The 57,671-nt window shown below is 32.5% G+C and carries 53 protein-coding genes; 24 read left to right on the forward strand and 29 right to left on the reverse strand.

All coding sequences use genetic code 11. From position 1 onward, the window contains the following. Positions 1 to 2,581 (forward strand): fibronectin type III domain-containing protein (locus tag AC2D6V_RS00005; RefSeq protein WP_484645995.1); only part of this gene is annotated, 2,581 nt, incomplete at its 5' end. Between the two features lie 48 nt (positions 2,582 to 2,629). Here the strand turns inward: AC2D6V_RS00005 and hisS are convergent. The 5 genes from hisS to rpsF form a co-directional block, all read right to left on the reverse strand. After that, entirely contained in the window at positions 2,630 to 4,000 is a 1,371-nt protein-coding gene (gene hisS / locus AC2D6V_RS00010; RefSeq protein WP_484645996.1) for a histidine--tRNA ligase, read from the reverse strand. A 210-nt stretch (positions 4,001 to 4,210) separates the two neighbouring features. Beyond that, on the reverse strand, positions 4,211 to 4,678 hold the full coding sequence (locus AC2D6V_RS00015) for a DUF6495 family protein (protein WP_484645997.1): 468 nt from the start codon (positions 4,676 to 4,678) through the stop codon (positions 4,211 to 4,213). A 106-nt stretch (positions 4,679 to 4,784) separates the two neighbouring features. Beyond that, positions 4,785 to 5,231, reverse strand: coding sequence for a 50S ribosomal protein L9 (gene rplI, locus AC2D6V_RS00020; RefSeq protein ID WP_484645998.1), 447 nt, complete (start codon positions 5,229 to 5,231; stop codon positions 4,785 to 4,787). 13 nt (positions 5,232 to 5,244) lie between these two features. Continuing rightward, a complete protein-coding gene (gene rpsR, locus AC2D6V_RS00025; protein ID WP_484645999.1) occupies positions 5,245 to 5,544 on the reverse strand; it encodes a 30S ribosomal protein S18 in 300 nt (99 codons plus the stop codon). A gap of 2 nt (positions 5,545 to 5,546) precedes the next feature. Then, the gene (rpsF, locus tag AC2D6V_RS00030; protein WP_295984718.1) at positions 5,547 to 5,885 is read right to left on the reverse strand and encodes a 30S ribosomal protein S6; all 339 of its coding nucleotides are present in this window, start codon (positions 5,883 to 5,885) and stop codon (positions 5,547 to 5,549) included. Positions 5,886 to 6,081: 196 nt separating this feature from the next. Between rpsF and AC2D6V_RS00035 the strand changes: the two genes are divergently transcribed. After that, a complete protein-coding gene (locus AC2D6V_RS00035; RefSeq protein WP_139002091.1) occupies positions 6,082 to 6,777 on the forward strand; it encodes a LytR/AlgR family response regulator transcription factor in 696 nt (231 codons plus the stop codon). Positions 6,778 to 6,782: 5 nt separating this feature from the next. On the opposite strand, the gene priA is transcribed toward AC2D6V_RS00035, so the two are convergent. The 3 genes from priA to nadC form a co-directional block, all read right to left on the reverse strand. After that, positions 6,783 to 9,236 (reverse strand): replication restart helicase PriA, encoded by a 2,454-nt coding sequence (priA, locus tag AC2D6V_RS00040; RefSeq protein WP_484646000.1) that lies wholly within the window; start codon positions 9,234 to 9,236, stop codon positions 6,783 to 6,785. 3 nt (positions 9,237 to 9,239) lie between these two features. Then, positions 9,240 to 10,181, reverse strand: a complete 942-nt coding sequence (locus AC2D6V_RS00045) for a YihY/virulence factor BrkB family protein (protein ID WP_484646001.1) — start codon at positions 10,179 to 10,181, stop codon at positions 9,240 to 9,242. An 83-nt stretch (positions 10,182 to 10,264) separates the two neighbouring features. Continuing rightward, entirely contained in the window at positions 10,265 to 11,125 is an 861-nt protein-coding gene (gene nadC, locus AC2D6V_RS00050) for a carboxylating nicotinate-nucleotide diphosphorylase (protein ID WP_484646002.1), read from the reverse strand. 125 nt (positions 11,126 to 11,250) lie between these two features. Here nadC and rlmH point away from each other — a divergent pair, with 125 nt between their 5' ends. After that, a complete protein-coding gene (gene rlmH, locus AC2D6V_RS00055) occupies positions 11,251 to 11,724 on the forward strand; it encodes a 23S rRNA (pseudouridine(1915)-N(3))-methyltransferase RlmH (protein WP_484646003.1) in 474 nt (157 codons plus the stop codon). Here rlmH and AC2D6V_RS00060 read toward each other — a convergent pair. Further along, complete coding sequence (locus tag AC2D6V_RS00060; protein WP_484646004.1) at positions 11,721 to 12,020, reverse strand: HPF/RaiA family ribosome-associated protein; 300 nt, start codon at positions 12,018 to 12,020, stop codon at positions 11,721 to 11,723. The two genes, rlmH and AC2D6V_RS00060, sit on opposite strands and share 4 nt — an antisense overlap. A gap of 114 nt (positions 12,021 to 12,134) precedes the next feature. Next, positions 12,135 to 13,694 carry a tetratricopeptide repeat protein gene (locus AC2D6V_RS00065; protein ID WP_484646005.1) on the reverse strand — a complete coding sequence of 520 codons (1,560 nt, stop codon included), beginning with the start codon at positions 13,692 to 13,694 and terminating at the stop codon, positions 12,135 to 12,137. 175 nt (positions 13,695 to 13,869) lie between these two features. On the opposite strand from AC2D6V_RS00065, the gene AC2D6V_RS00070 reads away from it, so the two are divergent. From AC2D6V_RS00070 to AC2D6V_RS00120, 11 genes are all read left to right on the forward strand, one after another. Further along, positions 13,870 to 14,445, forward strand: coding sequence for a non-canonical purine NTP diphosphatase (locus AC2D6V_RS00070; protein WP_484646006.1), 576 nt, complete (start codon positions 13,870 to 13,872; stop codon positions 14,443 to 14,445). Between the two features lie 54 nt (positions 14,446 to 14,499). Then, a complete protein-coding gene (locus tag AC2D6V_RS00075; RefSeq protein WP_484646007.1) occupies positions 14,500 to 16,719 on the forward strand; it encodes a RelA/SpoT family protein in 2,220 nt (739 codons plus the stop codon). 26 nt (positions 16,720 to 16,745) lie between these two features. Then, complete coding sequence (locus AC2D6V_RS00080; RefSeq protein WP_298239255.1) at positions 16,746 to 17,198, forward strand: Fur family transcriptional regulator; 453 nt, start codon at positions 16,746 to 16,748, stop codon at positions 17,196 to 17,198. A 12-nt stretch (positions 17,199 to 17,210) separates the two neighbouring features. Beyond that, the gene (locus AC2D6V_RS00085) at positions 17,211 to 18,485 is read left to right on the forward strand and encodes an adenylosuccinate synthase (RefSeq protein WP_484646008.1); all 1,275 of its coding nucleotides are present in this window, start codon (positions 17,211 to 17,213) and stop codon (positions 18,483 to 18,485) included. A gap of 190 nt (positions 18,486 to 18,675) precedes the next feature. Then, complete coding sequence (locus AC2D6V_RS00090) at positions 18,676 to 20,421, forward strand: OstA-like protein (RefSeq protein WP_484646009.1); 1,746 nt, start codon at positions 18,676 to 18,678, stop codon at positions 20,419 to 20,421. A gap of 2 nt (positions 20,422 to 20,423) precedes the next feature. Next, a complete protein-coding gene (locus AC2D6V_RS00095; RefSeq protein WP_484646010.1) occupies positions 20,424 to 21,602 on the forward strand; it encodes an aspartate aminotransferase family protein in 1,179 nt (392 codons plus the stop codon). 161 nt (positions 21,603 to 21,763) lie between these two features. Beyond that, a complete protein-coding gene (locus AC2D6V_RS00100) occupies positions 21,764 to 23,152 on the forward strand; it encodes a tetratricopeptide repeat protein (protein ID WP_484646011.1) in 1,389 nt (462 codons plus the stop codon). A gap of 52 nt (positions 23,153 to 23,204) precedes the next feature. Then, positions 23,205 to 24,215, forward strand: a complete 1,011-nt coding sequence (locus tag AC2D6V_RS00105; RefSeq protein ID WP_484646012.1) for a DUF368 domain-containing protein — start codon at positions 23,205 to 23,207, stop codon at positions 24,213 to 24,215. Further along, the gene (locus tag AC2D6V_RS00110) at positions 24,215 to 25,231 is read left to right on the forward strand and encodes a DUF368 domain-containing protein (RefSeq protein WP_484646013.1); all 1,017 of its coding nucleotides are present in this window, start codon (positions 24,215 to 24,217) and stop codon (positions 25,229 to 25,231) included. Before AC2D6V_RS00105 ends, AC2D6V_RS00110 begins: the two co-directional genes overlap by 1 nt. Next, entirely contained in the window at positions 25,224 to 25,964 is a 741-nt protein-coding gene (locus tag AC2D6V_RS00115; protein ID WP_484646014.1) for a shikimate dehydrogenase family protein, read from the forward strand. Before AC2D6V_RS00110 ends, AC2D6V_RS00115 begins: the two co-directional genes overlap by 8 nt. 111 nt (positions 25,965 to 26,075) lie before the next feature. Further along, positions 26,076 to 28,085 carry a DUF349 domain-containing protein gene (locus tag AC2D6V_RS00120; RefSeq protein ID WP_484646015.1) on the forward strand — a complete coding sequence of 670 codons (2,010 nt, stop codon included), beginning with the start codon at positions 26,076 to 26,078 and terminating at the stop codon, positions 28,083 to 28,085. A gap of 10 nt (positions 28,086 to 28,095) precedes the next feature. Here AC2D6V_RS00120 and mazG read toward each other — a convergent pair whose 3' ends face one another. Then, complete coding sequence (mazG, locus tag AC2D6V_RS00125) at positions 28,096 to 28,869, reverse strand: nucleoside triphosphate pyrophosphohydrolase (protein ID WP_484646016.1); 774 nt, start codon at positions 28,867 to 28,869, stop codon at positions 28,096 to 28,098. A 130-nt stretch (positions 28,870 to 28,999) separates the two neighbouring features. On the opposite strand from mazG, the gene AC2D6V_RS00130 reads away from it, so the two are divergent. After that, positions 29,000 to 29,512 carry a DUF4468 domain-containing protein gene (locus tag AC2D6V_RS00130; RefSeq protein ID WP_484646017.1) on the forward strand — a complete coding sequence of 171 codons (513 nt, stop codon included), beginning with the start codon at positions 29,000 to 29,002 and terminating at the stop codon, positions 29,510 to 29,512. A 233-nt stretch (positions 29,513 to 29,745) separates the two neighbouring features. Here AC2D6V_RS00130 and AC2D6V_RS00135 read toward each other — a convergent pair whose 3' ends face one another. From AC2D6V_RS00135 to AC2D6V_RS00145, 3 genes are all read right to left on the reverse strand, one after another. After that, positions 29,746 to 32,013, reverse strand: coding sequence for an aconitate hydratase (locus AC2D6V_RS00135; protein WP_484646018.1), 2,268 nt, complete (start codon positions 32,011 to 32,013; stop codon positions 29,746 to 29,748). A gap of 168 nt (positions 32,014 to 32,181) precedes the next feature. Beyond that, positions 32,182 to 33,339, reverse strand: a complete 1,158-nt coding sequence (locus AC2D6V_RS00140; protein WP_484646019.1) for an acyltransferase family protein — start codon at positions 33,337 to 33,339, stop codon at positions 32,182 to 32,184. A 24-nt stretch (positions 33,340 to 33,363) separates the two neighbouring features. Next, positions 33,364 to 34,467 carry an acyltransferase family protein gene (locus AC2D6V_RS00145; RefSeq protein WP_484646020.1) on the reverse strand — a complete coding sequence of 368 codons (1,104 nt, stop codon included), beginning with the start codon at positions 34,465 to 34,467 and terminating at the stop codon, positions 33,364 to 33,366. Between the two features lie 36 nt (positions 34,468 to 34,503). Here AC2D6V_RS00145 and AC2D6V_RS00150 point away from each other — a divergent pair, with 36 nt between their 5' ends. After that, complete coding sequence (locus AC2D6V_RS00150) at positions 34,504 to 35,652, forward strand: hypothetical protein (RefSeq protein WP_484646021.1); 1,149 nt, start codon at positions 34,504 to 34,506, stop codon at positions 35,650 to 35,652. Next, on the forward strand, positions 35,642 to 36,235 hold the full coding sequence (locus tag AC2D6V_RS00155; RefSeq protein WP_484646022.1) for an SCO family protein: 594 nt from the start codon (positions 35,642 to 35,644) through the stop codon (positions 36,233 to 36,235). The genes AC2D6V_RS00150 and AC2D6V_RS00155 overlap by 11 nt, the downstream gene beginning before the upstream one ends. Here the strand turns inward: AC2D6V_RS00155 and AC2D6V_RS00160 are convergent. From AC2D6V_RS00160 to AC2D6V_RS00175, 4 genes are read right to left on the reverse strand one after another with little or no spacing between them, the layout of a single operon-like run. Beyond that, positions 36,227 to 37,180 carry an AAA family ATPase gene (locus AC2D6V_RS00160; RefSeq protein WP_484646023.1) on the reverse strand — a complete coding sequence of 318 codons (954 nt, stop codon included), beginning with the start codon at positions 37,178 to 37,180 and terminating at the stop codon, positions 36,227 to 36,229. The two genes, AC2D6V_RS00155 and AC2D6V_RS00160, sit on opposite strands and share 9 nt — an antisense overlap. A 4-nt stretch (positions 37,181 to 37,184) precedes the next feature. Beyond that, positions 37,185 to 38,642, reverse strand: coding sequence for a peptidylprolyl isomerase (locus AC2D6V_RS00165; protein ID WP_484646024.1), 1,458 nt, complete (start codon positions 38,640 to 38,642; stop codon positions 37,185 to 37,187). Beyond that, positions 38,605 to 39,456, reverse strand: coding sequence for a peptidyl-prolyl cis-trans isomerase (locus AC2D6V_RS00170; RefSeq protein WP_484646025.1), 852 nt, complete (start codon positions 39,454 to 39,456; stop codon positions 38,605 to 38,607). Before AC2D6V_RS00170 ends, AC2D6V_RS00165 begins: the two co-directional genes overlap by 38 nt. Then, entirely contained in the window at positions 39,457 to 41,412 is a 1,956-nt protein-coding gene (locus AC2D6V_RS00175; RefSeq protein ID WP_484646026.1) for a peptidylprolyl isomerase, read from the reverse strand. A gap of 303 nt (positions 41,413 to 41,715) precedes the next feature. Here AC2D6V_RS00175 and AC2D6V_RS00180 point away from each other — a divergent pair, with 303 nt between their 5' ends. Continuing rightward, positions 41,716 to 41,955, forward strand: a complete 240-nt coding sequence (locus AC2D6V_RS00180) for a hypothetical protein (RefSeq protein WP_484646027.1) — start codon at positions 41,716 to 41,718, stop codon at positions 41,953 to 41,955. 111 nt (positions 41,956 to 42,066) lie between these two features. Continuing rightward, the gene (locus AC2D6V_RS00185; protein WP_484646028.1) at positions 42,067 to 42,351 is read left to right on the forward strand and encodes a hypothetical protein; all 285 of its coding nucleotides are present in this window, start codon (positions 42,067 to 42,069) and stop codon (positions 42,349 to 42,351) included. A 51-nt stretch (positions 42,352 to 42,402) separates the two neighbouring features. On the opposite strand, the gene guaB is transcribed toward AC2D6V_RS00185, so the two are convergent. The 5 genes from guaB to AC2D6V_RS00210 form a co-directional block, all read right to left on the reverse strand. Next, on the reverse strand, positions 42,403 to 43,875 hold the full coding sequence (gene guaB, locus AC2D6V_RS00190; RefSeq protein ID WP_484646029.1) for an IMP dehydrogenase: 1,473 nt from the start codon (positions 43,873 to 43,875) through the stop codon (positions 42,403 to 42,405). Between the two features lie 94 nt (positions 43,876 to 43,969). After that, positions 43,970 to 44,461 carry a hypothetical protein gene (locus AC2D6V_RS00195; RefSeq protein WP_484646030.1) on the reverse strand — a complete coding sequence of 164 codons (492 nt, stop codon included), beginning with the start codon at positions 44,459 to 44,461 and terminating at the stop codon, positions 43,970 to 43,972. Further along, positions 44,462 to 44,986 carry an FMN-binding protein gene (locus AC2D6V_RS00200; protein ID WP_484646031.1) on the reverse strand — a complete coding sequence of 175 codons (525 nt, stop codon included), beginning with the start codon at positions 44,984 to 44,986 and terminating at the stop codon, positions 44,462 to 44,464. Positions 44,987 to 45,064: 78 nt separating this feature from the next. After that, the gene (locus AC2D6V_RS00205) at positions 45,065 to 46,243 is read right to left on the reverse strand and encodes a porin (protein ID WP_484646032.1); all 1,179 of its coding nucleotides are present in this window, start codon (positions 46,241 to 46,243) and stop codon (positions 45,065 to 45,067) included. A gap of 169 nt (positions 46,244 to 46,412) precedes the next feature. Beyond that, complete coding sequence (locus AC2D6V_RS00210; RefSeq protein WP_484646033.1) at positions 46,413 to 47,276, reverse strand: hydroxymethylglutaryl-CoA lyase; 864 nt, start codon at positions 47,274 to 47,276, stop codon at positions 46,413 to 46,415. A 90-nt stretch (positions 47,277 to 47,366) separates the two neighbouring features. Between AC2D6V_RS00210 and AC2D6V_RS00215 the strand changes: the two genes are divergently transcribed. Further along, positions 47,367 to 48,299 (forward strand): T9SS type A sorting domain-containing protein, encoded by a 933-nt coding sequence (locus tag AC2D6V_RS00215; protein WP_484646034.1) that lies wholly within the window; start codon positions 47,367 to 47,369, stop codon positions 48,297 to 48,299. Here AC2D6V_RS00215 and AC2D6V_RS00220 read toward each other — a convergent pair. Beyond that, positions 48,285 to 49,301 (reverse strand): quinone-dependent dihydroorotate dehydrogenase, encoded by a 1,017-nt coding sequence (locus tag AC2D6V_RS00220; protein WP_484646035.1) that lies wholly within the window; start codon positions 49,299 to 49,301, stop codon positions 48,285 to 48,287. The two genes, AC2D6V_RS00215 and AC2D6V_RS00220, sit on opposite strands and share 15 nt — an antisense overlap. Before the next feature lie 100 nt (positions 49,302 to 49,401). Between AC2D6V_RS00220 and pepT the strand changes: the two genes are divergently transcribed. Next, complete coding sequence (gene pepT / locus AC2D6V_RS00225) at positions 49,402 to 50,631, forward strand: peptidase T (protein ID WP_484646036.1); 1,230 nt, start codon at positions 49,402 to 49,404, stop codon at positions 50,629 to 50,631. A gap of 16 nt (positions 50,632 to 50,647) precedes the next feature. After that, positions 50,648 to 51,247 (forward strand): YdeI/OmpD-associated family protein, encoded by a 600-nt coding sequence (locus AC2D6V_RS00230; protein WP_484646037.1) that lies wholly within the window; start codon positions 50,648 to 50,650, stop codon positions 51,245 to 51,247. Between the two features lie 101 nt (positions 51,248 to 51,348). Here the strand turns inward: AC2D6V_RS00230 and yajC are convergent, their stop codons facing one another. The 3 genes from yajC to nusB form a co-directional block, all read right to left on the reverse strand. Beyond that, a complete protein-coding gene (yajC, locus tag AC2D6V_RS00235; RefSeq protein WP_298236944.1) occupies positions 51,349 to 51,636 on the reverse strand; it encodes a preprotein translocase subunit YajC in 288 nt (95 codons plus the stop codon). A 13-nt stretch (positions 51,637 to 51,649) separates the two neighbouring features. After that, the gene (locus AC2D6V_RS00240) at positions 51,650 to 52,129 is read right to left on the reverse strand and encodes a DUF1573 domain-containing protein (protein WP_484646038.1); all 480 of its coding nucleotides are present in this window, start codon (positions 52,127 to 52,129) and stop codon (positions 51,650 to 51,652) included. An 81-nt stretch (positions 52,130 to 52,210) separates the two neighbouring features. Then, positions 52,211 to 53,155 carry a transcription antitermination factor NusB gene (nusB, locus tag AC2D6V_RS00245; RefSeq protein ID WP_484646039.1) on the reverse strand — a complete coding sequence of 315 codons (945 nt, stop codon included), beginning with the start codon at positions 53,153 to 53,155 and terminating at the stop codon, positions 52,211 to 52,213. Between the two features lie 219 nt (positions 53,156 to 53,374). On the opposite strand from nusB, the gene AC2D6V_RS00250 reads away from it, so the two are divergent. After that, complete coding sequence (locus tag AC2D6V_RS00250) at positions 53,375 to 55,132, forward strand: ABC transporter ATP-binding protein (protein WP_484646040.1); 1,758 nt, start codon at positions 53,375 to 53,377, stop codon at positions 55,130 to 55,132. A 160-nt stretch (positions 55,133 to 55,292) separates the two neighbouring features. Then, positions 55,293 to 55,682 carry a PUR family DNA/RNA-binding protein gene (locus AC2D6V_RS00255; RefSeq protein WP_484646041.1) on the forward strand — a complete coding sequence of 130 codons (390 nt, stop codon included), beginning with the start codon at positions 55,293 to 55,295 and terminating at the stop codon, positions 55,680 to 55,682. 50 nt (positions 55,683 to 55,732) lie between these two features. Here the strand turns inward: AC2D6V_RS00255 and AC2D6V_RS00260 are convergent, their stop codons facing one another. Both AC2D6V_RS00260 and AC2D6V_RS00265 read right to left on the reverse strand, forming a co-directional pair. Continuing rightward, positions 55,733 to 56,764, reverse strand: coding sequence for a lysophospholipid acyltransferase family protein (locus AC2D6V_RS00260; protein ID WP_484646042.1), 1,032 nt, complete (start codon positions 56,762 to 56,764; stop codon positions 55,733 to 55,735). Positions 56,765 to 56,777: 13 nt separating this feature from the next. Further along, on the reverse strand, positions 56,778 to 57,671 hold the full coding sequence (locus tag AC2D6V_RS00265; protein WP_484646043.1) for a bile acid:sodium symporter family protein: 894 nt from the start codon (positions 57,669 to 57,671) through the stop codon (positions 56,778 to 56,780).

Genomic DNA, 57,671 nt, shown 5'->3' on the forward strand with positions numbered 1-57,671 from the left:
GTTTACTACAGATGTGCCTTTTCAAGTCAATGCAACGGCTTCTTCTGGATTGCCAGTGAGCTTTTCTATAGTATCTGGACCTGCTAGTGTAAGCGGAAACACAGTGACATTATCAGGAACTACAGGAAGTGTTACCGTTAGAGCTAGTCAAGCTGGGAATAGCACTTACAACCCTGCTACTGATGTCGATCAAACATTTGAAGTATTGCCAGCACCTTGCTTGCAACCTCCTACGGGATTAGCAGCTTCTAATATATCTCCTTCTTCGGCTACAATTAGTTGGAATAGTGTTAGTGGCGCAACTTATAATTATCAATATAGAGAATTAGGATCTTCTACTTGGATAACACAGAATACGTCAAGCAATTCTATCGTGCTATCAAACCTAACACCTTCAACACAATACGAAGTTCAGGTAAATAGTGTATGTCCAGACACTTCTGAATCATCTTACAGTACACCAATTACATTTACAACAAATAGTATAAACTACTGCGCATCTTCTTCTGGTAGTAATAGCAGAGAATATATTGGACGCGTCCAATTGAATACCATAAACAATGTTTCTGGCCCCACATTGTATTCAGACTTTACTAATATTTCAACCATTGTTGAAAAAGGTTTACAGTATACAATTACTATAACGCCAGAATGGACTGGACGCTCTAGACGTGAAGGCTACGGTGTTTGGATTGATTATAATTATGATGGAGATTTTAATGATGCTGGAGAACAAATATTATCTCAGGGCCCAACAAAAAGTAGCCAAATAAGCACGAGCTTTACAGTACCTCAAACTGCATCTGAAACTTCTTTTAGAATGCGTGTTAGTATGAAGTATAACGGCACACCTACATCATGCGAATCATTTAGTGCTGGAGAAGTTGAAGACTACACCATTACAATTGAAAGCACAGGACCAGATGTTACATCACCTAGTGTCCCAAGTAATCTGGTAGCTTCAAATACAACAGACACTTCCACCGATTTATCCTGGAATGCCTCTACAGATAATATTGGAGTAACAGGATATGATGTTTATCAAAATGGCGGTTTAATAGCCAATGTTTCTAATACTTCTTATCAAGTTACTGGTTTATCCCCTAGTACAGCTTATACATTTTATGTTATAGCCAGAGATGCAGCGGGTAATAGTTCAACTCAAAGTAATAATGAAAATATTACTACACTAGACCCTCCTGATACAGAAAACCCCACTGCACCAACCAATCTAGTAGCTTCTAATACAACAGAATTTACTACAGATTTATCTTGGACGGCTTCTACAGATAATGTTGGTGTTACAGGATACGATGTTTATCAAGATGGTATTTTTTTAACTAATGTTTCGAGCACTACATACTTAGTTACTGGGTTGTCCCCATCAACTGCTTATAATTTCTATGTGATTGCAAGAGATGCTGCTGGAAATAGTTCTCCACAAAGTAACGCGGTTAATGTCACCACCAATGAATTTATTGATATAGATCCACCTACGAACCCTAGTGGATTAGCAGCTTCAAATATTACAGATTCTAGTATTGATTTAAGTTGGAACGCATCTACAGATAATGTTGGAGTAACAGGGTATGATATTTATATAGACACTACATTTTTAGTAAATGTCTCTAGCACCAATTACCAAGTTACTGGACTTAGTGAAAGTACCATTTACACGTTCTATGTAGTAGCAAGAGATGCTGCAGGCAATAGTTCTGGACAAAGCAATACCATTAATCCGGCTACATTAGCATCACCAACTTGTAATGATGGCATTCAAAATGGTGATGAAACAGGAATTGATTGTGGTGGAACCGTATGTCCAGACTGCCCTCCTAGTGATGTGATTTTGAACCAAGGATTTTTTGAAACTGGTCTAGACGGTTGGACCGATGGAGGCAATGACTGTGATAGAGTTCAAGATGCCGCAAGATCTTTCGAAAATTCTTTTTCAATAAGATTACGAGATAACACTGGAGTATCTTCTTCAATGACTTCACCAACTTTTGATTTATCACCTTATGATGAAGTGGGAATTAGTTTTCATTTTTATGCTAACAGTATGGAAAATGGTGAGGACTTATGGTTGCGTTATAATGATGGATCTGGGTGGTCAACCATAGCTACTTGGGCTAGTGGTTCTGGTTTTACTAATAATAGCTTTAACTTTGTTTCTGTAACTTTAAATAGCAATTTAGTTAATGGTGCCCAATTTAGAATACAATGTGATGCAGGAAATAATGGTGATCAGGTTTTTATTGACGCAGTAGAAATTACTGGATTTGGTGGTAGTGCTGCCGCTAAAGCTGGAGACAATAGTAAATTATCATCAATTCCTGGATCAAATAACAATAATGAAGTATTTACCTTATACCCTAACCCAGTAAAAGGAAGCACTTTAAATTTAAAAATGACTAACGCTTCGCATGTTTCCTATCGTATTATTAATACTCTTGGGAAGGTTGTAAAAGCTGGAACAACAAGCAAAGAAATTGATGTTAGAAATTTAGAAGCTGGATTATATTTTATTGAAGCTAAAAATGGCAACAATATTGTTACCAAGAAGTTTATAAAACAATAAATTAGATAATTGTTCTTTTAAAAGAAAGCCTCCTATTTGGAGGTTTTCTTATTTTAATTCATGAATAAGTTCATCAAGTGAAATTATAGCTTGCACACCAGACTGCATATTCTTTAAAGTGTAAGTATTTGAAGTAATCTCTTCCTCACCTACTAAAACCACAAATGGAATACTACGCTTATTAGCATGATTCATTTGTTTTTTCATTTTAGCAGCATCTGGATATAACTCAGCGTTAATACCTTGTAATCGCAATTGCTTAATTGCTTTTAAACTGAATAATGCTTCTTTCTCACCAAAATTGATAAATAGTACTTGAATATTTTTAGTCACTGTTTCCGGAAACAGCCCTAATTCTTCCAATACGAGGTAAATACGATCTAATCCGAAACTAATACCAACACCGCTAACATCCTTCATTCCAAAAATACCAGTAAGGTCGTCATAACGACCACCGCCTCCAATAGAACCCATTTGCACAGCTTTTGGCGCAGCGACTTCAAATATGGCGCCTGTGTAGTAGTTTAAGCCACGAGCAAGAGTAACATCTAATTGTAATGTTGCAGTAGAAAGCCCTAATTCTTTAATAGCATTATTTATAAATACCAATTCTACAATACCTTTTTTACCTTCTTCGGAAGTACTTAAAATACCTTTTAAACTTTCTATTTGAGATTCAAAAGAACCAGACAATGTAAAAAGTGGTTGCAATTTTTCAATTCCAGATTGTGAAATACCTTTAGCGAGCATTTCTTCTTTCACCTTCTCCTCGCCTATTTTATCAAGCTTGTCTAAGGCAACCGTAAAATCGATGAGTTTATCACTAGCTCCAATAACCTCAGCAATTCCAGAAAGTATTTTTCTATTATTTATTTTAATGGTAACACCTTCCAATTTTAAAGCTGAAAAAACCGCATCGTATAATTGTATAAACTCTACTTCTTGCCATAACGATTTAGAACCAACCACATCAGCATCACATTGAAAAAACTCTCTAAAACGGCCTTTTTGAGGTCTATCGGCGCGCCAAACAGGTTGTATTTGGTAGCGTTTAAACGGGAATTCAATCTCGTTTTGGTGTTGTACTACGTAGCGCGCGAATGGCACTGTTAAGTCGTAACGCAAGGCTTTCTCTGAGATACTCGAGGTTAACTTGTTCCAGTCTTTAGATGAATAGGCGCCAACATCTGCTTTAGATAAATAATCCCCCGAATTCAAAATCTTAAAAATAAGTCTATCCCCTTCATCCCCATATTTCCCCATCAACGTATCTGAGTTTTCAAAACTTGGTGTTTCAATTGGTTGAAACCCAAAAGTTTCAAAAGCACCACGAATGGTATTAAAAATATAGTTTCGTTTTGCTACCTGCTCTGGATTAAAATCTCTGGTACCTTTAGGAATGCTTGGTTTTTGAGCCATGTAATAATTTTAGTTAATAAGCAGTTCGACTTTAGTTTATCTTGAGTGCAGTCGAAAGGCTCAGTGTGACAAAAATATATAATGAAAACATCATTGCGAGTTTTTTATTAGAAAAAAAGCGTAGCAATCTGCTTATCGTATTCAAATTTAATATTAAAACTTTAATTTAAAAGATTGCCACTCCTTCGTCCTCGTAATAACAGTTCTAATTTAATTTATAATATTATAAAAATACCTATACAAATCCCCTTTCGTAATCGAAGCCCCTTGTTCTATCATTTTGAATTTATCTAAATTCTTGTCTTCAGTATATTCTTTATCGGCTTGAAAGAACTCAACATTCTCATCCATTAAATTTTCGCGTAACCAATTATAACCTTCTTTCGTGGTGATATCCGCATCATTTTTTAGGTTCACAACAATGGCATGCATATTGGCTTCATCCAAATGAAATAAATACATATGCTGAGGAGCAAAATGCTCTAAATATTCAGCTTTATTTAAAGCACCTTCCCAGATTAAATCGCTAAACACATCCAATTCCATTTCAGCTAGTTCTGGCTTATTAGCTTTTAGGTTTGTCCACTCATCATGAGTTATAGATTGTGTTGCCAAAAAATTTATAAATTCTTGATGCAATTCTTCAAATTGCTCTTTTGTAAGTCTTGAATATTTCATAATTCTCTCTTAATCTCCCTAAAAGGGAGAAATTACTATGCAAAATATAAAAATAACAAAAAAGCCTCAACTTAGTTGAGGCTCTTAAACTATAACTTTTTAAAATTTAATTTGCCTGTGCAATAACTTCAAAATCTAAATCGACAGATACTTCTCTATGCAAACGTACTACGGCAGTATACTTACCTAAACGCTTAACAGTAGTAACTGTAATGAATTTTTTATCAATTTCTTGCCCTTCTTTTTCTAAAGCTGCGGCTATATCGATATTATTAACAGATCCAAATAATTTATCTCCTGTTCCTACTTTAGCAGGTATTTTAATTTCTAATGCTTTTAATGCTTCAGCAGCCTTATTAGCATCATCAACTATTTTCTTTTCTTTAAAGGCTCTTTGCTTTAAGTTTTCTGCTAAAACTTTCTTTGCAGAACTTGTAGCTAGTATAGCTTGTCCTTGAGGAATTAAAAAATTTCTACCATAACCGTTCTTAACTGTTACAACATCGTCTTTAAATCCTAAATTATCAACGTCTTGTTTTAATATAAGTTCCATTGTTATCGGTATTTTATTTTAATAAATCTGCTACGTAAGGCATTAAAGCTAAGTGACGTGCTCTTTTAACAGCTACGGCAACTTTTCTTTGATACTTTAATGATGTTCCTGTTAAACGTCTTGGTAAAATTTTACCTTGCTCGTTTATAAAACGCATTAAAAAATCTGGATCTTTGTAATCAACATACTTGATTCCAGACTTTTGAAACATACAATATTTCTTTGCCTTGTTTGTATCAATATTTAGTGGCGTTAAATATCTAATTTCGCCATCTTTTTTTCCTTTTGATTGTTGTTCTATCGTTGATGCCATGATTAAGCTTTTTGTTTAAGTTTAACTCTTCTTCTCTCTGCCCATGAAATAGCATGTTTATCTAACGCAACCGTTAAATAACGCATAAAACGCTCATCACGCTTAAACTCAACTTCTAATGGATTGATTACCTCTCCATCTACAGTGTACTCAAATAAGTGATAAAAGCCACTTTTCTTGTTTTGAATTGGATAAGCTAATTTTTTTAGCCCCCAATCTTCTTTTGATACCATCTTAGCGCCGTTCGAAACAAGAAAATCTTCGTATTTCTTTACTGTTTCCTTTATCTGATCTTCAGATAAAACGGGATTTAAGATGAAAACAGTTTCATAATGATTCATAAAAATCTAATTTATTGTTAAAAATGGGGGCAAAAATAACCAAATATTTTCTATATTGCAAGCATAACCCCGACTTATTAATAGTGCTTTTTAAATGTTAAAATTATGTTAAATTAAGCACTTTATCGATGATTTTTGGTTTTTAGCCGAATTTTTTGTACTATTGTCGATATCTTAACCGAAATATTAAAATGTTATGACTTTAAACTGTGTAGTAGTAGACGACTCAGCAATACAACGTCTCTCAATAGTTAAGTTAGTCGAGAATCACCCATCTCTAAACTTAATTGCAGAGTACAGTAGTGCTTTAGAAACTAAAAATGGTTTAAATACGCACCAAGTTGACTTAATCTTTTTAGACATTGAAATGCCAGTGCTAAATGGATTTGAACTTTTAGACGTATTAAACAACAAACCCCAAATTATCTTTGTAACCGGTAAAACCGAATATGCTTTTAAAGCATTTAATTACGATGCTACCGATTACCTTCACAAACCCATTACAAGAGAACGATTTAACACCTCTGTAGATAAAGCTTTAGAACAACATAAGTTGAAATTAGACTTTAACGAAGAAGAAGGTGAACATATCTTTGTAAAGAGTAATCTTAAAAAACGTAAAGTTTACATAAAAGACATTAAGTGGATTGAAGCCCTTGGTGATTATGTAAAATTGGTGACAGAAGAAACAAGCCTTGTAGTATTATCTACAATGAAATCTTTTGAGAAGGAATTACCAGAAAATAAATTTTTGAGAATTCATAAATCTTATATTGTTAATCTAGACAAGATAGACAGATTTAACAGCAAAAATGTTGAAGTTGGTGCTTATGAAATTCCTTTAAGTAGGAACAAGAAAACACAACTTGTTGATGCATTAAACAACATCTAAAAACATTAAAAGTTATCGACATTTAAAATTACTTTAACTGACCGAAAATCCTTAATACTCAAGAAGCTGTTATTTATTTTTATAATAGCTTCTTTTGTTTTTAATAAGGATTGCTTTTTTGGGATTTTCACCAAAATATTTTTATGAAACTGATTTCTTATTCTAGCAATTGGCGGCGATTCTGGACCTAAAATATGCTGAGCAAAAACTTGTCTTAATGATTTTGCATACCAAATAGAAGCTGTTTCTACTCTATTATAATCTTTATGCTTTAAGGTTATTTTTATTTGCTTATAAATTGGTGGGTATTTATAATTATACCGATCGTTCATTTGTTCCTTAAACATATCTATATAATTATTTGCAGATACTTGTTGTAATATGTTATGATATGGATTATAAGTTTGAATTAAAACTTTACCACGTTCTTCGGTTCGTCCTGCCCTACCAGATACTTGCAACATTAATTGAAAGCTGCGTTCGTGTGCTCTAAAATCAGGAAAATTTAGCATATTATCTGCATTCATGATACCAACAAGTTTCACATTTCTAAAATCTAACCCTTTAGTCAACATTTGTGTTCCAACTAGAATATCTATTTCTTGTTGTTCTAAAGCTGTAATAATTTTTTCATAGCCATATTTCCCCCTAGTGGTGTCCAAATCCATTCGTGCTACCTTATTATCTGGAAATAAAAGCTTTACTTCTTCCTCAATCTGCTCAGTCCCGAAGCCTTTTGAATCTAGTTCTGCACCGCCACAAGCTTCGCAACTTTTGTGCATCACATCATTATAACCACAGTAATGGCAACGTAATTGATTTCGATATTGATGAAACGTTAAGCTGACATCGCAGTTAGGACATTGTGGCGAGTGCCCACACGTATTACACTCCACAATTGGTGAAAATCCTCGTCTATTTTGAAATAAAATAATTTGATGCCCATTAGCTAAAGTTTCAGTCATTTCTTCTATGAGTCTATCGCTAAAATGACCCGTCATACGCTTTTTCTTGTGCTTTTCCTTTAAATCCACTAACTCGATGTCAGGCATGAGGACATCGTTATATCTTTTAGTAATTTCAACTAAGCCATATTTATTCTGTTGAGCATTGAAATAGCTTTCCAAACTTGGTGTTGCAGACCCCAAAAGTGTTTTTGCCTTATACATATTAGCCAAAACTATAGCTGTATCCCGTGCATTATAACGAGGTGCTGGATCATACTGCTTAAAAGATTGCTCGTGTTCTTCATCCACAATAATTAATCCTAAATTATTAAAAGGCATAAAAATTGAAGAGCGTGCTCCCAATACAATTTGGGCTTTTGCAGAATTATTTAAAACATTATTCCAAACCTCAACACGCTCATGCGTTGAATATTTTGAATGAAAAACAGACACCTTCTCACCAAAATAGTTCTGAAGTCTTGACACCAATTGTGTGGTTAATGCTATTTCTGGAAGCAAATACAATACTTGTTTATTTTCCCTCAAAACATCTTCAATAAGCTTCACATAAATTTCGGTCTTTCCTGAAGATGTTACACCGTGTAATAAAACTGTATTCTGATTTTTAAAAGATTCTTTTATTTCATTTAAAGCTTGAATTTGGTGTTCATTAAGATTTTTAGAACTCTCAGTCTCTTCACCAGAATAAAGCACCCTATCTGTTTGAATATGATATTCTTCTAAAACGTCTTTATCGACTAGCGTTTTAATTATTGCAGAAGATGATTCGCTTTTTTTAACTAATTCTGACACTTTTACTGGTTTCTTAGTAGTCGCAGAAATAGAAAACAAAGTCATTACAACCTGCCTCTGTTTTGGCGCGCGACTTAAATCATCTAACAAATCGTGAAGTCCCTTTTCTAAAGCAAATGAAGAATGCAATTTCACATACCTAACTAATTTTGGTCTATACTTATCATAAACTTCCTCTTCCAATTTAATAGCTTCTTTTTCGATAAGCTTTTTAATAACAGGAAGCACTTGTTTTCTATCTAGAATATTGGCTATATCATGAATTTTTAAAGATGACTGATGATGCAAAGCTTCATAAACTAAAAACTCATCATCTTTTAAAATCGATTCATCAATAACGGTATCAACTTTTTTTGAAATAACTGTTTCACTTTCTAAAATAAAAGCACTTGGCAAAGCGGCGCGCATAACATCGCCCAAAGTACACATGTAATAGCTTGCTATCCATTGCCATAAATCAAGTTGCATTCTTTTAACAATAGGTGATTCGTCCAAAATTTGATGAATATCTTTCGCTTCATAAACAGTTGGGTCATTATTATGGATTCTAGCAACAATGCCTGTATATATTTTTGACTTCCCAAATGGCACTGCAACCCGCATTCCTGTTTTTAAAAAACTTGCTTCAGACTCTGTAATTTTATACGTGAATAATTTTTGAAGTGGCACAGGAATAATAACATCAATAAAATAAGCCATAAATCATCTGGTTTTTCTAAGCTTATTCAAAGACGCATTCAACTCATACCCGAGTAATAGTATATTGGCATTAAGCCATAAATAAAATAGGAGAATTAATAATGCTCCAATAGAGCCATACAGCTTATTGTATTGACCAAAATTTTCTATATAAACACCAAATAAATATGATGTTAACATAATTAATAATGTAGTAAATATGGCACCTACAGAAAAGAACTTAGAATCACGCCCTTCTCTAGTCCCAAAATAATACAACGTTGCTGTAGCTATATATACCATAGCAACAAAAAACAGGTATTGCACTAAATCTGCCCAAAACACACCTTCAGAGTCCACCTGATACCCCTTATCTTCAAGCACATGAAATAACTCCTGCACCACATAAATTTGAATATATCCTAATACTATAATGGTTAAAATTAGTAAAAAAGTCAAAATTAAAGCGATTCCCATCGAAAACAAATATTGCTTAAATACGTTGCGTGTTAATTGTTCATGATAGGAGTTCTCAAAACCAGAAAAAACCGCATTAACTCCAAAAGCCATCAAAGCAATAGATATTATAAAAACGGTAGATATCAACCCTCCACGTTGCGATTGGTCAATATTTTCAAAAATATTTTCAAAGAAAAAATCTGATGTGTTTGGAGGTAAAAAAGACTCTAAAAATTGGAGGAATTCAATCTTAAAATCATCAATTGGCACGTAAGGAATGATAATTAGAACAAATAATAAAAACGGAAATATCGCTGTAAAAAAACTAAAGGCAATAGCACTTGCTCTTGTAGTTAAGGCGCCTTTTACGATACCTGTAATATAAAGTTCTAATAAATCATAAAACGACAAACCTTCAAGACCAGGTAGTTTTAATCGCTTAAAAAAGCGTGCTAATATATTAATTACAGGGATTTTATCAAGCTTGTCTTCAATAGGTTTTGTCATTAATAATTTACCTTTTACTTTATAGCAAAGTTATTAAAATAAAGAATGCTTATTCGATTAAAAAGTAATTAGAAATGATAAAACTATTTCATTGCTTTTAAACTTAAGTCCATGTTATGAACCGAGTGGGTTAATGCGCCACAAGAAATAAAGTTCACACCACATTCGGCATAATGTCTTATGGTCGTTTCATTAATATTTCCAGAAGATTCTGTGAGACATTGATCGCCAATTAATTTAACCGCTTTTCTAGTGTCTTCGTAGTCGAAATTATCAAGTAAAATCCTATAAATACCCTCATTTTCTAATATTTCTTCAACCTCCATCAAATTACGAGCCTCTACCATAATATTTAAGTCCTTCTCTGTTTCCTTTAAATACTGTTTGGTTGTTTCGATTGCTTTAGTAATACCTCCAGCAAAATCAATATGATTATCTTTCAGCATAATCATATCATACAAAGCAAATCTGTGATTTTCTCCACCACCTATTTTTACAGCCCATTTTTCTAAAACTCGTATTCCTGGAGTTGTTTTTCGAGTATCAAGGATTTTAGTTTTAGTACCATCAACTAAATCAACAAACATTTTAGTTTTTGTGGCTATCGCACTCATTCGTTGCATGGCATTAAGAACTGTACGCTCTGCTTTCAATATTGACTGTGAAGGCCCTTCAACATACATAACAATATCCCCAAAAGTAACTGGAGTACCATCTTCTATGAGCACATCTAATTTTAAATTTTTATCTACATAAGCAAATACCTTCTTTGCAAAATTAACTCCGCCAATAATTCCTTTGTCCTTAACTAATAGCTTCGCTTTACCTCTAGCATTATCTGGAATACATGCCAAAGAACTATGGTCGCCGTCTCCTACATCTTCATTTATAGCGCTAGAAATAATGCGTTTAACTTCGGAATCAAATATTTCTTGTGTAATCATTTTTGAGAAAATTTGAAACAAAAATAAGAAATTGATTTGCGAAAATATATTTTACTTTTACGAAATTTTCAAATTTTGTTTGTTTAATTGCTTATTTGACAAATTGTAAATACTAATTTTGCTATATGACTATAAAACTACTTACCATTGGGAAAACTGATAATAAGCAACTTGCATCCATTATTGAGGATTATATGAAGCGCTTAGGGCACTATATTAAGTTTAATTTAGAAATTATTCCAGATTTAAAAAACACGAAAAATTTAAGCGAAGAACAACAAAAAGAAAAGGAAGGCACGCTTATAATTAATAAAATAAACACGGCTGATGTCTTGATATTATTAGATGAACAAGGAAAAGCATTGAATTCTATCGATTTTTCTTCTTATTTGCAAAAACACATGAATTCTGGTATTAAACAACTTGTTTTTGTTATTGGTGGCCCTTATGGGTTTTCTAAAGATGTTTATAATAAAGCAAATGGAAAATTGTCATTATCTAAAATGACATTTTCCCATCAAATGATTCGCTTATTTTTTATTGAACAATTATATAGGGGGTTTACCATTTTGAGAAACGAACCTTATCATCATCGTTAATGTGTTTTAAAAACTTGCTTGCGTTTTTTTAGTTGACGTTCTAAATCTTTAATAGTTTCTCGAACAGAAACTTCAAAATTGCGTTCATTGGAAGTAGCAAATATTCTTGGTCCAGGTAAACTAAGTTCTATGTTACAAATTTTACCATTTATATGCTCTTTTTCATCTTGTTTAAAATGCACTGAAGCGCTTATTAAAAACTCATATTTAATTGATAATTTACTTAATTTTACTTCAGTAAATTTTGAAAGTGTTTCACTTTTGTCTACTCCTACATATTGAATATTAACCGTCATATTTTCTTTTTTAATTTATATTCAAATTTAAATAACACCCGTATCTATAAAGATGACTTATATCATTTTAAATTATTTATTTGTAAAAATCTTAATCTTCTAAGTAAATTCTTATTACAATACAGCTTCCTTCACCAATGCCTTCTCCTCTAATAATAAGGTCGCTTTTTCTAATCCATTTAAAGCCGATAATCTTTTTGTGCCTTTTTCTAAAGCTTTCTTAAACAAAGCTATGGACTCCTCAAACCTATTCTGATCCATCAAAAATTCAGCATACAGTTCTTTAGTTGGTTTTTGAATAAATGGCGGTCCATAACTGTAGGGCAACTGGTCTTGTAATAAAACAGATTCCTTTAACAATTTTTCAGTCTCAATAATATTATTATCTAACCTAGCCTGTAATGCCATTAGTTGGGTTTTCATTACGATAGATTCATTAATATCTGTTCGGTTTGGTATTTCCCGATTACCAGAAGCGCAAACACTAAAGCCGCTTGTTACATTATCGACTAAAAGCGATTCGCTTTTTATGTCACTTTCCATCAATTCTATAATTTTATCTAAAGCATCAGAATCATTGTTTTCAAATGCAATTCTACCATCAATAAAATAATTTTGAGATTTAACAGAAATATTGGCATCAGAAACATCAATTTCTATATTTGAAATTGGATGATTCCAAAGGTTAGTTTCCGCTAAAAAAGTCCCTTTTAGAAATAACAAATGGACTCTCGCCCTTCTTGATGGGCCCTCTTTACAATATTTTTCCATATCCCATACCATTTTCTCAGCATGTTCGATTTGTCCTTTTTGTAAATAGCCGTATTCTAACCAATGATAAGCATGATAACCTCTCGCGTTATTGTCGAGATCTTTATTTTTCATTCTAGTAACACTTGCTCCATAAGAATCTATGTTTGAAGCAACAACTTTATCCCACATACCTAAAGCCACATAAATATGAGAAGGCATATGCAAAGCGTGACTAGCATCTGGTGCCACTTTTGCATAAGCATCGGCAGCATCAAGTGCTAAATGAGCGTGTTTAGGATCATCATAAGAATGTATTAAATAGTGTAATGCTCCAGGGTGTTTTCCATTACTTTGTAAAATTTTATTAGCAATAACCGCTCCTTCACCATAAATAGAATCATTTCTTCCTTCTGCAACAGAACCTAAAAGAGATAATGAATAAAAAGCTGCAATTTCATTGTTATCTGGAAACTTTTTAAATAGCTCCTGCATATGTTTCATATATGCTTTGTCTCTTACTTTTTTTAGCGTTTTTTCCTTATATAAAATTTGAACACCATCTAATAAGCCTTCTTCGACAGCAGTAAATTCATCTTTCACTCTAAGTTTTTTGATTTTCCGTATGGTTTCAATTGCGTTATCATAATCTTGATCTCTCCACAAACTATGGTTATATGTCATAGCTTCTCCCCAATAAGCCATAGCCATATTTGGATCTAATTCCTGGGCTTCTAAGAAAGCTTCTCTGGCATCTTTGTATTCAAAACTATGCAGAAGTAATAATCCTTTTTCAAATTTAGGAATCGCTATTTTTGTTCCAGTAACTTCAAAATCTACAATGCCTAAATAATCAGTTTTCACATCTTTCTTTTTACAAGAACATATAAAAACCATCAATAAAATAATAATAATTTGCTTCATAATTATGCCACGGTATTAATTCATAAAAAGTTCATTAAAATTTATAAAAATAGGTGTAACGATAAAGATAAGAAATATTTTAAGCCTTAATGAAAGCTGTAGAAAAAGAAACCAAATAAACATTCCTCGTAGTTTAAAAATAATTTATTTTTATCATAATTTTTGAATAATTAATATGCAAATAGTTTTCGCAACCAATAATTTAAATAAACTAAAGGAAGTTAAGTCTTTAATCCCTAAACATATTGAGTTATTGAGTCTAAAAGATATTGGCTGTTTCGAAGACATCCCAGAAACACAAAATACCATTAAAGGCAATGCAATACAAAAGGCTGATTATATAAAAAACCATTATGGATATAACTGTTTTGCAGACGATACGGGTTTAGAAGTCGAAATGCTTAATGGAGAACCTGGAGTTTACTCAGCTCGTTACGCGGGAAAACAACGAAATGCGAACGATAATATGGATAAATTACTTTTAGAATTAAAAAATAAAACAAATCGAAAAGCCCAATTTAAAACGGTAATTGCTTTACATCTTAACGGAGAACTTAAAACCTTTACAGGCATTTGTAAAGGTAAAATAACCTCCATTAAACAAGGCACAAAAGGGTTTGGTTATGATCCTATTTTCAAGCCTAGCGATTATAATCACACATTTGCAGAAATGGATTTAAGCCTTAAGAACAAAATTGGTCATCGTGGACAGGCAGTATCTCAGCTTGTTCAATTCCTAAAAATTAAATAACAAAAAGTTAAGAACCATGTTGCTTGTTAATATTCTTTATGCTACTTTTAATTTATGACAGAGGAAGCGATAGAAAAAGAAAACGCAGCAATTACAAAAGCATATAAAGAACTACTAAAAGTTAGTTACAGAACGCTTTCTAGTGATGATAAAAAACTGATTCGAAAAGCTTTCGATGTAGCTCTTGATGGGCATAAAGATCAACGTAGAAAATCTGGAGAAGCTTATATTTTCCATCCCATCGCCGTAGCAAAAATCGTAGCACAAGAAATTGGATTAGATGCTACTTCAATAGCTTCTGCATTGCTTCATGATGTGGTAGAAGATAATGACGATTATTCCATTGATGATATTGAACAGCTTTTCGGAGAAACTGTGGCAAAAATTGTAAATGGCCTAACCAAAATTTCTTCATTGAGTAAAGAGCAAGATATGAATGTATCGTTGCAAGCCGAGAATTTCAGAAAAATGTTGCTAACGCTTAATGATGATGTTCGTGTTATTATTATAAAAATTGCAGACAGACTCCATAACATGCAAACTATGGATGCAATGCGAGCCGATAAACAGGTAAAAATTGCATCTGAGACACTATACATTTACGCACCTCTTGCTCATAGAATTGGTCTATATAACATTAAGACTGAACTTGAAGATTTAGGTTTAAAATATACTGAACCTGAAGTATTCAACGATATTCTAAACAAAATAAAGGAAAGTAAAGAAGAACAAGACAAATACATTCTTCAGTTTAGTAAAGTTATTGAAAATTCTCTAAACAAAGAGAACATGATATATACTATAAAAGGAAGACCAAAATCCATCTTTTCTATTAGAAAGAAGATGGTTAAACAAGGGGTTTCTTTTGATGAAGTTTATGATAAATTTGCGATTAGAATTATTTATGAAAGTGATGAAGTCAATGAAAAATTCTTAGCATGGAAAATATATTCCATTGTAACAGATCATTTCAGGCCTAATCCCATTAGATTGCGAGACTGGATTTCTTCGCCAAAATCAACAGGTTATGAAGCACTACACATCACCGTTATGGGACCAAAAGGTCGCTGGGTTGAAGTTCAAATACGAAGCCAACGCATGAACGAAATTGCCGAAAAAGGTTATGCGGCTCATTACAAATACAAACAAGGTGAAGAACTTGAAGATAGTCTTGAAAACTGGATTAATCGATTACAAGAAGCCTTAGAAAATCCACAGTTAAATGCAGTAGATTTTGTCGAACAATTTAAACTTAATCTTTACGCTCAAGAAATATTTGTATTTACTCCAAAGGGCGAATTAAAATCATTACCAAAAGGAGCTACAGCATTAGATTTTGCATTCAGTATCCATACCGAAGTAGGTATGAAAACGCGTGGTGCTAAAGTAAATGGAAAACTTGTTCCTTTAAGTCATGAGCTACAAAGTGGAGATCAAGTAGATATTTTAACTGCTGAAACAGCTAAACCAAATGCCAATTGGTTAGACTATTCAACAACAGCGAGAGCCAGAGGTAAAATAAAATCTGCCCTTAAGGAAGATCGAAAAATAGTTGGTGAAGATGGCAAAGAAATTTTACGAAGAAAACTAAAACAGCTCAAAATTACACTTAACGAAGAAAGTGTAAATGAACTAGTTCGTTATTTCAAACTTAAAACAAGTTTAGACCTCTTTTACCGTGTTGGTATAGGTTCTATAGATAATAAAATGCTTAAAGACTATGCCTCATCTAGAAGCAACGCTTTAATGTCTTTTATTAAAAATAAAATAAGTCGAAAAGCAACAATTTCGAAGGAAGAAATAGAAAAAGAAGAAGTTACATCTAATTTCGATTCGATAGTATTTGGTAAAGAAGAAGATAAATTAGATTACAAAATAGCTAATTGTTGTAATCCAATTCCAGGTGATGATGTTTTTGGTTTTTTAACAGTTGCCGATGGCATAAAAGTTCATAAAAAAAACTGTCCAAATGCTTTAAGTTTACAATCTAATTATGCCTATAGAATTATGCCCGCCAAATGGATTGATTCTACACAGCAAGAATTTTTAGTAAAAATAGAAGTTTCTGGAATAGACCACTTGGGCTTAGTTAATGAAATAACAGAAATTATTTCGTCTAACATGCATGTTAACATGAAAAGCTTAAATTTCGAGACTGACGACGGTCTTTTTTCGGGAAAAATTAATGTTATTGTAAAAAACAATACTATGCTAAAAAGACTCCAAGAAAAACTTAAGAAAATTAATGGTATTGATAAGGTTACTAGAGTGTAAAAAAAGTGTAAATTTGCGACGAAATTATGAGTGCAAAATCCGATACCAAAAACCAAGACATCGTTAAAAGTGTATTTACTAGCTTTTTAGAAACTAATGGGCACCGTAAAACACCTGAACGATACGCGATTCTTCAAGAAATATACAATAACACGGAACACTTCGATATTGAATCTTTATACCTTAGTATGAAGAATAAAAAATATCGTGTATCTAGAGCGACGCTTTATAATACTATAGAATTACTTTTGGAATGTGGATTGGTTAGAAAACATCAATTTGGACAAAATCAGGCACATTACGAGAAATCTTATTTCGATAGACAGCATGATCATGTTATTTTAACAGATACTGGAGAAGTTATAGAGTTTTGCGATCCAAGAATCCAGTCTATTAAAAAGACAATTGAAGAAGTCTTCGATATCGAAATTAACAACCACTCACTATACTTTTACGGAAACAGAAAATCAACCAACTAATTATTTTTTACAATGGCAGTAGATTTACTACTAGGATTACAATGGGGAGACGAAGGCAAAGGAAAAATTGTTGATGTACTAACCTCAAACTACAATATTATTGCACGTTTTCAAGGAGGCCCCAATGCAGGACACACCTTAGTATTTAATGGAAGGAAACACGTATTACACACTATTCCCTCTGGAATTTTTCATGACGATGCAACAAATCTAGTTGGTAACGGCGTAGTTATAGATCCCGTTATTTTCAAAGGTGAGCTTGATAAGCTTGAAGAACAAAACGTAGATTATAGAAAATCGTTGCTTATTTCGCGTAAAGCACATATTATTTTACCAACCCACAGACTACTAGATGCTGCTAGCGAAGCTTCTAAAGGGAAAGCCAAAATTGGTTCTACTTTAAAAGGTATTGGACCAACTTACATGGACAAAACTGGCAGAAACGGTATTCGTGTTGGAGATTTAGAGTTGAGTGATTGGAAAGACAAATATAGAGCCCTAGCTGATAAGCATGAATCTATGATTGCTTTTTATAATGTAGAAATAGAATATGATTTAAAAGAATTAGAAACAGAGTTTTTTAATGCAGTAAAGGTTTTAAAATCTTTGAAGTTTATTGATTCTGAAGAACATATTTACCAAGCACAAAAATCTGGAAAAACAATTTTAGCTGAAGGCGCTCAAGGTTCACTTTTAGATATCGATTTTGGAACATATCCTTTTGTAACTTCCAGTAACACAACAGCAGCAGGAGCATGTACTGGCTTAGGTGTTGCACCTAACCAAATTGGTGAAGTATTTGGTATTTTTAAAGCTTATACAACACGTGTAGGATCGGGTCCCTTCCCTACTGAATTATTTGACCAAGATGGAGCTACTATGGCTAAAGTTGGTAAGGAGTTTGGAGCTACAACTGGTAGACCAAGACGCTGTGGATGGCTAGATCTTATTGCTTTAAAATATGCCTGTCAAGTAAATGGTGTCACACAATTAATGATGATGAAAGGCGATGTACTTTCTGGGTTTAAAAGTTTAAAAGTATGTACTGCGTATAAATATAAAGGTGAAGTAATTTATCATTTACCATATAATATCGAACCAGAAAATGTTGAACCAGTCTATACAGAGTTTAGTGGATGGAATGAAGATTTAACAGAAATGTCTGAAGCATCTCAGTTGCCACAAGCTTTAAATGAGTACATCGAGTTTTTAGAAAAAGAGCTAGAAATTCCTATTACTATAGTTTCAGTTGGACCAGATAGAAAACAAACTATTTTCAGAAATTAAAACATTTATTTTTTTATAAACTAACGCTTCAAAATATTTTGAAGCGTTTTTTGTTTCCATATACTTAAACAGTATATTAATCGTTATTTTTGCTGCAAATCATATGATATTGAATTCAAGCTTGCGCATATTTATCTTACTATTTCTAAGTTTGTTCTTTGTAATTCATTCCGAAGCACAGAGCAAAAAGATGATTGAAATTAAGTACTCAGGATTTCTAAATGTTGACGAAGAAAATTATCCTGGTGCCAAAATTTTAACTCGTGATGATTCTGAACAAGTACATATTGCTCATGAAAGTATTAATATGTGGTGTGATCGCGCTATACACTATAGCAGTGAAAACTTTATAGAAGCATATGGAAATGTAAAAATGATTCAAGGTGACACGATCAACATGAATTCTAAATATGTTGAATATAGTGGAAAAACACAATTAGCTTTTGCAAGTGGTGATGTGGTTTTAACAGACCCTAATTCAACAATAACAACCGATACTTTACATTTCGACCGTATTAAGCAAGTAGCCTTTTATGAAACTGGCGGGACTGTTGTCAAAGATTCTTCTGGCACAATTACTAGTAAAGAAGGTAGATATTATATGAATTTAAAGAAGTATCGTTTTGTTCAAGATGTTGTTTTAGTAAGTCCAGATGCGACTATTAATTCAAATTACTTCGATTTCTATTCAGATACTGGACACGCCTATTTATATGGGCCATCAACTATTGTTACAGAAGAAAGTAAAACCTACTGCGAAAAAGGTTTTTATGATACTGAAAACAAAACTGGTTATGCCGTTAAAAAATCGAGAATAGATTACGACAATCGTATTATTGAAGGAGATAGTTTATATTTTGACAATAACAGGAATTTCTCATCTGCAACTAATAACATAAAAGTTACGGATACTATAAACAAAAGCATCGTTAAAGGTCATTATGCCGAAGTTTTTAGAGGTGAAGAAAAAGATTCCTTATTTATAACAAAGCGTGCACTAGCAATTACAGTGCAAGAAAAAGATTCCTTATATATTCACGCCGATACTTTAATGGTAACAGGAAAACCAGAAAAACGTATTACTCGCGCTTTCAGAAATGTGAAAATGTATAAATCAGATATGAGTGGTAAATCAGATTCTGTGCATGTAAACCATGAAACTGGTTTAATGAAATTTATTAATATTTCTAAATTTTCTTCTGCAGATCAATTTGCTACTGTTAGAAAACCTATTTTATGGAATATTAAAAATCAAATTACGGGCGACACTATTCATTTAAAATCAAATCCTGAAACAGAAAAAATTGATTCCCTTATTGTCTTCGAAAATGCATTTCTTATAAGCAGAGACACCCTTGAAGCAGGCTATAATCAAATTTCAGGAAGAAGACTAATTGGGTTGTTCAACGAAAATAATGACTTAAATCAAGTCGATATTATTAAAAATGCGCAGTCTATATATTACTTTAGAAATGACAAAGGTGAATTGGTAGGTATTGACAAATCTAAATCTGGAAGCATAAAAATACTCTTAGCAGAAAAAGAAATTGAGGAAGTGAGAAAGCTTAACCAAATTGATGGCGATATATTTCCTGAAGATGAATTTCCCGAAAACCAAAAACTCCTAAAAGGTTTCGATTGGCGTGAAGAAGAGCGTCCTCAAAGCGTTGAAGATTTATTTAGTGATGACCCACCTTTAGAGTTACCAATAATTAAAGGTTTGGATGATTATATCCCTCAAGAAGAGTTTTTTGATGAAGATATGATTGATCGCATTAATAAGGCCGATAAAGAATCTAAAATTAAAGATAAAACAAAATCTAAAGCATCTAGAAACCTTCCTAAAAAGATAAAGTCCAAGCGAAAACTTTTAGGACCTACGAAATTATTAGAACCAGATAAAAAGAAACTAATAGCACCGAAAAATAGTCAATAATAATGGTTTCAGATTTCTTTAAATACCAAGCACAAACAACACCACATCCGTTGGCAATGGAAATCTCTCATGCTAAAGGTTCTTACATTTATGACATTAACAAAAAGCCTTACTTAGACTTTGTTGCAGGCGTTTCTGCATGTCCCTTAGGGCATAATCACCCAAAAGTTATTGATGCCATAAAAGAACAAGTAGACAAATATTTACATGTCATGGTTTATGGAGAATACGTTCAAAAACCAACCGTAGAACTAACTAAACTTCTGGCAAATAACCTTCCAGAAAAATTAGAAAAAACCTATTTAACTAATTCAGGAACCGAAGCCATTGAAGGTGCTTTAAAACTAGCTAAACGAGCTACTGGTAGAAGCGAAATTGTTGCCGCTAATAAAGCATATCATGGCAATACCATGGGAGCCATGAGCGTTATGGGCTTTGAAGAGCGCAAGCAAGCTTTCAGACCATTATTGCCAGATGCTCGCTTTATCTCTTTTAATAATTTTGAAGAATTAAATCTCATAACCAATAAAACCGCCGGTGTTATTTTAGAAACTATTCAAGGTGGCGCTGGCTTTATCGAACCTAAAGATGATTATCTGAAAAAAGTTAGAGAACGCTGCGATAAAGTTGGAGCACTATTGATTCTAGATGAAATACAACCTGGAATTGGTAGAACGGGTAAACTTTTTGGATTCGAAAATTACAACTGTACACCAGATATTTTGGTTACCGGAAAAGGTTTAGGTGGCGGCATGCCAATTGGTGCTTTTACAGCTTCTACCAAACTCATGGATTTACTCATGGATAACCCCAAATTAGGGCACATTACAACCTTTGGTGGACATCCAGTTATAGCTGCTTCTGCATTGGCAACATTAAAGGAAATAACAGAAAGCAATTTAATACAACAAGCTACAGATAAAGAAAAACTTATTCGTAACCTTTTAGTTCATCCGCTAATTTCAGAAATTAGAGGAAAAGGGCTTATGCTGGCTTTAATAATGATTTCATCTGAAATCGCAAATTCACTAATTCTACTAGCACAAGAACATGGGTTAATACTTTTTTGGTTGTTATTTGAAAATAAAGCTGTTAGAATTACACCACCTTTAACCATTTCTAATGAAGAAATCACTAAAGGCTGTGGCATTATTATTGATATTTTAAATAGTATGAAGTAATAAAAGGCAGCTTCAACATTCTGACTATCAAATTACAACAAGCAAACCAACTTTAAAAAATTTTAAATGTTCATTACTTTGTTAAAAACATTTATAAATCAAGTGCCAAAAAAAAGAATAGAACCTTAAATTTATTGAAGTAGAAACTTACTAATGTGCCTATGGAGTTTAGTCATAACGACAACAACAACTTGCCACTTTCTAAATTTGAATCGATGTTGAAAACAAACAGTGTTTTGTTTTTTGATTCTGAAGAGTTTGAAAACATCATTCATCATTACCTTAACCAAGGTAAAATAGCCCTAGCTAAAAAAGCCATTAAACTTGGTCTTGATCAACATCCAACATCAATAAACTTGCGCCTTTTTAAAGTTGAAGTATATGTGTTTGAAGATAAGCTAGATGATGCGAATGAGTTATTAAATATTCTATATACACTTGACCCAATGAATGAAGAACTTTTCATTCAAAAGGCAAATATTTTATCAAAGCAGGATAATCACCAACAAGCTATAGAAGTTCTAAAAAAAGCTTTAGAATTAACCGATGATGTGGTTGATATCTATTCGCTAATTGGCATGGAATATCTATTTTTAGACTCTTTTGAAGATGCAAAATCAAATTTCATGAGATGCATTGAAGCGGATATTCAAGATTATTCAGCACTTTATAATATAATTTATTGCTTCGATTTTCTTAATCAGCACGAAGATGCTATAGACTATTTAAACGTATTTTTAGATAAAAACCCTTATTGTGAAGTTGCCTGGCATCAATTAGGTAAGCAGTATTTTGAGTTAAAAAATCTCGAAAAAGCTTTAACTGCTTTCGATTTCGCCATTATTTCAGATGACACATTTGTAGGTGCTTATCTTGAACGCGGAAAAGTTTTAGAAAAGTTAAATAGGTATGAAGAAGCCATAGAAAATTATAGCATCACTTTAAAACTTGATGACCCAACATCATTTGCATTATTAAGAATAGGTGGCTGTTATGAAAAACTAAATAAAAACGATTTAGCCGTTCAATACTACTATAAAACAGTTCATGAAGATCCTTTATTGGACAAAGGATGGATTGCCATTACTAAATTTTACAACCGCAAAAAGAATTACCAAAAAGCGCTGTATTATATTAATAAAGCAATAAATATAGACGCTGAAAATGTAATTTATTGGAAACTATATTCTCAAATTAATCAGCGTCTAAACTTTTACGAAGAAGCCGAACGCGGATTTAAAAAAACGCTTGAGCTGGGAAATTATGAACTTAATACTTGGCTCTCGAGGGGTGATCTTTTAATAAAACTTGGCGAATTAGAAGCGGCCATCTATAATTTTGAACAAGCTGTGGAATTTTATCCAGAAAATGCCGAATTAGAATATAGATTGGCGGGACTTTATTTCGCTTTAAATGAAAATGACAAAGGAACATTTCATTTAAAAAACGGTATTCGATTCAACGAGGACTATGGCTTTATAGTTGAAGAGCTTTTTCCAGATGTAGCAAACAAAATTCTAGTTAAAAATTTACTAAAAGCAAATCTTTAAGGTTACGTTTCATTAAAATGCATACCTTTGATTTTCGTTTAAAAATCGAGTAATGCAAAGACGTTTACAGGATTATTTCATAATTTCTTTAAAAGGAATAGCTATGGGAGCTGCAGACGCTGTCCCAGGTGTTTCTGGAGGTACTATTGCTTTTATCTCAGGTATTTACGAAGAATTAATTTCCACAATTAGCAATGTGAATATTTCATTGTTTCGTACACTTTTTACAAAAGGAGTAAAAGCTTTTTGGCAACAAGCAAATGGGAATTTTTTAACAGCGCTTTTATTAGGAATTATAGTGAGTTTTGTATCGTTTATGAGGCTAGCTAAATATCTTTTAGAACATCATCCGATACTTATTTGGTCTTTCTTTTTTGGTTTAATTGTGGCCAGTATTTATTTTGTTGGAAAACAAATTACCAAATGGGGATTTGCAACTATAATTTCATTAATAGTTGGTGCGGTTATAGCTTTTTATATTACTACCCTCCCAGCACTTGCAAATAATGACAATTCCTGGTTTTTGTTTATGTCTGGTGCTATCGCTATTTGTGCCATGATACTTCCTGGTATTTCAGGGTCATTTATTTTAATTATTCTTGGTGCTTATAAAACATTAAGTAATGCTTTGCATGACTTTGACATAAAAAAGATAGTCATTTTTGCCACTGGGGCTATAATTGGTTTACTAAGCTTTAGTCATATATTAAAATGGCTGTTTAAACATTATCATAATATAACAATGGCTTTACTAACAGGATTTATATTTGGTTCGTTAAACAAAGTTTGGCCTTGGAAAAGAACCATTTCTGTGATGGAAGATAAAACTGGAGAAATAGTATCTTTTAATGAAATTTCTAATTTAGGGACGCTCAATGTGTTTCAGAAACAAACTAAAGATTTTGACTCCTATAAAACGGTTTTAGAAGAAAGTGTTTATGCTTTTAATTATTCTGAAATCAACGAATATATATATCCACAAACAATGCCTGCAATAGTTTTAATGATTATTGGTTTTTTAACTATTTTCATTCTTGAAAAACTTGGTTCAAAAAAACACTAATGCAAAGCACTCGAACATTTACCGATAAACTTTTTTTAGTTTTAAAAGGACTAGGCATGGGTGCTGCCAATAAAATTCCTGGTGTTTCTGGTGGTGTAGTTGCATTTGTAGCTGGTTTTTACGAAGAATTCATTTATTCACTACAAAAAGTTAATGGTAAAGCTTTCAAATTACTAATTAACGGGCGATTCAAAAGTTTTTTCTACTATATAAATGGGCGCTTTTTAAGTTTGCTATTCTTTGGTATGATTATAAGTTATTTTAGTGTTTCTAAAATTCTAGATTACCTATTAAAACATTACGAATTATTCGTATGGAGTATATTTTTTGGAATGATTATAGGCTCTATTTACTACATAAACAAAGATTTTAAAGACTGGAATTCTAAAACATTATTGACTTTATCCATTGGCATTATTTTAGGACTTGGTATCAGTTTTTTGAACCCCGCAAAAGAAAACGACAATCTATGGTTTGTCTTTTTTTGTGGTATCATAAGTGTCGCAGGAATGACACTTCCAGGTTTTTCAGGTTCCTTCATTCTTATCTTAATAGGAAATTATGTACTGCTACTAGTAGATTCAGTTAATGCTTTATACGATACTTTCTATGAAATATTAGGTGGTAATTTTTCTTTTACACAGAACCAAGAACGTGTTCGAATGCTGAAGGTATTAACCGTTTTCACATTAGGTTCTGTAACAGGACTAGTAACATTTTCTCATGTTTTAAGTTATATTTTAAAACATTATAAGAATATTACGCTAGCTTCCATAATAGGTTTTATTATTGGCTCTCTAGGTGTTGTATGGCCATGGAAGAAAACAATTTATAGAATGGATGATGGCGTTTATCTACTAGATTCGGCAGGCGAAAAAATAATCGAAAATTACCAACGGTATATCCCAGAATTTAATTCACAAACCTATTATGCTATATCCTTTATTATTCTTGGGATTTTAATAGTATTGGCTTTGGAACTATATGGTAAAAAAACTAGAAAGCAGCATGCATAAATTAGGTCTTTTAGGGAAAAATATATCCTATTCTTTTTCAAAAGAATACTTCAAAAATAAGTTTATAAACGAAAAAATAGATAATATATCTTACAACAATTTCGATATTGAAGATATCAATTTGTTTCCTTCAATAATCAATGAAACGGAAGGCTTAAAAGGTATGAATGTTACTATACCCTATAAAGAAGTAGTGATTCCTTTTCTTGATAAATTAAATAAAAAGGCAAAAGCTATAGGTGCAGTTAACACCATTAAAATTACTAAAAAAGGCAAATTAATTGGTTACAATACGGACTGTTATGGTTTTAAAAAATCGATTGCTCCATATTTGAATAAAAACCACAAATCAGCATTAATCCTTGGCACTGGCGGTGCAAGTAAAGCAGTTATTTATAGCTTAAAAAAATTGGGTATTAAGTGTCATTATGTTTCTCGAAATGCATCTAAAAAAGTTAGTTATACCTATTCAGAATTAAATGAAGACATCATAAAACAACATCTCATTATTGTTAACTGCTCGCCTGCAGGAACCTTCCCAAATATAAATGACTGTCCTAATATTCCTTATAGCGGAATTACAAATAATCATGTCTTATATGATTTAATTTATAACCCAAGTCAAACAAAATTCTTAAAACTGGGAAAAGAAAAAAAAGCTACTACAATTAACGGTTTAAACATGCTAAAACTACAAGCAGAAAAAGCATGGTCTATTTGGGATTTAAAATAAAAACAATCGCTTAACGTATTAAAACGCAATCTTCACTTTGTAAATACTGGAGTTGTTAGTATCTTTAGACTTTATAGCATCACATTAATAACGACCCTAAACATTTTTAAAATGTCTGAGATTGATAACCTGCAAAAAGCAGAAGGAGAAAACAAAGAATTAAATTTAGAATTAAATAAACCGGAAAATCAGGAACAAGCTGAAAAAACCGATTTAAACATTGAAAACACTTCACAGCCAGAAGACACTCCTGAAATCACTTTGGATACGACTGAAACTCCCTCAGAAACTCCTAATTCTGAAACAGCAGAAAACACGCAAGAACCAGACGAAGTTATTGATGAAATTGAAGCTTCTAATGCAGAAGACGCAGAAGACGAAGGAAATAAAGAACGTCATACCATAGAAGTTAAAGAGTATGATAAAATGTCGTTGGAAGCCTTAGCTATTGAATTGGAAAAATTGATTAAATCAGAAAAAATTCAAGCTATTAAATCTCATGTAGATGATATTAACAATGATTTTAAAACTAAATTCCAAGCTTTAATCGATGAGAAAAAAGCAGATTTTTTAGCCGATGGTGGTAATGAAATAGACTTCTATTACTCCTCTCCTGTTCAAAAACGATACAAAACTGCTTACAGAGAATATCGCAATAAATTAAATGAGCATTATAAAAGTCTTGAAAAAAATCTAAAAGAAAACTTAGCTAGCAAACTTGAGATAATTGAAGAATTAAAAGGCTTGATTAATGTTGAAGAAAACATAAACACTACTTACAAGCATTTTAAAGAATTACAAGAAAGATGGCGCAATACTGGACCAATTCCACGCGATAAATACAACAATGCTTGGAATAGTTATCATCACCATGTCGAAATATTTTATGATTTTTTACATCTAAATAGAGATCTTCGCGACCTTGATTTCAAGCATAACTTAGACAAAAAACTCAAAATTATTGAGCGTGCAGAAGAACTTGCTCAAGATGATGATATAACTCGATCGTTTAGAGAACTTCAGGAACTACATAAAATGTGGAAAGAAGAGTTAGGTCCTGTTGGAAAAGAACATCGTGAGGTTATTTGGGAACGTTTTAAAGCGGCAACCAAGGTAATTAATGATAAGCGTCAACTTTATTTTAAGGAGATAGATAAAGTTTATGAGAAAAACCTCGAGAAGAAAGAAGATATTATTGCCAGCATTAATGAAATTGCTTCTCAGGAGGTTAGCTCTCACGGAGGATGGCAAAAAAAGATAAAAGAAATTGAGTCTTTAAGAAACGACTTTTTCAATGCTGGAAAAGTACCATTAAAAGTAAATGAAGCCACTTGGGCAAAATTTAAAGACGCTGTTAGAACTTTTAACAGACAAAAAAACGCTTTCTACAAAGGACTTAAAAAAGAACAATATAAAAACCTTCAGAAAAAATTAGAATTAATAAAAATTGCTGAAGACAATAAAGACAGTGAAGATATCCAAGTAACTACAGCTTTGATGAAAAAAATTCAAAGTGATTGGAAAAAAATTGGTCATGTACCACGTCGCGATAGTGACAAAATATGGAAGCAGTTTAAAGCAGCTTGTAATTATTATTTCGATAAGCTTCATGCTGAAAGAAATGCATCTAACAAAGTTGAATTGGATGCGTTTAACCAAAAACATGAATTATTAGATTCTATAAAAAAACTGAAACTTTCCGGTGATAAAACCAAAGATTTAGAAACCATAAACACGCAAATAAATACATGGAAAACTTTAGGAAGAGTTCCTTATGACAAACGTTATATTGAAGGAAAGTTTCATAAGGCTTTAGATGGTTTATTCTCTAACCTCAAAATGGATAAGAATGAGATTGAAATGATTAAGTTCGAGAATAAATTAGAAAGTTTAAGTAGTTCTGAAAACACCAGAGACCTAGACAACGAACGTTCATTTATTCGAAAGAAAATTGATGAAGTAAAACATCAAATTAATCAATTAGAAAATAATTTACAGTTTTTTACTAATGTTGATGATGAAAATCCATTAGTAAAGGAAGTACATTCAAATATTAAAAACCATAAAAAATCTCTAGAGCTCTGGAATAGTAAATTGGATAAAATTAAGAAGCTGTACTAGCAACTAATAACTACAAAGCTTTAGCTTCTTCCCAAAATACATCCATTTCGGCCAGTGTCATATCTTTTAATGGTTTGTTTAAACTTTTTGCTTTACTTTCAAGATATTGAAAGCGTTTAGAGAATTTTTTATTGGTACGTTCTAAAGCGTTTTCTGGGTTGATGTTTAAAAACCGAGCGTAATTTACCATAGAAAATAATACATCTCCAAACTCGTTTTCCATAGCAGCCTGATTACCCGATTTCACTTCGGTTTTAAATTCATTTAGCTCCTCCTCTACTTTTTTCCATACTTGGCTAGGTTCTTCCCAATCAAAACCAACACCTGCTACTTTATCTTGAATCCTATTCGCTTTTACTAATGCTGGCAAACTCATAGGCACACCTTCTAAAACACTCTTCTTACCTTCTTTCAACTTTAAATTTTCCCAGTTGCGTTTTACATCGTCCTCATTTTCAACTTTAACATCTCCATAAATATGTGGATGTCTATCAATTAATTTATCGCAGATACTATTACAAACATCGGCTATATCAAAATTACTAGTCTCGCTACCAATTTTAGAATAGAAAACAATGTGTAATAATACATCTCCCAATTCTTTTTTTACTTCATCTAAATCGTTATCCAAAATAGCATCTCCAAGTTCATAAGTTTCTTCTATTGTTAAGTGGCGTAAGGTCTCCATAGTTTGCTTTTTATCCCACGGACATTGCGCTCGCAACTCGTCCATAATGGTTAATAATCTATCAAAAGCTTTTAATTGGTCTGCTCTGGAATTCATTTTAGAAGTTTTTGTAAAAGTAGCATTTTTGATGTTCTGAATTAAAAAGAAATTATATGATTTCCTTCGATTATTTTGTTCTGATAAGAATTATTTTGATTATTTTATCGTAATAAGTTTTTAAATAGAAATGAGAAGTTTATTTTTCGGTCTTTTTTTCGTGTCCATAACTTTTACTTATAGCCAAAATAAATTTGTTTTCAATCAAAATGGTTTAACTCCAAAATACACAATATCTAATATTGATGGTTTAACTGAAAATGAAATACATAGAAAAACTCTAAAATGGGTTGAAACCAAGTATAAAGAGATTGATGCTAAAAATGAAAACAATTTTATTCTCTTAATGGGTATTAAAAATAACAAGGTTAATGTGGGTAAACTTTATTACCATATAAAGTACACTATTAAAATTAGTTTTGAGAAAGGAAAATATAGGTTTGAGCCCCTAAGAATTGAATCAAAATTAAATAGCAAGTATGATTTTGGGTGGACAGATTTTGACTTTAAAAACGGAACATCATATTTCAAGAGAGGAAAAGTTATTAAAAAAACTAAATCATTTGTTATCAACATTCCAGATATACTGAATGAATTAAACACTAATCTATATCACTATTTGGTAATGGAAAAGACCCCATAAAGAACTAATTATGTAAAATTAGCCTCCCCAAAAAGAACAAAACTATTTTTAGTTTAAAAACAAAGCTAGATTACAAGTGCGTTAGAGATTGTACTGGAAAGCCCACTGTAAGTTACGAGCGAGGACTTGTAATGTAAAACCTGACCCTCTAGGGTAATGCCCAAATCATTTTTATAATAAACTAAAAAATCCAGCCTTTACAGACTGGATTTTTAAATATATGTGCTTAAATTTTAAGCGTTTTGCCTTTTAATCAAATTAAGGGCAGAGCCTTCATTATACCATGTAATTTGCGCATCGTTGTATGTATGATTCAATTTGATAAGATCTTTAGATCCATCTGCATGAACTGCTTCTAGCGTTAATTGTTTTCCTGGAGCAAATTCATTTAAATCTGTAAAGTTGAATGTGTCATCTTCTTGAATTAAATCATAATCTGCTTCGTTAGCAAAGGTTAATCCTAACATCCCTTGTTTTTTAAGATTAGTTTCATGAATACGCGCAAACGATTTTACTATAACCGCAGCAACACCTAAATGACGTGGTTGCATTGCTGCATGCTCTCTAGAAGAACCTTCACCGTAGTTATGATCTCCAACAACTATAGATTTGATTCCAGCAGTTTTATATGCTCTAGCTGTATCTGGAACACCGCCAAATTCACCTGTTAATTGGTTTTTAACAAAATTGGTTTTCTTTCCAAAAGCATTAACTGCTCCTATTAATGTGTTATTCGCAATATTATCTAAATGCCCCCTGAAACGTAACCATGGTCCTGCCATAGAAATATGATCGGTAGTACATTTTCCGAACGCTTTAATTAAAAGTTTAGCGCCTCTAATTGAGTTCCCTATAGGCTCGAAAGGCGTTAGTAATTGCAAACGTTCTGAATCATCTGTAACAGAAACCTGAACATGACTTCCATCTGCCTCTGGTGCTAGATATCCATTATCATCTACTGCGAAACCTTTTGGTGGTAATTCCCATCCTGTTGGCTCATCGAACATCACTTCTTGCCCCTCTTCATTAATTAACTTATCTGTTAACGGATTGAAATCTAAACGACCAGCAACAGCTATAGCAGCTGTTAATTCTGGTGACGCTACAAAAGCATGTGTGTTTGGGTTTCCGTCGGCACGCTTAGCAAAGTTTCTATTGAAAGAATGAACGATGCTGTTTTTTGGTGCGTTTTTAGGATCGCTATATCTTGCCCATTGGCCGATACAAGGTCCACAAGCATTGGTGAATATTTTAGCATCTAGGTTTTCGAAAACCCCAAGAATTCCATCACGTTCTGCTGTGAAGCGTACTTGCTCTGAACCTGGGTTGATTCCTAGTTCTGCTTTCATTTTTAAACCTTTATCTAAAGCTTGCTGTGCTATTGAGGATGCTCTTGATAAATCTTCGTAAGACGAGTTTGTACAAGAACCGATTAATCCCCATTCTACCTTTAGAGGCCACTCGTTAGAAGTTGCTTTTTCAGTCATTGCAGATCCTACTTCTGTAGATAAGTCTGGAGTAAAAGGACCGTTCAATAATGGCCCTAATTCAGATAAATTAATTTCAATAACTTGATCGAAATATTGTTCTGGGTTTGCATAAACTTCTGCATCAGCTGTTAAATGCTCTTTTACTTTATTTGCAGCATCAGCAACATCGGCTCTATCTGTAGCACGCAAATAACGCTCCATTGATTCATCATAACCAAAAGTAGAAGTAGTTGCTCCTATTTCGGCACCCATATTACAAATGGTTCCTTTTCCTGTACAAGACATTGAAGTTGCGCCTGGTCCAAAGTATTCAACAATAGCTCCCGTTCCTCCTTTTACGGTAAGAATTTCAGCTACTTTTAAAATCACATCTTTTGGTGCTGTCCATCCAGATAATTTACCTGTTAATTTAACACCTATTAGTTTTGGAAACTTTAATTCCCAAGCCATACCAGCCATAACATCAACCGCATCAGCACCACCAACTCCAATCGCAACCATACCTAATCCACCTGCATTTACAGTATGTGAATCTGTACCAATCATCATACCACCTGGAAAAGCATAATTTTCTAAAACTACTTGATGAATAATTCCAGCTCCTGGTTTCCAGAAACCAATACCATACTTATTTGATACCGACTCTAAGAAGTTAAAAACTTCGCTACTTACATTGTTAGCGTGTTTTAAATCGGTAGCCGCACCTTCTTTAGCCTGAATTAAGTGATCACAATGCACCGTTGTTGGTACAGCAACCTTAGTTTTCCCTGCTTGCATAAACTGCAATAACGCCATTTGCGCAGTAGCATCTTGACAAGCAATACGGTCTGGTGCAAAATCAACATAATCCTTTCCTCTAGCAAAAACCGTTGTAGGATTTCCATCCCAAAGGTGGTTGTATAATATTTTTTCGGAAAGTGTTAATGGTTTACCAACTACTTCACGCGCGTTATCAACGCGTTCCGCCATCCTGCTGTAAACACCCTTAATCATGTCGATATCAAATGCCATATTTTATATTTTAAATGGTTGAATTTTTAAAGTGATGCAAAGTACAAAATTAATACAAAGTTTTAAAAATTAACCAAAGAATACAATGCCTACTAATATTAATTTATTATAGTCCTATTATAATTTGATATCATTAGGTTTTTTTCAATTTTTTAAATTGAAAACTATCTAATTATCAACATCAATCCTAAGCATGTTTTTAATAAATTTTGAATCTCGCAATTTGGTCATTGGTTTTTCAAAATACCTATACACTATTTTCGACAAGAAGTAAGTAATGAATAAGTAAACGAACAAGCACATAATACGTTCTAACAAGTTTAGTTTTTGAAAATCTAAAATGATTTGCATTAAATACAAAATAAAGGTGTAGTGCAAAAGATACATAGCATACGAATACATGCTGATGCTTTTAATAAATTTAGACAACCTTTGCTTGGGTGGCTTTAAAAAATACAGATAAGGCAACATCAAACAAATGGCTATTGAATTGAAAGGCAAATACAGTACATTCCAATAAAAGGGATATGCTTGAATGGTAATACCTGACAAAGGAAGTATTACCAAAACCATAACCCACAGGCACATTCCTGCCAGAAAGAGTTTATCTTTTAGTTTTTCGAATTTAATCTTGTTCTGATTAAAATAATACAATAAAATGAAGCCATAAAAAATAGCATCAAGTCTGTATATTACTATTGCCTTTAAATTAGAATTCCATATTTCTAAAGATCGTACATCATCAACAGAAGACCAATAATAAATGATTTTTGAAATGAAAAAGATCAGTACTAATAACACAGACACTATCAGAAATATCTTTTCTTTATTAATAGTATATCTATTTGCAATTTTATAAAATATATAAAGGCAAAATGGACCTAAAAGATAGGCAAACTCTTCAACAGATAAACTCCAAGATTCTGGAAAAAAGGGGACATGATAGTCTGAGAAATTTTGTAAAAAGAAAAAGTACCTCCAAACAGTCTGAGGCAATTCATAACCAATTAAAAGAGCAGCTAGGATGTTAATTAATAGCATTAAAAAATACAATGGCAATGTTCTAAACCAACGTCTTACCCAAAAATGAAATAGTTCTTTTCTAGAAAAAAGAGTAGTTTTTGTTAGCCTCAAAAGTATACCTCCAATTAAAAAACCACTTAACACAAAGAAAACCTCAACACCTTGTACACCAATAACTTGAATTCCACTAATTATAGCGTTATTATAACCTTGAAAAATATAAAGCGCATGAGAAAAAACCACCATGGCAATGGCTATAGCTCTCATTAAATCTAGTCCATATATTCTTGTTTTATCAGCCATGTATTACCTTGGAAATCTTCGGTCTCAAAATTTTAAAATAGGTTTTTCAAAGTAAACATACATGATATTTGAAATTACTGTAGTCACTAATAAAAATAGAATAACAATAGCTATTTTTTCAAAGATATTTAATGAATGTAAGTCAAAAAATAATTTAATATTCAACAGAATTAAAGAATAATTTACCAAATATATAGCATAAGACCGTTTACTCACAAATTCAATTAATTGTTGACCAAATACAGCTCTTTTCAAATGTAAAAAATAGGGAAATAAGAGTGCTAATGAGATTCCAACTATTTGCAGATATATAAAAACATAAAAACCAAGATGAGATTGAGGTAATAAATTAAAAACGTAAATTACTATATGAAGTAAGGCAAATAAAACCAACCCAAGAATTAACAATATATTTTTTTTACTCTCAACAAAATTTGAAAACCGTTTTACGCAGAAAACCGAAATAAAACCATAATAAATACTATCCATTCTATAAATAACAACTTTTCTAAAAGATGTACTCCATTCGTGATAAGTATTAATAGAGCTATCGAAATAATAAACCATTTTAAAAATAGTTAAGATAATTATTACTAACATAGATGTCCTAAAAAATAGCAATTCACTATTGCCTTTTTTAAATAGCATTACCGACAAAAAAAGCAAGAACGGTAATAGTAAATATGCAAATTCTTCAATAGATAAACTCCAAGCTTCTGTAAAAAAGTCAGGATGTTCGCTTGCGAAGTTTTGAAGAAATAAATTGTATATGAACACATCTCTAGGTAAAGAAACTCCAATAATTAAAGCGACTATAACGTTTAAAAATAAAACTAAAAAATAATTAGGTAACGTTCGTAACCAGCGTCTTTTCCAAAACCTAAAGAGACTGGTCCATTGCAAATGTTCTTCTTTTAATATCTTAAGTAAAATGCCACCTATTAGATAACCACTTAATACAAAAAACAAATCGACCCCAATAGCACCCATAATGCGCACAAAATCAATAAGTGTTGATGTGGTGTCAGGATATAGCAAAAAAGTAATATGAGACAACACAACTAAACTAATGGCCAATGCCCTTAAGCAGTCTAAGCCTAATAATCTTGAAAACGTTGGTTGGTGCATTAAAATATTAGTAATTTTGATTATTACACAGATTAAATGACTTTAAAAAAGTGGCATAAAATCACGGTATTTTCCCTAGTAATTATTACTACTATTGGTCTAATATACTATTTTAATTTATCTAACAGACATAAAGCAATTGTTAAAACGCGAGCGTTGCATTTTTTTAAAATTATTGATTCTGAATGGTCGAAATCGGTTACCGCTGATCATCTAAAACTCCAATCTCCTTCTCTATTAATAGATGGCATTTACAAATCAATGGAAGGTCCAAATGCTCTACAAAATTTTTATTTAGACAAATCTAAACAAGACTTACTTTGGATGACTGGTTTTAAAGTTGAAGCCAAAGATTCTAAAACTAATAACTCACGCTCAAATGACTTTGTTTGTCATATGAATATCGACTATATAGAACAAGAACATCATGGACGATGGAATATGTTGGATAGAATTAACAGCCAATACCCCAGGGTTATTTCGTTATCTCATGGTGTAGAATCGGTTAATTTTCCTGAAGGATATGGCTTTCCTTTTTTTAGTGATGAACAATTTTTTATAATTACACAAGCGTTAAACCATAATATTAATGATTCCATTTTCCAAATAAAGCATAATATCTCTATTGTCTATAGTGAGCATAAAGATATCAAGCCGTTGCAACCAAAAACTATATTTATGATGCTTCCGTTTGACATCAACGACCCTTTTAATTCCGAAGGAAAAATTATGGAAAACTCATGCATCCCAATGGAAACAAAAAATCATACTTATTTTGATAAAAACGGGCAAGCACTTTCTGGACATTGGAAAATTTTTAAAGGAGAACAAACTTTTTCATATAACGCAACAGAACAGTTAGCAATAAAAGATACTATGCGTTTGCATCAAATTACACCCCACCTGCATCCTTTTGCTAAACAATTTATACTAAAAGATCTTACTTCTGGCGAAGTTATTTATAACTGCGAAGTAATAAATCACGAAAACAAAATTGGTCTGACTAAAACCCCCGAATTTTCAAGTAAAGAAGGTGTTTTAATGTATCCTAACCATGAATATGAGTTAACCCTTGTAACAAACAATACGACTAATGCACCTCAAGATATGATGGCTAGTATGTTTTTGTTTTTTTATGATGAAGAAATGGGTTTAAAAATCAATAAGTATTACTATGCGCATTAGTTTACTTTTTTTAATTACGGTGTTATTAATTTCTTCCTGCCAAAAAAAAAAAGAGCTACCTGTTTTAAGTCGTTACGTTGATGAAAATGGCAGTGATGTAACTTACACCATACGTGATTTCGAATTTAGAAATCAACTAAATCAATCGATCACCGAGCAAAACATTAATAATAAAGTATATCTAGCAAATTTCTTTTTTACGCGTTGCCCAAGTATCTGTCCAAAAATGACATCAGCATTAACAAATATAGCAACTGATTTTATTGACAGCGAAGATTTCCTTATGTTATCATTTAGTATAGACCCAAAACATGATTCAATTCCTGTTTTAAGGCGCTATGCTGAAGCAACCAAAATCCCAAATTCAAAATGGCATTTCTTAAATGGCAGTGATAATCAACTTAAACATATATCTAGCTTATTTAGAACAAGCTTTAAGCCTAAAGAAGGTAGTATTGATTTTTATCATTCCTCTTATGCCGCACTTGTAGACAAGCAGCAATACATACGTGGGTTTTATAACTTACTTGACGAGAATTCAGTAGGTCAGTTAAGAAAAGATATCACGTTATTATTAGAATAAGCTCTTAATAATTTGATTTTCCGTAATTCCCTCAGCTTCGGCTTTGTAGTTTTTAATGATTCTGTGTCTTAAAATACTATATGCAACAGCTTGAACGTTTTCAATATCTGGAGAAAATTTACCATGAATAGCCGCATGTGTTTTTGCAGCTAAAATTAAGTTTTGCGAAGCTCTAGGGCCTGCACCCCAATCGATATAAGTTTTTACTAAATCAATAGCTTCATCACTCTCTGGTCTTGTTTTTCCAACCATTGCTACGGCATATTCAATTACATTATCGGCTACTGGAATTCGGCGAATGAGCTTTTGGAAATCTATAATTTCTTGTGCAGAAAACAAGGCATTAACTTTTGCTTGAATATCTGTAGTAGTAGCTTTAACAACTTGTACTTCCTCATCAAAAGAAGGATACCCTAGATTAATTGCAAACATAAAACGGTCTAACTGTGCTTCTGGCAACGGATAAGTCCCTTCTTGCTCAATTGGGTTTTGAGTGGCTAAAACAAAATAAGGTAAGCTTAATTTATAATGATGTCCAGCGACGGTTACTGCACGTTCTTGCATCGCTTCCAATAAAGCAGCTTGTGTTTTAGGTGGTGTTCTATTAATCTCATCGGCTAAAATAATATTCGAAAAAATAGGTCCTTTAACAAATTTAAAATGTCTGTCTTCATCCAATATCTCACTTCCTAGAATATCACTAGGCATTAAATCTGGCGTAAACTGAATGCGTTTAAAATCTAACCCTAGAGCTTGTGCAATCGTATTAACCATTAATGTTTTTGCCAGTCCAGGAACCCCAATAAGTAGTGAATGTCCACCAGAAAAAATAGAGATTAAAATCTGATTTACAACAGCATCTTGTCCAACAATTACTTTGGCAATTTCGGTTTTTAATTCTTTATATCTTTTTACAAACTGTTCTATTGCAGCAACATCGGACATAAGTTTACTTTTTTAACCAATTACTAGAAAACTCACAATCTCTGTTTTCACTACTAATTTTTATGTAAGTATCCATGATTTTTTCAGCTTGCCATTTTTCTATAGCTTTAACTCGCTTATCGTTTAGCGTTAAATCTTTAATTTTCAAAAAGTCTCGTGCATAATCTGCTTCATGGTCCTCGATTCTATCTGTAACCATTAAAATTTTAAATGTAAGATTTCCTTGTCTATCTTGTTCCTTCAAAACCAAACTAACTTCTTCATCCTTTAGATCTTGAATCTGAGCATACAATTCTGGATCCATTCTAGTCAGCTCGAAATTATAATCTTGTGTTGCAGGATTAATAAGTTGACCTCCATCATTACGAGTTTCGTCTTCATCACTAGCTTCCCTTGCTGCATCAGCAAAAGATATATCACCACTCACAATACGTTCTCTAACTTTTTCAAGACGTTCTTTTGCTTCTAACACCGCTTCATTAGAAACTTTTGGAATTAAAAGGATGTGTGCCACATCATATTCTTGTCCTCTAATTTTTTCTAAGTGAACGATATGAAAACCAAAATCGCTTTCGAAAGGATCTGAAATCTCACCTTCCTGAAGTGAAAAAGCAACTTGCCTAAACTCTTTAACCATTCTAGGCTGTTTCTTGTTTAATGTATACTTTCCACCTTTACTTGCAGATCCAGGATCGTCTGAATATAGTACAGCTTTTGACCTAAAACTAGCGCCATTCTCTTCAATATCGGCTTTAAATTGCTTCAGTCTATCAATTACTTTTTGCTTTTCTTCTTCAGATACTTTTGGTTCTGCCACAATTTGGGCCACTTTCAATTCTGTACCAAATGTTGGACGCTCATCCTCAGGAATATTATTAAAAAATGTTCTTACTTCTTCTGGTGTTACCTCAATTTCTTCAACAATGCTAGATTGCATTTTTTGGGCTAATTGATTGGCTTTATTTATTTCGAACATTTCATCCCTAAAACTCTGTTCGTCATCCTTCTTATAAAATTCTAAAAGGCGTTTCATGTCACCATTTACCTGCTGTAGAAACTGTTCTATTTGATAATCTACATTTCGTCTTATCTCTGCATCCGAAACAGTTAAACTATCTTGAATGGCGTGATGTGCATAAAGTTTATCTTCCAGCAACTTTCCAAATAATTGGCAGCGTTCAATATCTTTTGTATTAACACCTTGAGCTTGTAACTGCAAGTAGGCTTTATCAACATCAGAATCTAAAATAATATAGTCGCCTACAACGGCAGCAACACCGTCCACTTTTTGTGCTTTAAAGCCATTAAGTGTATCGACTACTTTTGTTGCTTCCTCGACAGGTTTTTCATCTTCAATAATTTCTTGAGCCGAAGAAAAGTTCAGCACAAAAAAAGCGACAAATATGAGGGCTAAGGTTTTATAATTATTTGTAAATTTCAAATTGCTTGTTTTTAATGGCATCTTTTGTAATATCTTTTTCTAATCGTCTTATTAGCTCTAACTTCCTTTGATTAATAACTATTTGATCTATAGTAGGTCTTACATACTCTAGTGGAGCAGTGTCATTGCGTAATAAAACATCATTAATTTGCATCAAATATACTCCTAATGAATCTTTGAGTTGTATAAAATTAGATTTTTTTAACAGTTCATCTTTATTTTCAGAATTTAATACTGGAATTTTATCAATTACCTGTGTTACTTTTACCCAAATGGAGTCATTTAAAGAGTAAGATTTGAACTGAATAGCTACAGAATCAAGCTCTTTTTTATCCTTTGGTTCGAAACGTTTAAATTGCTCTTCTATTCTACGAAAATTGAGCATATTCTTTTCTAAATTAACATATCTAAATTCTATAAGTTCTTCATTTAATTTGAATGCTTCCTTGTTCTCATTGTAATAAACACTAGCTTCATCATCATTCACCAAGGTATCTATACTGCGTTTTACTAATGCTTCTAAATAAGCTTTTGTATATAAATCGTTTCGGTATTGATTGATAAGTTTATTGAAGGTTTCTTGTTTTGCATCACTTAAATTAAGTTTAGCACCATCAATTAATAACTGTTGTGTTGCCCAACGGTTTATAAAGTTTTGAACTAAAAGCGTACTATCTTCTTTTGTTGCTCCTTCTGAAGCCAAATCGCTGATATCTTCTATATATAAATAAGCATCATTGACCCTCGCCACGGGGATACTGTTATTTGTGTTCTTAAAAAAAGAACAGGACGTAATAACTAACGATAGTATAATTAAAATTGCTTTGTAACGCACTTATTGGTTTTTAATTTGCTCTCTTAACCTTTTTAAAATACTTTGATTAACAACTACAGGATACTTTTCTTTTAACTCGTTTAACCAACGCGCTTCTTTATAGTTTTGATAATCTGCAATTACTGCACCTTTAGCATCTTCGAAAGACTTTGTTTCTTTTGGAAGCATTTCTTTGACTTGCACAACAACATATCCTGAATTGTGATTATAAACTTTAGAAATTCCTTTTTGAAAAGTATAATCTTTAGGTAACGCTTGATGGGTAGCTTCCATAATACCCTCAGTAAAAATAACTTCTATTTTATCGTTACTATTAACAAGGTTCTTAATCTTATCAAGTTCCATTCCTTGTGCTAACAATTTGGATACTTTTTTAAGGGTTTTTTGTTTGCCTGAAGATGCGACAACCGCATTTATTCTTTTAGGGATAATATAATTCTCTTTATGAGCGTTGTAGTAATCTTTAACTTCAACAGAATCCGTTTTGGCAGCGTTCCAAATAGACGATTCCATAAGATCAAACAACAATAAACCATCTCGGTATTCACCTACTATATGTGCAAATTCTTCGTTTTCAAACTCCAAATTATCTTCTTGATATTCTACCAAATTAGAAGTCAAAAACGTATTATAATTATCGTTCACAATATTGTTTAAATCAGTTTTTGCTCTATTATGACGCTGATTCTTTAATAAATATTCGCCAAAGTCTCTATAATAGAATTGTTTGTTCCCAATTTTAAGCAAAGGTTTATCACCTGTAAAATCTTCAGGAAGCACCCATTTTCTTGTAAAAAAATCGTTGTTGAGTATAGACCTAAAATAATCTAAGGCTGGCTGTTCTTTGCTTATATTATAACGCTTCTTTAGTTTTGTATGCAAGGCATCATCAATTACCTTAGAACGAGCATCACGTTTTACTTTTACTTCCAATTCTGGCTTTATATCTTGAAAAGGCGCTACCGGTTTCTTAGCATATAACTTTACAATATGCCATCCAAATTTTGATTTAAATGGTTTAGAAATATCGCCAACAGCATTTAAGCCAAATGCAACTTCTTCAAATATTGGCACGCTAAGTTGACCACCCGAAAAAGGTTTTAATAAACCCCCTTTTGGTGCAGAACTTTTATCTTCAGAAAATTGCTTAGCCAAAGCTTCAAAATCTTCACCTTGCTCTATTTTTTTATAAATTTCTTGAATTCTTTCTTCTAGATTTTCACTTAACGAATCAGTCTTTTTTAAGGATAGCATGATATGGGCAACCGTACGTTCGCCGCGTGATGCTCTTTTATCGAAAACCTTAATAAAATGATATCCAAATTGGGTTCTAAACGGTTGAGATATCTCGCCAACTGGCGTATTGAAAGCAAAATTTTCAAATTTATAAACCATTTTAAAACCAGTGAAATAACCAAGCTCTTCACCATAAATAGTTTTTCCGTTATGCACCTCTTTCCTTACCTTTTCAAAGCCTTCGTTAAGCGCTCTTTCTCTTAATTTTAAAACTTGATTATAGGCGTTTAAAGTGTCCTCTGGACTTGCTGTTTCTTCTACTCTTACTAAAATATGATTCGCCTTTACATCATTCGATACTCTTTCGTAGGCTTCTTCTACCAAGGCATTAGTTACTTTAGAGTCTGAAATATAACTTTTTGCCAACTGCTTTCTGTAGTTACCCAATTCTCTTTGGTAACTTGATTTCTCGTGCAAGCCACGAGTTCTAGCTTCTTTCAGTTTTAATTTGTAATTGGTGTAAAGGGTTAAATATTCGTCAATATTTTTTTGAGATTCGTCTTGAACTAAATCTAAATTCTTGTTATAAACCCTTAAAAATTCTGAAACAGAAACAGGGTCATTATCTACAGTAAAAAGAACATCCTCGTTGGTCGTTTGTCCGTAATTATTTAGTTGACATATTGCAAAAACAAAAACCAAAATATACTTTAACTTCATATGCTAATTTTATTTTATAAGAATCACAAAAATACTAATATTAACCTATAATACAAGTTGTTTAACAAACGATTAAAACAAGAATATATTATGGTGAAAACCCGTTGTATATTCTTAGTGAAATTTGTCAATTCGAGTGGATTTCTATTATAAAGATGATTGAAATTTATATCAAGAATAAAATTCCTCATTTCAAGACCTGTTCTCGATACAATTTTCTTTTGAAAATCACTCGAACTGACATTTAGTTTAGCTAAATTAATACCGCAAAACAATTATCTTTGACTCTTAACACAGCCTTTTATGCGTCAATTAAAACTAATTTGGGATTTTCGAGGACCAAACGCTAGTCACACTGCAGAGCACCATTTATTTCACTTAAAAGAATACATTAGTCTTGAAAATTTAGCTATTACTATTACAGGCGTAGAACATATAAATGATATGCATAGCATGGCGTTTTTAGTTGTTAATGAAGACCAAATGAAATCCATTCGAGATACCTTAAAACCGCATCGTGGACAGGTATATTTACCAAACTAGTTCTACTTACTTTATCAGAAAAATTAGCTAACTTCGTTTACGGTCTGAAATAAGTCATTAAAGCGGACGTATATTAAAAAGGTAAACGAAATGTTGAAATAACTCTAAGATATGTTAATACAGAAAAAAAGATTTATTTTTATTTTACTTTTAGTAGTTCTGATTTTACTTGTACCATTTATAGCAATGCAAGTCAGCGGTGAAGTGAATTGGTCGGTTAATGATTTTATCATTGCTAGTATTTTGTTGATAGGTGCTGGACTGTTAATTGAATTCGCATTACAAAAAGCAAAAAACAAAAATTATCGAATCGCTGCCGTTATTTTAGTTATTATGATATTTATTATAGTCTGGGTAGAACTCGCTGTAGGGATTTTTGGAACACTTTTTAGCTGAAATTAAAGTCGAATCGTTGCTAAGTTTTATATACAAAGATAGTAAACGAACCTACCTGGAATAATTAGGGGATTCCTTAGTAATAGTCACATCATGCGGGTGACTTTCGTTAATACCACTAGCAGTAATCTTAACAAACTGCCCAGTTTCTTTTAAAGTCTCAATATCTTTTGCGCCACAGTAGCCCATACCAGCTCGTAAACCACCAATAAACTGGTGAATACTTTCATATAAATCGCCTTTATATGGTACACGACCTACAATACCTTCCGGTACTAATTTTTTAATATCATCTTCCACATCTTGAAAATAACGGTCTTTACTACCTTCTTTCATGGCTTCAACAGAACCCATCCCGCGATAAGACTTGAATTTTCTTCCTTCGTAAATAATGGTTTCTCCTGGAGATTCTTTTGTTCCTGCTAACAGCGATCCCAACATTACAGTATCTGCACCAGCTGCAATGGCTTTTGGAATATCACCTGTATAGCGAATACCACCATCTGCAATTACTGGAACACCTGTTCCTTTAATAGCTGCAGCAACTTCTAACACTGCCGAAAACTGTGGAAACCCAACACCTGCAACTACTCTAGTGGTACAAATGGATCCTGGTCCAATACCAACTTTTACTGCATCGGCACCTGCTTCAACTAAATATTTAGCTGCAGCTCCTGTTGCGATATTACCAACAATAACATCTAACCCAGTAAACTTCGCTTTAATTTCTTTTAATACGGCAACCACACCTTTAGTATGTCCGTGTGCGGTATCTATAACTACTGCGTCAACACCTGCTTTAACCAAAGCTTCTGCCCTTTCAACAGCATCTGCAGTTACGCCAATAGCTGCCGCAACACGTAAACGACCATATTGATCTTTATTAGCATTAGGTTTTTGCGTTACTTTAGTAATATCTCTAAAGGTTATTAAACCCGATAATTTAAAGTTGTCGTCAACAATTAAAAGTTTTTCTATTTTATGTTGTTGCAGTATTTTTTCAGCATCCTGTAAAGAAGTCCCAACTGCCGCTGTTACTAAGTTTTCACTTGTCATAACCTCGGTAATGGGTCTTTTATTATCATGCTCAAAACGTAAATCACGATTGGTAACAATACCTTTTAAAGTACCTTCATTATCCACAATAGGAATCCCGCCAATGCCGTATTCTGCCATGTACTGTTTTGCGTGCTTTACCTTTGCTTTTAATGGTAACGTAACTGGGTCGATTATCATCCCACTTTCCGCTCGTTTTACCTTTCTCACTTTGGTAGCTTGCGCCTCAATAGTCATATTCTTATGCAAAACCCCAATACCACCTTCTTGTGCCATGGCAATAGCCATTTTACTTTCGGTTACTGTATCCATAGCAGCCGAAATAACAGGTACATTAATAGTGATGTTGCGCGTAAATTTTGTTTGAATATTGACTTCTCTAGGAAGAACTTCTGAAAAAGCTGGAACTAATAGGACGTCGTCGTAAGTAAGACCTTCTCCTACTATTTTATCTTGATGTGCAGTCATGGCAATTACGTTATAATTGCGTGCAAATATACAATTAAATTACGAATTGCTATGCTATAAAAAAGTTAAGACTTTAATTATAATGAATTATAAACTAGACCTGTTTTTGAACGAGTTGTTTTAATATTATTATAACCGAAACTGTAAAGGTAAGTGTCATTAATATGCCAGAAAACATTACAATATATTTCATCCATAAAAGGTCTTTCCAAAGTAAATAAAGCCCTCCAAACGTAAGAATGACCGATACAAAAGGTTCGATTATTAAAAACAGTTTTAACTTTCTTCCCAATTTAGTAATTGAGATAATAAGCCCCACTAAGAAGAAAATAATGGACATTGATAAAATATGATTATGCACCAGCGTAAGCATTTCTTGGTCGCTTTTTTTAAAATGCATTACCTCCGCATTTTCATCGTTTTCATTTCCTAAATATTGTTCTTCAATACCGTTTGGATTCGCAGAAGAAGTTTCCTCTACAAATAATAGACCCGTATAAAAACCAATACTTAAAACAATAATAAATGCTCCAATTAATAGCTTAATCTCTTTAGGAAGGGTAAGTATTAATCCGTTTAGTTGCATTTACAAGATGTTTTTTTCGTGAAGTATTTTTAAGGAGGCCAATAAATCATTCATAGCGTTTGTCATAGAACGTACTGAGATGGTTGCGCCAGAAATTGCTATGATATTATCACCGTATTTAAGCTGATCGCCACCTTTTTTTCCAACGAATTGTTTTAACCAGCGCTTACTCCCTATTTCTCCCCCATACTCCTCTCGATACATTAGGACCTTCGATTTAATCACTATTAATTCTTTATCTAATAGTACTAGGTAATCAAACTCTGCAGTTTTACTTGGTGCTTTTGACAAATAAGCATAACCGATAAGGTTATTTTCATTTGATATTTTGAAAAGGTTGTTTTCTTTAAATTTTGATGGTAAATCTAGTGTTATTTCTGAATCAATAGCTACTTCTGTGAAGTCAAAAGTTTCAATATTAAAACTACCTCTAATTTCTTTATCTACTTTCTTTTGAATATTTTTCGGCAAACCGAAAGACATCATTACAAAAATTAAAAGAAGTACGAGGTATTTAAATTTCATTCTGTAAAAGTATTGTTTTTTTTGTTCTTGCAACTAAAGCGCCAAACACTCAATTAACTATGAAATGAAATTTGATATCTAAAACCAAACACCAATTCCAAAATTAAGTCTATTGTCTACATCACTACCCGAAACTGCGTTATCTCTAAATTGATAATCAGCTTTAAACACAACGCCAGGTGCTATATGATAGCTTAAACCGGTTGTTAAATCGTTACGATTATAGGCGTCGTTTTGTGGTAAGCCCCCATCGGTATCTGCATGCGTATCATATTGTTCATATCTTGCAAAAGCAAATAGACGTTGTTCTTTATTTTGTGGTAATAAATTAAAAGCACCTTCTATATACCACCCTTGAAGTGCACTCCCTAAATCGCTACCTGTTAAATTATTATAAGCTTCGGTATCACTTAAACTAGCATGAATAAATTGCCCTCTTGCAGTAAAACGACGATAAGCATATCGCGCATCAAGTCCAACCATTGAAATGCCAATATTGGCGCCATCAATTTCTTCTATATCATCGGCAGCTTGTGTTTTACCAAAATAGCCAGCAAGTCCCAAACGCAAACCAGGAATTCCATAATAATCAAATTTAGTTGATAGTGTAGGGCTATCAATAGTCGATTTAATTGCTTTTTGGCGACCGCCTCGTAATCCATTGGATCCTTTTAAAAAGCCGCTAACATCACCTTCTCCATCGGCAATTGTAGATTTAAAACCATTAAATACATAAGCTTGATACCCTAAAGAAATTTCATTGAAACGACCTGTAACACCAAAGCCTATTTCTCGCCAAGTGGTTGGTATAATAGCATTATCAACTGCTGGTCTTTCTACGCCGTTAAATGTTGTTGGTTCATGAAATTCATTAACAATCCCCATAGGAACCAGCATTAAACCACCACGTAAACTAACATTTGGTGCAATGACATAGTTTACAAATGCCTGCTCAACAAAAACTTCTTCTACATGCTCTAATTCAAGCTCTGTTACAAACTGTGTTCTATCGTTAAATTTATACCCAAATAGCAATACCAAACGTTGCACGTCTAATTCACCATTTTGAGATTCTGGTTGATTATAGGTGATTTCTCCATAAGCACCTACAGTAACTGCTTTTCCATAATTTCCAGACAATAATCGTTGCGCTGCATTTAATTGTTTTTGTGGATCGAAAGTAATAGAATCCTGCGCTGTTTGTGCCGTAGCTATCGATACTAATAAGATTAAAAAAAGTAGGGTTAGTTTCCTCATTTTAAAGTTAATTTATCTTTATTTAGATTGATTATAAATAATAATATGATTCGAAGCTGCAAATATAAAACACATAATTAGTTGGACAAACTTTATTTAGATTAATTTTAAATAAAGTTATAAACACTTAAATAACCTGCTAAATATCAGTTTCTTATTCAACAAATATTTAATGAAAAATATTGAAAATCTTAGAAGCTTCGTTATAGGCACTCTCGAAACTAAGGGCATTCAAACTATTATTTTTCTTCGATGTGAAGTAGGATAGTAATTTTTCAGTGGGCATATTACCAGTAAGCTCATCTTTTGCCATTGGGCAGCCTCCAAATCCTTGAATTGCGCCATCAAAACGATTACAACCTGCTTTATATGCTGCATCAACTTTTTCAAACCACGTCGTTGGCGTTGTATGTAAATGTGCCCCAAATTCTATATTAGGATAACGCGGAATTAAGTTTGAAAATAAATAATCTATATTCTCAGGATTAGATGTTCCCACCGTATCACTAAGAGACAATATCTTTACACCCATTTTACTTAAACGCTCTGTCCACTCACTTACAATATCAACATTCCAAGGATCCCCATAAGGATTTCCAAAACCCATAGATATATAAACCACAACTTCCTTATTCGAGGTATTAGCTATTTCTAATATCTCCCTAAGAGTAACTACAGATTGTGCAATCGTTTTATGTGTATTACGCATTTGAAAATTCTCAGATATAGAAAACGGATACCCCAAGTAATCAATTTCTGGATGCTTAGAAGCATTATTGGCCCCTCTGGTATTAGCTATAATTGCTAGTAGTTTGCTAGTAGTTTTACTTAAATCTAACTGTGATAAAACCTCTGCAGAATCAACCATTTGAGGAATAGCCTTAGGTGAAACAAAGCTCCCAAAATCGATAGTATCAAAACCAACTCGTAATAATGACTGAATATACTGCACTTTTTGCTCCGTTGGAATAAATTGCTTTATTCCTTGCATAGCATCCCGTGGACATTCAATAATTTTTACTGATTTTAGCATGTTTACTTTTAGATTTCGGGATAAAAATACTATTAATTTTTGTAAGCTTTATCATTATTAATCGACGTTTACTCAAACATCCTTTAGCATATGAAAAACATTACTCTAACCTATCTAGTTATAATTTTATTCTTTATAAGTAATCATATATTTGGTCAAAGTACGGCAAACTATAATATCACCTTAACAAATTACTGGAATGCTTCCGACCATAGTATAGGCACAACTTTCCCAAGTAGTAATGCACATTTTTCTAAATTGGTTGGTGTTAATCATAATGACAATGTCACATTTCTTCAAATGGGTAATACTGCTACCCTAGGAGTTGAGAACATTGCAGAATTGGGCAGTAATAATGAATTTAAAAACAACGAAGTACAACCAGCCATTGATGCTAATAATGCCGAACAATATATTGATGGTGCCGATTTATTTCTTACCGATGGTAACACAATAGAAATTAATGGACTACTATTTGATGAAGATTATCCTTTACTCACTTTACTGTCTATGATTGCACCAAGTCCAGATTGGATGATTGCCATAAGCGGCGTGAATTTAAAGGAGAACGGTGATTGGAAATCATCAATAACTATAGATCTTTACCCATACGATGCTGGAACAGAAGAAGGTAGCGATTATAAATTAAACAATGCCGCAACAATACCACAAGGCACCATTTCAAATATTCAAGGCGTTGCTCCTTTCAATTCGAATAAAGTAGCACAACTAAATATTGAATTACAATTTGTTTTGAGTAATAATAAATTCAGTACAATTGAAAAAGCAAGATTCTTCCCAAACCCTTCTAAAGGAAATGTTACTATTTCTAACCTACAAAATACATCTCTAGAAACTATTGAAATTTATAATGTTCTCGGAAGGTTAGTGAAAAATATCGAAGTAAAACAAGATTTAAACACCTATGATTTAGATTTATCAAACCTAAATCGCGGTATTTATTTAGTTAAGCTGCTAACCAAAAGGAGTGATACCAAAACACAAAAATTAATTATTAATTAGTGCCTTATTAATCTGTTTTATAAGCTTTGGCCCTTCATAAATAAAACCAGTATATAACTGAACCAAATCGGCACCTGCTTCCATTTTTTCCAGAGCATCTTTTGCCGTATGAATTCCGCCAACGCCAATAATAGGGAACGCTTTGTTACTTTTTTGTGCCAAAAACCTGATAACTTCAGTTGATCTATTCGCTAAAGGTTTACCACTAAGACCACCCATTTCATTTTTATTATTTGAAGTTAATCCTTCACGAGAAATTGTTGTATTGGTGGCTATAACACCATCAATTTTTGTATCACTAACAATATCGATAATATCCAATAATTGGTCATTAGTTAAATCTGGTGCAATTTTTAATAAAATAGGTTTTTGTGCTTTCTTTTTAGAATTTTCAATTTTTAAAACCTTTAATAATTTTGTCAAAGGTTTTTTGTCTTGCAAAGCTCTTAAGTTAGGTGTATTGGGAGAACTTACATTAACCACGAAATAATCAACAAAATCAAACAAAGCATTGAAGCATATTTTATAATCATCTACAGCATTTTCATTAGGAGTTACTTTATTCTTTCCTATGTTTCCACCAATTAAAACATTCTGGTTTTTCTTAAGTCGTTCAACAGCTTCAATAACACCTCCGTTATTAAAACCCATACGGTTGATGATAGCTGAATCTGACTTCAATCTAAACAAACGCTTTTTTGGATTTCCTGGTTGTGCTTTGGGTGTTAAGGTTCCTATTTCTATAAAGCCAAAACCAAAGTTTGATAATTCATTAAATAATTTAGCATCTTTATCGAATCCAGCTGCTAAACCAACTGGATTTTTAAATTTTAAACCAAATAACTCGCGTTCTAGTTTAGGGTCTTCAATACGGTATATACTATTTATAATTGTAGAAACTAGTGGTATTTTATTAATAAAACGGATTATAGAAAATGTAAAATAATGAACTTTCTCAGGATCAAACCAAAATAAAATAGGTCGGATAATTAATTTGTACATAGCGCCGTAAATTGTGCAGCAAAAGTACCATTCATTTCTTAAAAAATAGCACGAAGTTATTTGAAAATTAATAGTATTTTAGTACAAACAAATAACTGTTATGCAACATATAATTGACCGATTTATTGGTTATGTGACTATAGATACCGAGTCAGACCCGAATTCAAATACCACTCCTAGTACAGAAAAGCAATGGAACTTAGCTAATAAACTTGCTAAAGAGTTAAAAGCAATTGGCATGCAAGATGTTAGTATTGATGACAATGCCTACATCATGGCAACTTTACCCAGCAATGTAGAACATGTTGTACCAACAATTGGATTTATATCTCATTTTGATACCTCACCAGATTTTACCGGGGCTAATGTTAAACCACAAATTCATAAGAATTATCATGGTGGTGATATTTTGCTTAACAAAGAAGAAAATATTGTACTCTCTCCCAGCTATTTTGAAGATTTGCATATGTATGTTGGCAAAACTTTAATCACTACTGATGGGACAACGCTGCTAGGGGCTGATGACAAAGCTGGTATTTGCGAAATTGTCTCTGCTATGGAATATTTAATTAATCATCCAGAAATTAAACATGGAAAAATTCGTGTTGGTTTCACACCAGATGAGGAAATAGGCCGGGGAGCACATAAATTTGATGTTGAAAAATTTGGTGCCAATTGGGCTTATACCATGGATGGTAGTCAAATAGGTGAATTAGAATACGAAAATTTTAATGCCGCAGGTGCCGTTATTACTATTAAAGGTAAAATTGTACATCCTGGATATGCCAAAGGAAAAATGATTAACTCCATGTACATTGCACAAGAATTCATAAATTCTTTACCGCGACTTGAAACACCTGAACATACTGAAGGATATGAAGGCTTTTTTCATTTGCATTCTATAACTGGTGATGTTGAAAAAACCGTATTACAGTATATTATACGAGACCATGACAAAAGACACTTTGAAGCACGAAAAGAAGTGATGCAAAAACTTACTAACGAGCTTAACTCTCAATATGGAAGAGAAGTTATTGAAACTGATATTAAGGATCAATACTACAATATGAAAGAAAAGGTAGAACCTGTTATGCATATTGTCGATATTGCAGAAGAAGCTATGAAGCAAGTTGGTATAGAACCACTTATAAAAGCTATTCGTGGTGGAACAGACGGTTCACAACTTAGCTATATGGGATTACCTTGTCCAAACATTTTTGCAGGCGGACATAACTTCCATGGACGTTATGAATATATCCCGGTTGAGAGTATGCAGAAGGCGATAGAGGTTATTTGTAAAATTGCTGAATTAACGGCATTAAAAAAATGATTTTCATATTTCAACTATGAAAAAAATACACTCCGTTGAAGAATACATTGAAGAAAACACGAATTTTAGTGATGCATTAATTGTGTTGCGAAACATTATGAATGCCACCGAATTAGAAGAAACCGTTAAATGGAGTGCTCCAGTATATGCTTTAAATGGCAAAAATGTTTTAAGTCTTGGTGCTTTTAAAAACCATTTTGGTATTTGGTTTTTTAACGGTGTGTTTTTAAAGGATGAACAAAGCCTTCTCCGAAATGCTCAAGACGGTAAAACTAAAGCGATGCGACAAATGCGTTTTGAAAGTTTTAATGATATTGACCATAATATCGTTTTAGCATATGTAAAAGAAGCTATTGAGAATCAAAAACTAGGTAAAGAAATAAAGCCAAACATAACAAAAAAAGAAACAGTTATTCCTAAAGAATTACAATATACTTTAAGTAGTAACACTGAATTAAATTCAAGTTTTAATTCCTTATCCAATTACAAACAACGGGAGTATTGTGACTATATAGCATCTGCAAAACGTGATGCTACTAAGCAAACGCCATTAGAAAAAATAATACCAATGATTATACAAGGTGTTGGTTTAAATGATAAGTATAAAAAATGTTAAGACTTAACATTTAAAGAGATTCTCACGTCGCTTCGCTCCTCAGAATGACAAATAAAAAAAGCACCCTAAACGGATGCTTTTTTAAATCTAATAGATTGTTATTATTTCGCTGGTGCATTAAGTTTAGAACTCATTTCCATAGAAATGGCAGATCTATCAAACTTTAACTTTCCAGCCATAGTTTCTATAATGCAGCTATTGTCTTTGTCGTTTAAATCAGATACTTTTCCGTGTAAACCACTTTTAGTAACCACTTTATCACCTCGTTTTAATTCTGCAGCGAATTTCTTTTCTTTCTTTGCACGTTTCATTTGTGGTGCAATCATAAAGAAATATACAACTACAAACATTAAAATAAAGGGCAACATTGACCCAATTCCTTCTCCCATCTTTTATTTAAATTTAGCTTTTTGCTGCAGCAGGTTTTGCTGCATTAGGATCTGGCTTAACAAAAGCCGTGATCTTTACTGTTTCTGTTCCTTTTTCTGTATTTGCAGTAACTGTAATAGTTTTAGATACTTTATTTGTACCACTTCCATTAAACTTTACAGTAAACTTACCAGACTCTCCAGCTGCTAATGGCTCTCTACTCCAATCTTTTGGCACAGTACAACCACATGAACTTTTAATATCGGTAATAACAAGAGGAGCTTCACCTGTATTTGTATAACTAAATACGGTCTCAACCGGCGTTTTAGCTTCAATTTCGCCAAAATCATGCTCACTTTTATCAAACTGAATAACTGGGAATTTTGATGCTACAGCATCTCTTTCAGCCGCTTGGGCTACATTAGCTTCCTCAATTTTTTTTGATGCATCTTCTTTACAAGACATAAATGCTATCATGCACAATGCAGAAAATCCTAATAATACTTTTTTCATGATATTCGTTTTTTATTTGGGCTATAAAAATAGCAATTATTTAAACGTTTTAAAATTTTTTATTCACTTCTTAACAGAAAATTACAACAATCCACGCCCTATCTTGTTGAGTTTATCCTCACTTTGGTATTCCTTTACCAATTTGTCTAGAATCCCATTTATAAAAATACTGCTCTTAGGGGTTGAATATTCCTTAGCAATTTCTAGATATTCATTGATAGTTACTTTAACAGGTATCGATGGAAATTCCTTTAATTCACAAATAGCCATTTGAAGTAACACAAAATCTACATTTGCTATACGGTCCGAATCCCAATTTTGTGTTTTTTCTTCAATTTCTTTGTTTAAAGACGTTGCATTAAGCAATGTTTTTCTAAGTAAATCGATAGCAAATTGTTTATCTTCTGTATCTTTATAAAGCTTAGGTGTAAAAAGATTCTGTGATTCTACCGACTTAGCCTTTCTAAGAAGCTTTAAAATAGTTGTATTTACAGTTGGTAAATCGTCTAGCCAAGTTAGGTTTTTATCTTCTATATATTCGTAAAGTTTGTCGTTTGGGGCTATAACCTCCTTGAAAATATCGACTATAAAATTCTTATCTTCTTTAAATGTGGCAGTTCTTGTTTGCATATAATCTGCATACAAATCACTTTTAGCTATTGCCTTGTAAACAATTTCAACATATTCACTATCCAGCTCCCAATTAGTAATATTATGGGCTTCAAATTGTTCATTCAACGAAGTATTGCCTTTAATAGCCTTCAATAATTCGTTATTAACAAATTTTTTATTAGGATTTTTATCTTCTAGGGTAGCTAAATGCTTCTTTTGCTTTTTTTGTAAATCGTCTTCAGCTCGATTTTGAACTTCAATAAGCAGCGACAATAACAATAAGTACAAGTTGTACATGTTATCAATACTAAACAACAAAAACTTTTGATCTTTTAACAGGTCGTCACTCTCACTTCCTTTAAAAGCATAAATAGATTGCATTACTTTAACACGAATATGGCGTCTGTTTAGCATAATTACAAAGAACTTTATTTATAAAATAACTGATTTAGTTAGTTTCATTTAGACTGCAAAAATAATACTATTTTAAAAAAGTCTAACGATATTATTTGTTTTATTAATCTACAGATGACTTTAGGTTATATTTAACACAAGCATGAAGTAAGACAACTAATTTTAAATGATTATTACCTTATCTTTGCTAACTCATTTTTAAGACACCGTTAGAATTTAATGAAAGAATTACAACACTTAAATAAGTACTTTTTAAAATACAAATTTCATTTAATTGTTGGTATCATCATTACAATTGTTGCTCGAATTTTCCTCCTTTTTACACCGCGTTATGTAAAAGAAATTTTTGTCATTATTGAAAAATATATGAAAGGAGGTGTTACTGAAGGTACTATAAAAACAGAATTAACAGAAGTAATTCTATATATTGTTGGTGCTGCATTAATTGGTGGTATCCTCACATTTTTTATGCGACAAACCATCATTAATGTCTCTCGATATATTGAATACGATTTAAAAAATGAAGTATACGCTCAATATCAAAAGTTATCCCTCAATTTTTATAAGAAAAACAGAACTGGCGATTTAATGAATCGCATTAGTGAAGATGTTGGTCGTGTACGTATGTACGCAGGCCCAGCCATTATGTATAGTATTAATACCATTGCTCTTTTTGTAATTGTTATTATTTATATGATTAATGCATCACCTAAATTAACACTTTACACCGTTTTACCATTACCAATTCTATCGGTAATCATCTATAAACTCAGTAAAGAAATACATAAACGAAGCACCATAGTTCAAGAATACCTATCGAAACTTTCGACATTTACGCAAGAATCTTTTAGTGGTATTTCTGTTATAAAGGCATATGGTATTGAACTGCAAACCTCTCGAAGTTTCAATGAACTAGCTTCGGAAAGTAAGGCAAAACAAATAAGTTTAGTAAAAGTACAGGCGTGGTTTTTTCCAATGATGATTTTGCTAATTGGTACTAGTAACCTCCTAGTTATTTACGTTGGTGGGATGCAATACATTAATGGTGAAATAGAAAGTTTAGGTACCATTGCAGAGTTTATTATTTATGTGAATATGCTCACATGGCCAGTGGCAACCGTGGGTTGGGTAACTTCAATTATACAACAAGCTGAGGCATCGCAAAAGCGTATCAACGAATTTTTAAAGATTGAACCTGAAATAAAAAATCATTCAGAAGCGGCCACCGAAATCACAGGTGACCTCATGTTTCAAAATGTATCGTTCACCTATGACGACACCAATATTCAAGCTTTAAAAGATGTTAGTTTTAGTATTAAAGAAGGAGAAACACTTGCAATACTGGGAAAAACAGGATCTGGAAAATCGACTATTTTAGATTTAATTGGTCGATTATACGACATTGATTCTGGCAGTATTACTATTAATAATTTAAGTTCAGCAAAACATAATTTAACCAATTTAAGAGATAGTATTGGTTATGTTCCTCAAGATGCCTTCTTATTTTCTGACACTATAAAAAACAACATTAAGTTTGGAAAAGAAGATGCTACCGAAGAGGATGTTATTACAGCGGCAAAAAATGCCCAAGTACACAAAAACATAGTGAAATTTAATAATGGCTATGACACCGTTTTGGGAGAACGTGGCATAACCCTATCTGGTGGGCAAAAACAGCGTGTATCTATAGCTAGAGCTATTATAAAGGCACCAAAAATTCTATTATTTGACGATTGTTTATCTGCCGTAGACACCGAAACAGAAGAGAAAATATTAAAAAATCTTAGCAAAATATCTAAAGGTAAAACTACAATAATTGTTAGTCATAGAGTTTCTTCTGCTAAAAATGCTGATAAAATTATTGTCTTAGATGGTGGTAAAATAGTGCAAGAAGGCACGCATGAATCACTTATAGGTCAGGACGGTTACTACAAAGACCTTTATTTAAAACAACTAAGTGAGAATAGTTCTGGCTAATCTTAAGCCTTATTAATAAAAAGGGCAATCATTATTATTATTAAATAAAATGTAATAAAAATGAAGATTGTAAAAAGAAACTTCAAAAAATGTTGGTAAGTTTCGGTTTTTTTTAGATTTTTGATGAACACAATGCTAATTCAATAAATTAAAAATAACTATGAACAACAATGATATGATGGAGAGAGAGGAGATTTTTTCGAAAGTATTACGAGCTGGAAGACGCACCTATTTTTTCGATGTAAGAGCGACAAAAGCCGAAGATTACTACCTTACAATTACAGAGAGTAAAAAGTTTACCAACGATGATGGGTCTTTTCACTACAAAAAGCATAAAATATATATCTATAAAGAAGATTTTGCTGAATTCAGAGAAATTTTAGCAGAAATGACCGATTATATAATTCGCGAAAAAGGTGATGAAGTTATTAGTGAGCGTCACCAAAAAGATTTCAAGAAAGAATATGACGATGCACCGGTAGTAAAAGAAACTGAAGATACACCAGCATCTACTGAAAATTTCACAGATATTGATTTTGACGATATTTAATAGAATTCACTGTAAAAATACAAACCGTAGCTTTTAAGTTACGGTTTTTTTTATGTTTTTACAGCTAGTAAAACTATCACCAAAATAACTATTAAATATGCAACAGCAGCGCCCCATCCAAAACTAAAAGCACATAAAAACACCAATAACAAAATCCAAACAGGCACCAAAGTTACTGCCACTGCAAACCTAAAAGTAGACATAAACTCTATTTCCTTTATTTTGGGCTGAATTATAAATTTCCATAAAAAATAGGGCACGAATAAGTTAATAATTAATAATATCTTAAAGAAGCTTCTTAAGCCTTCAATCTTAGATTTTGGTTTATTATGGCAATTTTGAAAACTACTTTTTATACAATCATTAACTTGTTGAGGATTTAAAAAATCAACGTTCATATCACTCAATGTTTTAAGAGTTTCATCGTAGTTTTCACTTGGAATATGGGTTGTTAATTTTGAAAGCTCTGATTGAATTTTTGCCTTTAGTTTAATAACATCTTCATGTCTGTTTCCAGAAAAAAAATCTTTTGCATTAATAGATTTTCCATAAAATATGGACGTACTATCCGGAAAATTAATCGCATTCTTAAAATTCAATCCTACTGGTACAAGTTGTAAATCTATATTTGGGTATTTTTCCAGAGTATCAAAAACTATTCTCGTAAAACCTTTACTTAATGGTCTTACAGTTCTAACTAAATTATGTCCTCCCTCTGGAAAAATTAAAACAGACTCACCTTTGCTTAATAATTTTGAGCATGTTTCAAAAATCGCAGTATTATTGGTTAAATTTTTCCAACCGTCTCTAATACGATAAACGGGAAGCATTTGCAAAGAGGCAAATATTTTGCTAATAAGTGCTTTTTTAAAAACACCCGCTCTAGTTAAAAAAAACAAAAATCTATCGCAATTAGTACCTATTAATAGTGGGTCTAAAAGCGCATTTTGATGATTCGCTAAAAATAATACAGGTTTATTTTTAGGAATGTTTTCTTTATTAAAAACCTTAATCTTTTTAAAGTAGAAAAAGAATCCCAATTTTAAATACGCTCGTACACTAAATAACCAAAGTCTATGCAATGTGCTGTAATTTTTAATTCTTATGCGACCAATAAAATGCTAATAATAACCCAGAAATTATATGCCAAATACCCCAAAAAGCAGCTAAAATAGCCATACCTCCCAATCCGTTAAAAAACGTAAAAATGAGCAATAATCCTAATCCAGAATTCTGAATTCCTGTTTCTATAGCTATAGTTTTTTGGTTTTTAAAAGATAGCTTAAATAATTTAGCTATTGTAAGTCCCAATAATATAGCCATTATATTGTGTGATATTCCTAATAGTAACACATGATGGATATAAGCATTAAAAACATCTATATTCTTTGAAAATGCGATAACAACAATAGCCGCAAATACTATAATTGAAAGGGGCTTTAGTATTTTTGAAAGTTGTATAGCCGTATTTTCAAACCTATACCTCACTACCATCCCTATAACTAAAGGAATCCCAAGAATAAGTATCACTAGTTGTACCAAATCAAAGGGGTTCAAAGCTACATCTTTTAATAGTGTTGCTGTTGGTTGATACAAACTACCATAAAATTGAAAATTAAATGGCGTCATAAAAACAGCAACAAAAGTAGCAAACGCGGTTAGACTAATTGAAAGCGCCGTATTGCCTTTCGCTAAATGCGTCATAAAATTAGATATATTACCACCAGGGCATGCAGCAACTAGCATCATTCCTAGTGCGATACTAGGTTGAGGTTTAATTAAAATAATAAAACCATACGTTATTAGTGGTAACAATATAAACTGAGATAGGATTCCGACTAAAACCAATTTCGGCTGTTTTACAAGCGATTTAAAATCATCAATTGTAATGCCTAAGGCCACACCAAACATAACAATCGCAAGGGCAATATTTAAAACCCAAAGTCCTGTACTATCAAAATTTATTTTAGCTGTATCAAGATCTTGCAT

The sequence above is a fragment of the Algibacter sp. YIN40 genome (genome assembly GCF_057219435.1).

What these genes read in the sequence shown, in the direction of transcription:
- hisS (WP_484645996.1), bottom strand. Translation starts at nt 4,000, where the DNA reads ATGGCTCAAAAACCAAGCATTCCTAAAGGTACCAGAGATTTTAATCCA.
- AC2D6V_RS00015 (WP_484645997.1), bottom strand. Translation starts at nt 4,678, where the DNA reads ATGAAATATTCAAGACTTACAAAAGAGCAATTTGAAGAATTGCATCAA.
- rplI (WP_484645998.1), bottom strand. Translation starts at nt 5,231, where the DNA reads ATGGAACTTATATTAAAACAAGACGTTGATAATTTAGGATTTAAAGAC.
- rpsR (WP_484645999.1), bottom strand. Translation starts at nt 5,544, where the DNA reads ATGGCATCAACGATAGAACAACAATCAAAAGGAAAAAAAGATGGCGAA.
- rpsF (WP_295984718.1), bottom strand. Translation starts at nt 5,885, where the DNA reads ATGAATCATTATGAAACTGTTTTCATCTTAAATCCCGTTTTATCTGAA.
- AC2D6V_RS00035 (WP_139002091.1), top strand. Translation starts at nt 6,082, where the DNA reads ATGACTTTAAACTGTGTAGTAGTAGACGACTCAGCAATACAACGTCTC.
- priA (WP_484646000.1), bottom strand. Translation starts at nt 9,236, where the DNA reads ATGGCTTATTTTATTGATGTTATTATTCCTGTGCCACTTCAAAAATTA.
- AC2D6V_RS00045 (WP_484646001.1), bottom strand. Translation starts at nt 10,181, where the DNA reads ATGACAAAACCTATTGAAGACAAGCTTGATAAAATCCCTGTAATTAAT.
- nadC (WP_484646002.1), bottom strand. Translation starts at nt 11,125, where the DNA reads ATGATTACACAAGAAATATTTGATTCCGAAGTTAAACGCATTATTTCT.
- rlmH (WP_484646003.1), top strand. Translation starts at nt 11,251, where the DNA reads ATGACTATAAAACTACTTACCATTGGGAAAACTGATAATAAGCAACTT.
- AC2D6V_RS00060 (WP_484646004.1), bottom strand. Translation starts at nt 12,020, where the DNA reads ATGACGGTTAATATTCAATATGTAGGAGTAGACAAAAGTGAAACACTT.
- AC2D6V_RS00065 (WP_484646005.1), bottom strand. Translation starts at nt 13,694, where the DNA reads ATGAAGCAAATTATTATTATTTTATTGATGGTTTTTATATGTTCTTGT.
- AC2D6V_RS00070 (WP_484646006.1), top strand. Translation starts at nt 13,870, where the DNA reads ATGCAAATAGTTTTCGCAACCAATAATTTAAATAAACTAAAGGAAGTT.
- AC2D6V_RS00075 (WP_484646007.1), top strand. Translation starts at nt 14,500, where the DNA reads ATGACAGAGGAAGCGATAGAAAAAGAAAACGCAGCAATTACAAAAGCA.
- AC2D6V_RS00080 (WP_298239255.1), top strand. Translation starts at nt 16,746, where the DNA reads ATGAGTGCAAAATCCGATACCAAAAACCAAGACATCGTTAAAAGTGTA.
- AC2D6V_RS00085 (WP_484646008.1), top strand. Translation starts at nt 17,211, where the DNA reads ATGGCAGTAGATTTACTACTAGGATTACAATGGGGAGACGAAGGCAAA.
- AC2D6V_RS00090 (WP_484646009.1), top strand. Translation starts at nt 18,676, where the DNA reads ATGATTGAAATTAAGTACTCAGGATTTCTAAATGTTGACGAAGAAAAT.
- AC2D6V_RS00095 (WP_484646010.1), top strand. Translation starts at nt 20,424, where the DNA reads ATGGTTTCAGATTTCTTTAAATACCAAGCACAAACAACACCACATCCG.
- AC2D6V_RS00100 (WP_484646011.1), top strand. Translation starts at nt 21,764, where the DNA reads ATGGAGTTTAGTCATAACGACAACAACAACTTGCCACTTTCTAAATTT.
- AC2D6V_RS00105 (WP_484646012.1), top strand. Translation starts at nt 23,205, where the DNA reads ATGCAAAGACGTTTACAGGATTATTTCATAATTTCTTTAAAAGGAATA.
- AC2D6V_RS00110 (WP_484646013.1), top strand. Translation starts at nt 24,215, where the DNA reads ATGCAAAGCACTCGAACATTTACCGATAAACTTTTTTTAGTTTTAAAA.
- AC2D6V_RS00115 (WP_484646014.1), top strand. Translation starts at nt 25,224, where the DNA reads ATGCATAAATTAGGTCTTTTAGGGAAAAATATATCCTATTCTTTTTCA.
- AC2D6V_RS00120 (WP_484646015.1), top strand. Translation starts at nt 26,076, where the DNA reads ATGTCTGAGATTGATAACCTGCAAAAAGCAGAAGGAGAAAACAAAGAA.
- mazG (WP_484646016.1), bottom strand. Translation starts at nt 28,869, where the DNA reads ATGAATTCCAGAGCAGACCAATTAAAAGCTTTTGATAGATTATTAACC.
- AC2D6V_RS00130 (WP_484646017.1), top strand. Translation starts at nt 29,000, where the DNA reads ATGAGAAGTTTATTTTTCGGTCTTTTTTTCGTGTCCATAACTTTTACT.
- AC2D6V_RS00135 (WP_484646018.1), bottom strand. Translation starts at nt 32,013, where the DNA reads ATGGCATTTGATATCGACATGATTAAGGGTGTTTACAGCAGGATGGCG.
- AC2D6V_RS00140 (WP_484646019.1), bottom strand. Translation starts at nt 33,339, where the DNA reads ATGGCTGATAAAACAAGAATATATGGACTAGATTTAATGAGAGCTATA.
- AC2D6V_RS00145 (WP_484646020.1), bottom strand. Translation starts at nt 34,467, where the DNA reads ATGCACCAACCAACGTTTTCAAGATTATTAGGCTTAGACTGCTTAAGG.
- AC2D6V_RS00150 (WP_484646021.1), top strand. Translation starts at nt 34,504, where the DNA reads ATGACTTTAAAAAAGTGGCATAAAATCACGGTATTTTCCCTAGTAATT.
- AC2D6V_RS00155 (WP_484646022.1), top strand. Translation starts at nt 35,642, where the DNA reads ATGCGCATTAGTTTACTTTTTTTAATTACGGTGTTATTAATTTCTTCC.
- AC2D6V_RS00160 (WP_484646023.1), bottom strand. Translation starts at nt 37,180, where the DNA reads ATGTCCGATGTTGCTGCAATAGAACAGTTTGTAAAAAGATATAAAGAA.
- AC2D6V_RS00165 (WP_484646024.1), bottom strand. Translation starts at nt 38,642, where the DNA reads ATGCCATTAAAAACAAGCAATTTGAAATTTACAAATAATTATAAAACC.
- AC2D6V_RS00175 (WP_484646026.1), bottom strand. Translation starts at nt 41,412, where the DNA reads ATGAAGTTAAAGTATATTTTGGTTTTTGTTTTTGCAATATGTCAACTA.
- AC2D6V_RS00180 (WP_484646027.1), top strand. Translation starts at nt 41,716, where the DNA reads ATGCGTCAATTAAAACTAATTTGGGATTTTCGAGGACCAAACGCTAGT.
- AC2D6V_RS00185 (WP_484646028.1), top strand. Translation starts at nt 42,067, where the DNA reads ATGTTAATACAGAAAAAAAGATTTATTTTTATTTTACTTTTAGTAGTT.
- guaB (WP_484646029.1), bottom strand. Translation starts at nt 43,875, where the DNA reads ATGACTGCACATCAAGATAAAATAGTAGGAGAAGGTCTTACTTACGAC.
- AC2D6V_RS00195 (WP_484646030.1), bottom strand. Translation starts at nt 44,461, where the DNA reads ATGCAACTAAACGGATTAATACTTACCCTTCCTAAAGAGATTAAGCTA.
- AC2D6V_RS00200 (WP_484646031.1), bottom strand. Translation starts at nt 44,986, where the DNA reads ATGAAATTTAAATACCTCGTACTTCTTTTAATTTTTGTAATGATGTCT.
- AC2D6V_RS00205 (WP_484646032.1), bottom strand. Translation starts at nt 46,243, where the DNA reads ATGAGGAAACTAACCCTACTTTTTTTAATCTTATTAGTATCGATAGCT.
- AC2D6V_RS00210 (WP_484646033.1), bottom strand. Translation starts at nt 47,276, where the DNA reads ATGCTAAAATCAGTAAAAATTATTGAATGTCCACGGGATGCTATGCAA.
- AC2D6V_RS00215 (WP_484646034.1), top strand. Translation starts at nt 47,367, where the DNA reads ATGAAAAACATTACTCTAACCTATCTAGTTATAATTTTATTCTTTATA.
- AC2D6V_RS00220 (WP_484646035.1), bottom strand. Translation starts at nt 49,301, where the DNA reads ATGTACAAATTAATTATCCGACCTATTTTATTTTGGTTTGATCCTGAG.
- pepT (WP_484646036.1), top strand. Translation starts at nt 49,402, where the DNA reads ATGCAACATATAATTGACCGATTTATTGGTTATGTGACTATAGATACC.
- AC2D6V_RS00230 (WP_484646037.1), top strand. Translation starts at nt 50,648, where the DNA reads ATGAAAAAAATACACTCCGTTGAAGAATACATTGAAGAAAACACGAAT.
- yajC (WP_298236944.1), bottom strand. Translation starts at nt 51,636, where the DNA reads ATGGGAGAAGGAATTGGGTCAATGTTGCCCTTTATTTTAATGTTTGTA.
- AC2D6V_RS00240 (WP_484646038.1), bottom strand. Translation starts at nt 52,129, where the DNA reads ATGAAAAAAGTATTATTAGGATTTTCTGCATTGTGCATGATAGCATTT.
- nusB (WP_484646039.1), bottom strand. Translation starts at nt 53,155, where the DNA reads ATGCTAAACAGACGCCATATTCGTGTTAAAGTAATGCAATCTATTTAT.
- AC2D6V_RS00250 (WP_484646040.1), top strand. Translation starts at nt 53,375, where the DNA reads ATGAAAGAATTACAACACTTAAATAAGTACTTTTTAAAATACAAATTT.
- AC2D6V_RS00255 (WP_484646041.1), top strand. Translation starts at nt 55,293, where the DNA reads ATGAACAACAATGATATGATGGAGAGAGAGGAGATTTTTTCGAAAGTA.
- AC2D6V_RS00265 (WP_484646043.1), bottom strand. Translation starts at nt 57,671, where the DNA reads ATGCAAGATCTTGATACAGCTAAAATAAATTTTGATAGTACAGGACTT.